At 42.3% G+C, this 57,671-nt stretch carries 47 protein-coding genes and 2 riboswitches (2 of these 49 cut by a window edge); of the genes, 28 read left to right on the forward strand and 19 right to left on the reverse strand.

The annotated features are described in order from the left end of the window. From ACFSJE_RS06075 to ACFSJE_RS06140, 14 genes are all read right to left on the reverse strand, one after another. Positions 1 to 1,271, reverse strand: partial view of a WD40/YVTN/BNR-like repeat-containing protein gene (locus ACFSJE_RS06075; RefSeq protein WP_379830096.1) — the 5' end (the start) only. Its footprint begins 1,672 nt before the window's first position; the window shows 1,271 of its 2,943 coding nt (coding positions 1-1,271); it begins with the start codon at positions 1,269 to 1,271; the stop codon falls past the left edge of the window. Between the two features lie 401 nt (positions 1,272 to 1,672). After that, complete coding sequence (locus ACFSJE_RS06080) at positions 1,673 to 2,119, reverse strand: hypothetical protein (RefSeq protein WP_379830097.1); 447 nt, start codon at positions 2,117 to 2,119, stop codon at positions 1,673 to 1,675. Positions 2,120 to 2,155: 36 nt separating this feature from the next. Beyond that, complete coding sequence (locus ACFSJE_RS06085) at positions 2,156 to 2,959, reverse strand: alpha/beta fold hydrolase (protein WP_379830098.1); 804 nt, start codon at positions 2,957 to 2,959, stop codon at positions 2,156 to 2,158. Continuing rightward, positions 2,950 to 4,122, reverse strand: a complete 1,173-nt coding sequence (locus ACFSJE_RS06090; protein WP_379830099.1) for an amidohydrolase family protein — start codon at positions 4,120 to 4,122, stop codon at positions 2,950 to 2,952. Before ACFSJE_RS06090 ends, ACFSJE_RS06085 begins: the two co-directional genes overlap by 10 nt. Before the next feature lies 1 nt (position 4,123). Then, the gene (locus tag ACFSJE_RS06095; protein ID WP_379830100.1) at positions 4,124 to 4,804 is read right to left on the reverse strand and encodes a hypothetical protein; all 681 of its coding nucleotides are present in this window, start codon (positions 4,802 to 4,804) and stop codon (positions 4,124 to 4,126) included. 166 nt (positions 4,805 to 4,970) lie between these two features. Next, the gene (locus ACFSJE_RS06100; protein WP_379830101.1) at positions 4,971 to 5,726 is read right to left on the reverse strand and encodes a DJ-1/PfpI family protein; all 756 of its coding nucleotides are present in this window, start codon (positions 5,724 to 5,726) and stop codon (positions 4,971 to 4,973) included. 24 nt (positions 5,727 to 5,750) lie between these two features. Continuing rightward, complete coding sequence (locus tag ACFSJE_RS06105) at positions 5,751 to 6,326, reverse strand: TMEM175 family protein (protein ID WP_379830102.1); 576 nt, start codon at positions 6,324 to 6,326, stop codon at positions 5,751 to 5,753. Between the two features lie 11 nt (positions 6,327 to 6,337). Continuing rightward, positions 6,338 to 6,688, reverse strand: coding sequence for a DUF2200 domain-containing protein (locus tag ACFSJE_RS06110; protein WP_379830103.1), 351 nt, complete (start codon positions 6,686 to 6,688; stop codon positions 6,338 to 6,340). Between the two features lie 104 nt (positions 6,689 to 6,792). Further along, positions 6,793 to 7,617, reverse strand: coding sequence for a thymidylate synthase (locus tag ACFSJE_RS06115; protein ID WP_379830104.1), 825 nt, complete (start codon positions 7,615 to 7,617; stop codon positions 6,793 to 6,795). Between the two features lie 106 nt (positions 7,618 to 7,723). Beyond that, positions 7,724 to 8,083 carry a four helix bundle protein gene (locus ACFSJE_RS06120; protein WP_379830105.1) on the reverse strand — a complete coding sequence of 120 codons (360 nt, stop codon included), beginning with the start codon at positions 8,081 to 8,083 and terminating at the stop codon, positions 7,724 to 7,726. An 87-nt stretch (positions 8,084 to 8,170) separates the two neighbouring features. Further along, positions 8,171 to 9,631: a NupC/NupG family nucleoside CNT transporter gene (locus ACFSJE_RS06125; protein WP_379830106.1), complete on the reverse strand. Its 1,461-nt coding sequence runs from the start codon at positions 9,629 to 9,631 to the stop codon at positions 8,171 to 8,173. A gap of 9 nt (positions 9,632 to 9,640) precedes the next feature. After that, entirely contained in the window at positions 9,641 to 10,273 is a 633-nt protein-coding gene (locus ACFSJE_RS06130) for a bifunctional nuclease family protein (RefSeq protein ID WP_379830107.1), read from the reverse strand. 89 nt (positions 10,274 to 10,362) lie between these two features. Beyond that, positions 10,363 to 11,331, reverse strand: coding sequence for an electron transfer flavoprotein subunit alpha/FixB family protein (locus ACFSJE_RS06135; RefSeq protein ID WP_379830108.1), 969 nt, complete (start codon positions 11,329 to 11,331; stop codon positions 10,363 to 10,365). Between the two features lie 20 nt (positions 11,332 to 11,351). Then, positions 11,352 to 12,098, reverse strand: coding sequence for an electron transfer flavoprotein subunit beta/FixA family protein (locus tag ACFSJE_RS06140; protein WP_379830109.1), 747 nt, complete (start codon positions 12,096 to 12,098; stop codon positions 11,352 to 11,354). A gap of 263 nt (positions 12,099 to 12,361) precedes the next feature. On the opposite strand from ACFSJE_RS06140, the gene ACFSJE_RS06145 reads away from it, so the two are divergent. From ACFSJE_RS06145 to ACFSJE_RS06165, 5 genes are all read left to right on the forward strand, one after another. Next, positions 12,362 to 16,408, forward strand: coding sequence for a hypothetical protein (locus tag ACFSJE_RS06145; RefSeq protein ID WP_379830110.1), 4,047 nt, complete (start codon positions 12,362 to 12,364; stop codon positions 16,406 to 16,408). 79 nt (positions 16,409 to 16,487) lie between these two features. After that, positions 16,488 to 17,465, forward strand: coding sequence for a pyruvate dehydrogenase complex E1 component subunit beta (locus ACFSJE_RS06150; protein ID WP_379830111.1), 978 nt, complete (start codon positions 16,488 to 16,490; stop codon positions 17,463 to 17,465). A gap of 158 nt (positions 17,466 to 17,623) precedes the next feature. Beyond that, positions 17,624 to 20,119: a DUF5686 and carboxypeptidase-like regulatory domain-containing protein gene (locus ACFSJE_RS06155; protein WP_379830112.1), complete on the forward strand. Its 2,496-nt coding sequence runs from the start codon at positions 17,624 to 17,626 to the stop codon at positions 20,117 to 20,119. A 74-nt stretch (positions 20,120 to 20,193) separates the two neighbouring features. Further along, positions 20,194 to 20,721, forward strand: coding sequence for an inorganic diphosphatase (locus tag ACFSJE_RS06160; RefSeq protein ID WP_379830113.1), 528 nt, complete (start codon positions 20,194 to 20,196; stop codon positions 20,719 to 20,721). Positions 20,722 to 20,833: 112 nt separating this feature from the next. Then, positions 20,834 to 23,236, forward strand: coding sequence for a sodium-translocating pyrophosphatase (locus ACFSJE_RS06165; protein ID WP_379830114.1), 2,403 nt, complete (start codon positions 20,834 to 20,836; stop codon positions 23,234 to 23,236). 61 nt (positions 23,237 to 23,297) lie between these two features. Here ACFSJE_RS06165 and ACFSJE_RS06170 read toward each other — a convergent pair whose 3' ends face one another. The 5 genes from ACFSJE_RS06170 to ACFSJE_RS06190 form a co-directional block, all read right to left on the reverse strand. After that, a complete protein-coding gene (locus ACFSJE_RS06170) occupies positions 23,298 to 25,412 on the reverse strand; it encodes a pyrroloquinoline quinone-dependent dehydrogenase (protein ID WP_379830115.1) in 2,115 nt (704 codons plus the stop codon). Positions 25,413 to 25,570: 158 nt separating this feature from the next. Beyond that, complete coding sequence (locus ACFSJE_RS06175; RefSeq protein ID WP_379830116.1) at positions 25,571 to 26,284, reverse strand: energy transducer TonB; 714 nt, start codon at positions 26,282 to 26,284, stop codon at positions 25,571 to 25,573. A 124-nt stretch (positions 26,285 to 26,408) separates the two neighbouring features. Then, the gene (locus tag ACFSJE_RS06180) at positions 26,409 to 27,677 is read right to left on the reverse strand and encodes a serine hydrolase domain-containing protein (RefSeq protein WP_379830117.1); all 1,269 of its coding nucleotides are present in this window, start codon (positions 27,675 to 27,677) and stop codon (positions 26,409 to 26,411) included. A 17-nt stretch (positions 27,678 to 27,694) separates the two neighbouring features. Further along, positions 27,695 to 28,735, reverse strand: coding sequence for a zinc-dependent alcohol dehydrogenase family protein (locus ACFSJE_RS06185; RefSeq protein ID WP_379830118.1), 1,041 nt, complete (start codon positions 28,733 to 28,735; stop codon positions 27,695 to 27,697). A gap of 405 nt (positions 28,736 to 29,140) precedes the next feature. Further along, positions 29,141 to 29,758, reverse strand: a complete 618-nt coding sequence (locus ACFSJE_RS06190; protein WP_379830119.1) for a deoxynucleoside kinase — start codon at positions 29,756 to 29,758, stop codon at positions 29,141 to 29,143. 304 nt (positions 29,759 to 30,062) lie between these two features. Here ACFSJE_RS06190 and metK point away from each other — a divergent pair, with 304 nt between their 5' ends. The 23 genes from metK to ACFSJE_RS06305 form a co-directional block, all read left to right on the forward strand. After that, positions 30,063 to 31,316: a methionine adenosyltransferase gene (metK, locus tag ACFSJE_RS06195; protein WP_379830120.1), complete on the forward strand. Its 1,254-nt coding sequence runs from the start codon at positions 30,063 to 30,065 to the stop codon at positions 31,314 to 31,316. A gap of 102 nt (positions 31,317 to 31,418) precedes the next feature. Then, positions 31,419 to 33,353, forward strand: a complete 1,935-nt coding sequence (locus tag ACFSJE_RS06200; RefSeq protein WP_379830121.1) for a CocE/NonD family hydrolase — start codon at positions 31,419 to 31,421, stop codon at positions 33,351 to 33,353. Between the two features lie 98 nt (positions 33,354 to 33,451). Further along, positions 33,452 to 33,559: riboswitch (SAM riboswitch) on the forward strand. Between the two features lie 115 nt (positions 33,560 to 33,674). Next, complete coding sequence (locus ACFSJE_RS06205) at positions 33,675 to 34,949, forward strand: O-acetylhomoserine aminocarboxypropyltransferase/cysteine synthase family protein (protein WP_379830122.1); 1,275 nt, start codon at positions 33,675 to 33,677, stop codon at positions 34,947 to 34,949. A gap of 36 nt (positions 34,950 to 34,985) precedes the next feature. Next, positions 34,986 to 38,369 carry a bifunctional aspartate kinase/homoserine dehydrogenase I gene (thrA, locus tag ACFSJE_RS06210; protein ID WP_379830123.1) on the forward strand — a complete coding sequence of 1,128 codons (3,384 nt, stop codon included), beginning with the start codon at positions 34,986 to 34,988 and terminating at the stop codon, positions 38,367 to 38,369. 73 nt (positions 38,370 to 38,442) lie between these two features. Continuing rightward, entirely contained in the window at positions 38,443 to 38,757 is a 315-nt protein-coding gene (locus ACFSJE_RS06215; protein ID WP_379830124.1) for a GIY-YIG nuclease family protein, read from the forward strand. Between the two features lie 78 nt (positions 38,758 to 38,835). After that, a complete protein-coding gene (locus tag ACFSJE_RS06220) occupies positions 38,836 to 40,002 on the forward strand; it encodes a trans-sulfuration enzyme family protein (protein WP_379830125.1) in 1,167 nt (388 codons plus the stop codon). 57 nt (positions 40,003 to 40,059) lie between these two features. Continuing rightward, complete coding sequence (locus ACFSJE_RS06225) at positions 40,060 to 40,470, forward strand: RrF2 family transcriptional regulator (protein WP_379830126.1); 411 nt, start codon at positions 40,060 to 40,062, stop codon at positions 40,468 to 40,470. 181 nt (positions 40,471 to 40,651) lie between these two features. Continuing rightward, a complete protein-coding gene (locus ACFSJE_RS06230) occupies positions 40,652 to 40,915 on the forward strand; it encodes a DUF2061 domain-containing protein (protein ID WP_379830127.1) in 264 nt (87 codons plus the stop codon). A gap of 12 nt (positions 40,916 to 40,927) precedes the next feature. Beyond that, positions 40,928 to 41,551, forward strand: coding sequence for a phosphoadenosine phosphosulfate reductase domain-containing protein (locus ACFSJE_RS06235; RefSeq protein ID WP_379830128.1), 624 nt, complete (start codon positions 40,928 to 40,930; stop codon positions 41,549 to 41,551). A gap of 51 nt (positions 41,552 to 41,602) precedes the next feature. Further along, positions 41,603 to 42,529 (forward strand): sulfate adenylyltransferase subunit CysD, encoded by a 927-nt coding sequence (cysD, locus tag ACFSJE_RS06240; protein WP_379830332.1) that lies wholly within the window; start codon positions 41,603 to 41,605, stop codon positions 42,527 to 42,529. Positions 42,530 to 42,537: 8 nt separating this feature from the next. Further along, the gene (locus ACFSJE_RS06245) at positions 42,538 to 43,785 is read left to right on the forward strand and encodes a sulfate adenylyltransferase subunit 1 (RefSeq protein ID WP_379830129.1); all 1,248 of its coding nucleotides are present in this window, start codon (positions 42,538 to 42,540) and stop codon (positions 43,783 to 43,785) included. A gap of 74 nt (positions 43,786 to 43,859) precedes the next feature. Beyond that, positions 43,860 to 45,950, forward strand: a complete 2,091-nt coding sequence (locus tag ACFSJE_RS06250; RefSeq protein ID WP_379830130.1) for a HEPN domain-containing protein — start codon at positions 43,860 to 43,862, stop codon at positions 45,948 to 45,950. Continuing rightward, the gene (gene cobA, locus ACFSJE_RS06255; protein WP_379830131.1) at positions 45,943 to 46,719 is read left to right on the forward strand and encodes a uroporphyrinogen-III C-methyltransferase; all 777 of its coding nucleotides are present in this window, start codon (positions 45,943 to 45,945) and stop codon (positions 46,717 to 46,719) included. The genes ACFSJE_RS06250 and cobA overlap by 8 nt, the downstream gene beginning before the upstream one ends. A gap of 62 nt (positions 46,720 to 46,781) precedes the next feature. Then, positions 46,782 to 47,843 carry an NAD(P)/FAD-dependent oxidoreductase gene (locus ACFSJE_RS06260; protein WP_379830132.1) on the forward strand — a complete coding sequence of 354 codons (1,062 nt, stop codon included), beginning with the start codon at positions 46,782 to 46,784 and terminating at the stop codon, positions 47,841 to 47,843. 85 nt (positions 47,844 to 47,928) lie between these two features. Beyond that, the gene (locus ACFSJE_RS06265; RefSeq protein ID WP_379830133.1) at positions 47,929 to 48,846 is read left to right on the forward strand and encodes a helix-turn-helix domain-containing protein; all 918 of its coding nucleotides are present in this window, start codon (positions 47,929 to 47,931) and stop codon (positions 48,844 to 48,846) included. Between the two features lie 18 nt (positions 48,847 to 48,864). Continuing rightward, positions 48,865 to 49,626: an SDR family oxidoreductase gene (locus tag ACFSJE_RS06270; protein ID WP_379830134.1), complete on the forward strand. Its 762-nt coding sequence runs from the start codon at positions 48,865 to 48,867 to the stop codon at positions 49,624 to 49,626. 117 nt (positions 49,627 to 49,743) lie between these two features. Continuing rightward, the gene (locus tag ACFSJE_RS06275; protein ID WP_379830135.1) at positions 49,744 to 50,505 is read left to right on the forward strand and encodes an SDR family NAD(P)-dependent oxidoreductase; all 762 of its coding nucleotides are present in this window, start codon (positions 49,744 to 49,746) and stop codon (positions 50,503 to 50,505) included. Between the two features lie 113 nt (positions 50,506 to 50,618). After that, a riboswitch (SAM riboswitch) is annotated at positions 50,619 to 50,720 on the forward strand. Positions 50,721 to 50,790: 70 nt separating this feature from the next. Further along, positions 50,791 to 51,792, forward strand: coding sequence for a homocysteine S-methyltransferase family protein (locus ACFSJE_RS06280; protein ID WP_379830136.1), 1,002 nt, complete (start codon positions 50,791 to 50,793; stop codon positions 51,790 to 51,792). Positions 51,793 to 51,805: 13 nt separating this feature from the next. Continuing rightward, positions 51,806 to 54,502, forward strand: coding sequence for a methionine synthase (gene metH / locus ACFSJE_RS06285; RefSeq protein ID WP_379830137.1), 2,697 nt, complete (start codon positions 51,806 to 51,808; stop codon positions 54,500 to 54,502). Positions 54,503 to 54,576: 74 nt separating this feature from the next. Continuing rightward, a complete protein-coding gene (gene metF, locus ACFSJE_RS06290) occupies positions 54,577 to 55,530 on the forward strand; it encodes a methylenetetrahydrofolate reductase [NAD(P)H] (RefSeq protein ID WP_379830138.1) in 954 nt (317 codons plus the stop codon). 19 nt (positions 55,531 to 55,549) lie between these two features. Then, positions 55,550 to 56,650: an acyloxyacyl hydrolase gene (locus ACFSJE_RS06295; protein WP_379830139.1), complete on the forward strand. Its 1,101-nt coding sequence runs from the start codon at positions 55,550 to 55,552 to the stop codon at positions 56,648 to 56,650. Positions 56,651 to 56,676: 26 nt separating this feature from the next. Next, positions 56,677 to 57,450, forward strand: a complete 774-nt coding sequence (locus ACFSJE_RS06300; RefSeq protein WP_379830140.1) for a head GIN domain-containing protein — start codon at positions 56,677 to 56,679, stop codon at positions 57,448 to 57,450. Between the two features lie 87 nt (positions 57,451 to 57,537). Then, positions 57,538 to 57,671, forward strand: the beginning of a protein-coding gene (locus ACFSJE_RS06305) for a serine hydrolase domain-containing protein (RefSeq protein WP_379830141.1). 937 nt of this gene lie beyond the right edge of the window; 134 of the gene's 1,071 nt are visible here — the first part of the coding sequence; it begins with the start codon at positions 57,538 to 57,540; the stop codon falls past the right edge of the window.

A 57,671-nucleotide genomic window follows, 5' to 3' on the forward strand; every position in this document is an offset into this window, starting at 1 on the left:
CTGGGACCCATCCAAAGGCCGTTATCTTGCAAACCGCCAATTACCCAATACGGTTTGCGCATATCAACACCGACAGCATAATACTGTCCGATCGCCATATTGTTGAACGACAAAAAGTTCTGTCCACCATCAATGGTGAGCCGTGCACCTTGATCAGTGGCCATATACATGATCTTGCTATCATAAGGTGCGATCCACATGTCGTGGTCATCACCGCCATCTGCTCTCCATCTTGGTGGTTGAAAGGATTTACCACCATCCCTTGATATCATAAATCCACGAGAGACTACATAGATGAGGTCGTCATCCAAAGGATCTATTTGAATTTGTCCGTGATAAAAAGGACGAACAGCATGTTTCAGCAAAAATTTCCAGCTTTCACCTCCATCATCAGAGCGATAAACCCCTGAACCCGGTTTCCCTTCGGGAATATTTTCGTCTGCCTCGTAAGCCATCACCATAATATCTGGATTTTTGAGGTGGATGGATACATCGATCATGCCACTTTCACCTTCAGCGAGACCGTTGGTGATCTTACGCCAGGATTTTCCGCCGTCTTCGGATTTAAACAGACCACCATTTGGCCCACCTGATTTAAAACTGGCGGGTTGCCGAAGGCGTTCGTAAAAACCTGCAAAGAGCACATCAGGATTTTCAGGATGCATGATGATTTCAGTACAGCCTGAACTAACAGCGGTTGGAAGTCCATTTGTCAATTTTTCCCAAGTTTTGCCCCCATCCGTGGTTTTGAATAGGCCTCTTTCTCCTGAGTATCCCCACAAATGTCCTACTGCGGCGACATAAGCTATATCAGGATTGGTAGGATGCGTTGCAATTTCAGCGATTTGATGGGTGGTTTCCAACCCCATGTTTTGGAAGGTCTTCCCTCCATCCGTGGATTTGTAAATCCCATCACCATAGGCGCTACTGTTTCTGTTGGCAGATTCACCGGTTCCGACCCAAATAATGTCTGGGTTCGGTTGAAAGAAGGCCACGGCCCCAATGGAACCAGCTCCGTAGTCATCGAAAATGGGCGTCCAGGTAATTCCTGCGTTGGTAGACTTAAAAACTCCACCTGAAGCCGAAGCTACCAAAACGGTGCGATAGTCAGTATTTAATGCTTCTACCGCCGCGATGCGTCCCATCATATTGGCGGGTCCAATGTTGCGCCAGCGAAGATCGGTAGTGAGAGATTCTGAATTTTGTTGAGCCGTTGTGTGTACACTTAGGCATAAAGCCAAAAGGATACAAAGGGGGAATGTGTATTTCATGATATAGAGAGGTTGGTATAAAATTTCAATCCAATGCAAGCCTGATGCGGCTTAAGGCACTTAAAGTAACAGTTTTTATTTGAGATTATCAAGGTTGACGTACCCTTGCAAAAAAGTCAGATTTGTTTGCAAAAGGTCAGTGTTTTAGACGGTTCAGCCGAAATGGTTGAAGAATTTGTCGAGTTTTTGGCGTAAAAAGTACACTTATTCAGCTAGGGATAAACCACTTAAGCTTTTGGTGGTTTTCAAAAGCATCATTTATAATCTGCTAAAAAAATGAATATTCGTTTTGAAAGACATTCAGTTATCTGGCGGTTTTTGCGAAGATTTTATAATATATTTAACATAATCCTTATCATAAATCTTGTGAAGTAAACTATTTGTTGGATTATTTTCGGAGGTTATTTTTGGTAGTTGAATTTTTTACCGCCATCCTGCACTTCAATTTTAACGATTTCATTCATCGGAATTTTTAGGGTTAACCCTTGGGCGAATCTAGACCGGCCACCTTTTAGCGTATCATTTTCCAAAACAACAGTGTCAAAGTACATGATCCGTTTTTTTCCATTTTGTAGAGTCACCCTCATTTCAATGGCGGCGGAGTTATCCAAATATGCCATGTTGCCCTTTTTGTCCAGAACCTCAAGTCGTTCAATAGTGTTGGAGCGATATTTTATCCCACGACTGTAATTCAATGGGTTGTTTATTTCCACTTCCTTCAAATTTTCAGATGTGGCACGCACCATCTGCTTTTTAAAGCTATCCACTGGTATGGTGTACGTCTTGCAAGAAATGATGAGCAGTAGTATCCCATATCCGCTCATTTTTTTAATTTGGGTAAGTCTCATACTGAATTCAAGATTTTTGATTGTTGTGGCTTGTTATTATTTCTCTGTATTCAAAAACTTTTCAATCATCGGCACGACAAACTCACTTTCTTTGGTATCGGGTTTTAAGGTGGTGATTTCACCAATATAGTCTCCATGTCCCCCAGGAATGATGGCCAATTCCGAATTGGGAATTTGTCTGTGCAATTCCAACGCGTGCTCAGGTGTGATGATGTCCTTATCGCCAATGATGATAAGGGTAGGGGCCTTTATCGAGGTGAGCAAATCATCTGAAATGCCCTTAAAATTTACCATTCGCTTTGCGTCCCGGTCGTGCATTGTTTGTAAACCGTTGGGGTTGGGAGCCACTTGTTTGTAGGCGGTCTTCAGTTGTTCTGGCATATTTTCCAATTTGGCTTCTTCCATAATGCCCCAAAACCAGTCTGGAACACCGTTTCGCTTGGCAAGGGCTGAACCCAGTACCATTTTGTTCACTATTTGAGGGTAGCGAATGGCAATTTGAAGCGTCGTTGTACCTCCATTGCTGAAACCAAAAAAATCGACTTTATCTATTTCCAGATTTTTAAGGAGCGTAGCCACATCATCAGCATCTTGTTCAAAGGATGAGTCGGCATTTCGGTCGTTGGTCCTTCCGTGGGCCTGCAATTCAATGGCTATGACTTTTCTGTTTTTTGCGAATAATGGAATTACCTTTTCAAAGGTGGTCTGAATGGTTGAACCACCACCATGAATAAGCACCAGCGGTTTGCCATGGCCGTACATCTCGTAGTACATGTTCAATCCATTCACTTCTGAATATCCACTTTTAAAAGCAAGGATGTCTGAGGTTATTATTTCCATTTCCCGTTTTTCCAAACTTGTTCCACTTTTTTGAGGTTCGAAATATCGTTCAATGGACTGTCTTTCAGCAATACAAAATTCGCTTTGCTGCCAACGGTTAATTCTCCAATGGGCAAATCAAATGCTTTTGCTGCGTTGCCTGTTGCCGTTTTAAGAATGTCAAGGTTGGTCAGTCCGGCACGTTGGTAGAGCTCCAGTTCCAAGAAGTAATCAGCACCAAAATCCATCTGTCCTTCTTGTGCATCGGTGCCAGCGACTATAAGAACTCCTTTTTCATACATCTTTTTTAATATCGCGGTACGCTCCTCCACATCTAAAAGGTTGTTGGCAACCCAATCTATCATGAAAGGTGGTGCACCATCCATAGATTTAAGGGACATTCCACCCGTTGGGATTACAAAAATGTCATTTTCAACCAGACTGTTATAAAATTTATCAGAAACAGGTAGGTCTTCCTTGTAGTCCAGCATATGCACAAAACCATCTGGCTTAAATTCGGCTATTTTCATCATTTCCTCGGCCGTATTGGCGTGGACGACTACTTTATAACCCTTTTCATGGCTTCGATCTATAAGTTCCTTGATTTGTTCATAGCTCAACGTGGGTAAGGGAGGGTAACCCATCCATTCGTGATGTTCACGAATAATTTTAATATAATCCACATTTTTTTCGATACGATGATTCAACCAATCTTCAATGGAAAGGGAATCGGAAATGGTTTCCATGTCTGGGCTATATTGATTTGGATGCCCTCCGGGGACCGTAGCTGCATGTCCGGCACCATATAAAATTGAATAGCCCGTTGAATCTTGATACCCTTTTTTCCATTCAGCTTCTCTTACCTCCAAGCCAGTATGCATATTTAGGAGGTACATGATTCCTAGAGGATATCCTTGTCTTAGCTGTTCGGTTTCGGATACGTGCACATGCGCATTGACCATCCCCGGAATTATATATTTTCCGGTACCATCGATGATTTGGTCACTTTGTAGTTCTTCAGTGGAAATATAGGCAATGGTGTCACTATTGATTGCGATGTACACCGTGCCTTGGTCTTCATATCCATTGAACAAGCCCACATTTTTGATTACGGTGTCGTACTTGACCGTTTTGTAACAGCCAACGCTCAGCGCAAGTAATCCCAATATCAGTATTCTTTTCATATTATTCCTTTTCCGGTAAAGGTGAGATCATGATATGGGCTCTGTGAGTTCCTGGGTTCATGATCCATGGATGGTTTGGTCCGACAGGGTTTTCGGGAAGTCCTGTAGATTCTGAAGTGGCAAAAGGCAAATAGACCACATAGCGATATTTTGCTCCTTCCACTTTGTTGGTTTCCGGGTCGTACCGATTATTGGGGCCATAGTAGATGTGAAGCGTGGCTCCCGGTTTTCCCATATCCAATTTACCCGATTTTGCCTCTTCTTCCCTGATATCAAAGATTTCTGGGGCGGTCTTTCCTTCGGCACGCAATTCCCGACCTCTCGCCATAAAAGGTTCCATGCTTTTGTGGTAGCATGCGGCACTGAAAGTAGCGTTGTTAGGGTCATCGGCTAGGACAATGAACTCGTTATCCCCTTCTTTCAGGGTCACTAGTTCCCCAGCGGCATTGTAACCAATCACTTTGCATCCAGCCCGACTTGCCGCGGGAGCAGCCATCAATGAGGTTGCAATCAGGGCTTCTTGGGTGTCAATGGGGACGTAATTGTTTTTCCTATCGATAGAAGCGCTGTCAATTGCCGCCTCTGTTGCGGAAGATGTGTCCGTTTCATTTTTGTCTTTGCCGCTAGAATTGCAGGAAATCAGAACTACGGACAAAAAGATAGTGGTTATGAGTCGTTTCATTTAATGGAATTTAATTTACTGTAATTGCCATCATTACAATCTTTTAAAAGATACCACTAAATTTTCAATGGACATTTCATTTTCCAATTGGAAGTATAAAAATGGAGAGAAGTTGGTTCTAAACAGAATCTTCCTAACTGCACTTTTTAGCACAGACCCGCGCCTTCTAGTGCTTCCAATCTTGAAGTCGGTCTAGATAGAGGTAGCTCTCCACAAACTTTCTATGTTCCGGGCTTGTCATTATTTCAACCAGTTCCAGTGCAGAGATATAACTGGCCAAATTTCCGTTGGATGACACAAACTTTCCATCCTTCACAAAGGTCACGGAGTCGTCATCTTGAACTTTTAAGTTGGGATAGTCTTTTTGAAGTTGTTCACCCCCTCCAATCCACGTCACTATTTTATGCCCATCGGCAATTCCAGATTCCCCGATAAGTTGGGCTCCGCCACAATTACTGACAGTATACTCGGTTTCCTCATTTTTCTGCTTAATGAAATCCACAAGGTTGCTGTTATGTACTTGCGCATACATATCATAGGCACTGGGAACAAATAATGCAGTCAATTTTGGGCAATTGGTAAAGGTGTAATCCGGTACTAGGTGGAGTCCTTCCTCCGTAGTGATTGGGTTTTCTGTTTCAGCAATGGTAATGACATTGAACAGTTGTTTTCCATCTTCGGTGGGCTTGGCAAAGACATCGGAAGTTGCCACCACCTCACTTTGGAGCACCCCATGGTACATCAACAGCCCGATTGTGGGTAAATTAGCGTCGAATGGTTTAAGGTGTTTCGTCAACGTATCAGACGCTGCCGTGATTTCCGTGGTTTCTTCAACTTTGGCTGCCGTCTTGGTCTTATTTCCATTACAACTACTTAAAATTACTCCGATTAAAAAAAAGTGCAGGATGCTGATTTTATTCATTTTGAGGGGGATGTTGAATGTATTTTATTCGCTGAGAATTTTTTCAATACGTTTGTCCGGGATGAGCCACATTAGGGCAACGGCAACAAACATAGCCCCTGATACCCATGTGCTTATCCAAGCAAAACCAATTCCAATGATGTAGAACACAGGGGAAAGTTTGCCCTTAATATCTTTTCCGATGGCCTTGGCCAAAACGGAATCTTTTCCATTGGATTTAATGATTTGTCCCTGTAGGATAAAATAAGCAATAGCGGCCATCAATAATATAAAACCATAAAGGGCCACTGGGTTTTGGGCAAAATGGTTTTCACCCATCCAGCCGGTTACAAAAGGAACCAGCGAAAGCCAAAAAAGGAGGTGCAGGTTCGCCCATAGAATACCGCCTGATACTTTTTTGACGGTATGCATCATGTGATGATGGTTGTTCCAGTAAATACCTAAATAAATGAAGCTTAGAATGTAGCTCAGAAATATGGGGATTAGAGAAGTTAAATCTGAAAATTCCACACCGTGAGGCACTTTGATTTCCAGTACCATAATGGTGATGATGATTGCAAGTACCCCATCACTGAAGGCCTCCATTCGTCCTTTGTTCATAGTATTGGTTTTTAGGTACGCAAAATCTTCTCCATGGCCTTTCCTTTGGCCAATTCGTCCACTAATTTATCCAAATACCGAATCTTTTGCATGAGTTTATCCTCAATATCTTCTACACGATAGCCACAAATTACCCCGGTTATTTTGGATACATTGGGATTGAGTTGGGGTGCTTCGGCGAAAAAGGTCTCAAAATTGGTTTTATTGTCCAAAATTTGTTGAAGGGACTCCGCATTATATCCAGTCAACCAAAAAATAATGGTGTCCACCTCTTCCTTGGTATGACCTTTTTTTTCTGCCTTGGCGATGTAATGAGGGTAAACGCCAGCAAATGACATTTGGAATACACGTTGATTTTTCATGGTCAGATAAAACTTTTAAGGGTTGAATTTTTCAGTTTTGAAGAAAAATTATCCTGTGTGAAAAATACGTAATTCTAAAATGAAAAAATAGAGATGATTAACATTTATACAGCCACAACTCCCTTAATGTGAGGGTGCGGGTCGTAGTTCAACAGTTCAAAATCATCAAAAGTAAAATTGAAAATATCCGTTACTTCTGGGTTCAATTTCATGGTGGGCAAGGGGCGTGGGTCACGACCCAATTGCAGATGAACCTGCTCCAAATGATTGTTGTAGATATGGGCATCACCAAAGGTGTGGATAAAATCCCCGGGCAAATAACCACATACTTGGGCCATCATCATGGTAAACAACGCATAAGAAGCAATGTTGAACGGAACTCCTAAAAAGATATCGGCACTACGTTGATAGAGTTGACATGACAATTTACCATCGGCCACATAAAATTGAAAAAAGGCGTGGCAGGGGGGGAGGGCTGCTTTTCCTTTGGCCACATTTTCGGAAAATGAGACAGAAGTGTCTGGGAGCACACTTGGATTCCATGCGGAAACCAGCATCCTTCGACTATTTGGACTGGTTTTTAGGGTCTCGACAACTTCTTTGATTTGGTCGATCTCCTCACTGTTCCAATTGCGCCATTGATGACCATATACGGGCCCTAGGTCGCCATTATCATCAGCCCATTCATTCCAGATACGAACCCCATTTTCTTGAAGGTATTCAATATTTGTATCTCCCTTCAAGAACCACAACAATTCATGGATAATGGATTTAAGGTGCAACTTTTTAGTGGTCACCATAGGGAATCCCTCGGAAAGATCAAATCGCATCTGATAGCCAAAAACGCTTAGGGTTCCAGTTCCAGTGCGATCGCCTTTGGCGTTTCCGTGTTCCAATACGTGTTTAAGAAGGTCGTGGTATTGTTTCATAGTGGGGTTAAAGGTAAATAGTTATGCATGAAAGGACAATAGGGCAATAGTTTGAATTATGAAAACTTTATTAACTAACTGTGGAGAAAGGCAAAGGGTTAAAGGTTCAAAAGTTTGATGCGTTGTAATTTATTAACGAAGCAATTCTTTTTTGAAGTTTCTGGATGTTTCCTATGGCAGGTTTTGATAGGTCTGAAGCGATAAAATTTAGATCTCGGCACAAAATGATATGACTTTCAAGTTCATAAGCGGACCCCAGACTAATTTGAAGAAATCGGATAAATTCTTTATTTGAATGTTTTCCGCATCCTTCGGCAATATTGGCAGGAATTGAAATAACACTTCTTTGAATTTGGGAAGTCAATCCAAATTTTTCAGACTCAGGTAAATGCTGGGTAAGGGTATAAACATCTTTGACCAATGTTCTGGCTTCTTGCCAAACTTTCAGTTCTCGAAAATTTCTCACATTAGGTATTGCTTTAATTATCGAGGTTGATAAATGTTTAAATTATCGGGTTGCCCTTTTACCTTTAGTCCTTCAACCTATTGCCCATTATCCGAGAATCATCCCCGCAATGGTGGCAGACAATAAGGAAGCCAAGGAACCGCCCAACACGGCTTTCATGCCAAATTCAGATAGCGTTTTGCGCTGACCGGGGGCTAAAGAACCAATACCTCCAATTTGTATGCCGATGGATGCAAAGTTGGCAAAGCCACACAGCATGTAGGTGGCCATGATCACAGATTTGCTATAGGCAAAATGAAGGTCACTGGTCACGGCTTTCAATTCGGCCAATTGTATGTACCCCACAAATTCACTGGCAGCAAGTTTAATACCGAGCAATTGCCCCATGAGCATTACATCTTCATTGGCCACGCCAATGAGCCACATGAGCGGAGCAAAAATGGTTCCTAGTATGGCTTCGAGAGAGAAGCTATCGTATGGTGAGTTGGCAGCGATCCAAGTATTGAAAGAAGTTAAATCGCCCACCCAGCCTAAAATACCATTGATCATGGCGATAAAAGCCACAAAAACCAAGAGCATGGCCCCTACGTTAAGTGCCAGTTTTAGACCTTCGGTGGTTCCATTGGCAATGGCATCCAAGATATTGGCCCCGATTTTTTCTGAGGATACCTTTACATCGGTGTTAACGGCTTCCGTTTGGGGATATAATATTTTTGAAATCACAATAGCCCCCGGTGCAGCCATTACGGATGCAGCCAAAAGGTGCTTCGCGAAGACCAAGCGCAATACGGGGTCATCACCGCCTAAAAATCCGATGTAGGCTGCCAAAACCGCTCCGGCCACTGTGGCCATCCCACCAATCATCACCAAAAGGATTTCGGACTTGTTCATTTTTTCGAGATAGGCCTTAATTAACAATGGAGCTTCGGTCTGACCCAAAAAGATGTTTCCGGCCACTGAAAGACTTTCTGCTCCGGATATTCCCAGTGATTTGGATAACAACCATGCCATCCCTTTTACAACTTTTTGAATGACACCCAAATAAAAAAGCACCGATGTTAAGGCGGAGAAAAATATAATGGTAGGCAATACTTGAAAGGCAAAAATATATCCGAAGGTGTCCATGTCCACGACCAGTCCTTCAAACAGGAATTGGCTTCCGGCACGTGTAAAATCGAGGATACTGACAAAGACTTCACCAACCTTTTCAAAGGCATATTGGACGAAAGAAACTTTGAGAACCCCTATTGCAATAAGCAGTTGCAAAGCAAGTCCAATACCTACTGTTTTCCAATTGATGGCCTTTCTGTTGGAACTGAATAAAAACGAAATCAAGATGAGAACGGCCATCCCCAAGGCGCCTCTCCATAATGTATTGATGGAAAACCCTTGATTATCAATCATTTTTGGGGTATCCTGAGCGGAAATGTCATTGATAATGGTGCTGCCGATGGCGGTGTTGAGCGAATCTGTGGGGACTGTGTTTTGGCTGAAAACAGCTGTGCAAAGAAGCAGTAGTGTCAGGAAACTTAATGTCTTTTTCCCCATGTAATTGATTTATTTGCGCTTGGAAATTTCGTCCCGTAATTTGGCGGCTTTTTCGTAGTCTTCACCGGCCACTGCCTTTTCCAATTCTTTGTGGAGCTCTTCCAAGGACATTTCACGATAGCCGTGGGAACCAGGTCCTGATTCTATTTCCACCGCTTCACCTTCCTGAAGGATTTCATCCACTACGATACTATTGTCGTCATCCTCGTTTTCATCCTCTTTTGAAGAGAATTTTAGGAAGATTCCGGCTTTGTCCAAAATGGTCCTGTAGGTAAATATAGGTGCATCGAACCGAAGAGCCAATGCAATGGCGTCACTGGTGCGAGCATCTATGATTTCCTCTTCCTTATCGCGCTCACAAATGATGCTTGAATAGAATACCCCATCCACCAATTTATGGATAATTACCTGCTTTATCACAATTTGAAACCGGTCGGCAAAATTCTTAAAAAGGTCATGTGTAAGGGGTCTGGGTGGTTTGATTTCCTTTTCCAATGCAATGGCAATGGATTGTGCCTCAAACGCTCCAATGACTATGGGAAGTTTTCTGTCCCCATCAACCTCATTTAAAATAAGGGCATATGCACCATTCTGGGTTTGACTGTATGATATTCCCTTTATTTTTAATCGTACTAAACTCATAATCTCCTCCTAAACCAAAAAAAGGCTGTTCAAATAAGTGGCTTTACCAGTTATCTGAACAGCCCCTGTTAAGGGCAAATTAACAAAATTTAAGCGTTTTGGGCTTTAAATTCCTTTAATTTTTCGATGAGTTTGGGTACCACTTCAAAGGCATCCCCAACAATTCCGTAATCCGCGGCCTTAAAGAATGGAGCCTCAGGGTCATTGTTGATGACCACTTTGGTTTTTGAGGCACTTACCCCAGCCAAGTGTTGAATGGCTCCAGAGATACCAATGGCGATGTACAAATTACTGGCCACAGGCTTTCCGGTTTGTCCTACGTGTTCGCCGTGCGGACGCCATCCCATATCGGATACAGGCTTGGAGCAAGCGGTTGCTGCTCCCAATACGTCGGCTAGTTCTTCAACCATGCCCCAGTTTTCAGGGCCCTTAAGACCACGACCTCCTGATACTACAATATCGGCATCTGCTATGGAAACTTTTCCGGCCACCTTGTCCACTTCAACGGATTTGGTAGAGAAAGAATTATCAGCCAAAGAAGGACTGAAATCCTCGACAGTAGCTGAGGTACTGTTCTCCACAACACCAAAAGCATTGTTGGAGACCCCAATAACTTTAACTTCAGCGGAAATTTCGGTATGGGCAAAACCTTTGTTACTGAAAGCGGTTCGTTTTACTACAAATGGAGAGGTGCTGTCTGGGGCAGCCACTACATTTGGCACATATCCCGCACTTAATTTTGCGGTAAGGATAGGTGCCAAAAATTTGGTATCGGCACTTGAACTTAGAATGATGACCTTGGCGCCTTCGGCTTCAGCGGCTTGGGCCAATGCACTTGCATAGGCGTTGGCATTGAAGGTGGCCAATTGGTCATTGGATATCTGTAAAACCTTGGAAACTCCATAAGCACCCAACGAAGCTGCATCGTTGGCATTGAAAGTGACCGCGGTAACGCTGGTTCCCATGTCTTGCGCCACTTTATAGGCGTAGGACGCCACTTCAAAGGCACTCTTTTTAAATTTTCCTTTATCTGATTCGGTATATACTAATACTGACATAATTTCTTGGAATTTGTTTTTTAGATGACTTTGGCTTCGTTGTGCAATAACTCGACCAATTCCCCAACATTACCTGCATCCACCAATTTCACCGGGCCTTTTGGAGCAGGTTTCTCAAATTTTTGGTCATGGGTTGGTTGAGGAGCATTCACTGGCTCAACAACATTCAACTTTTTTTGACGGGCTTGCATAATCCCCCTCATATTAGGAATGCGAAGGTCACTTTCCTCTACCAATCCCTTTTGGCCTCCAATAACCAAAGGCAACGAAGTACTTATTTTTTCTTTTCCACCATCAATTTCGCGAATGGCTGTGGCATTTTCACCATCAACCTCTAAATTGATACAGGTATTTACAAAATTCATGTCCAACAAGGTAGCCAAGATACCAGGAACCATGCCCCCATTATAATCGATGGATTCCCTACCTGCTATAACTAGGTCGTAACCGCCATTTTTTACCACTTCGGCCAATTGTTTGGCAACGAAGAAACCATCAGTGGGTTCAGCGTTCACCCGAATGGCCTCATCGGCACCAATGGCCAATGCCTTTCGGATGGTAGGCTCGGTCTGTGCACCACCAACTGTGGCCACATGAACCGCTGCACCTTGCTTTTCCTTGAACCACATGGCGCGTGTCAACCCAAATTCATCATTGGGATTGATTACAAATTGCACCCCGTTGGTATCAAATTTAGTATCACCTTCCGTAAAATTGATTTTGGAAGTTGTGTCCGGTACGTTGCTTATGCAAACTAAAATCTTCATATATATTTTAGGTTTATGGTTTCAAAGATAGCTATTAAATTCTAAAAATACTATGCATGCATAGTAAATTGTTAAGTGCGCTGGATTGTTAAAATTATGAACCGTTCATCGGATATTTATGTATTTCAAAGGAAATTGGTTAATGCCATATCAAACAAGGATTTACTTTAAAATAATTTCAAAACGTTAAATTTTAGAGGTTTATGTGGGATCTTACTTCAGTGTCAAAAGAGTACCAATGGGTCAAGTTCAATGATCCAGAAATGGAAAAAAAAGTAATCAGATTTGCCAAGTTCAACTGCAGAAGTTTGTTTAAAATAGCAAGGGATCAAGTAAGGCATATCAGTTATTCATCTGATTCGGATTTTCTTTTGGTGCATTTAACGGATGGAAATAAGAATCTATTTGGTTTTTACAATTTTAAGTCTCCGAAGTTCTATCCACTCATTGGGGAGTATTCCAGAATTTTTGAATTGATTTCATTTTTGTCGGAGAGTGATATTGCTTATCGCATTGATGAGGTAAAAAAGTCTTATGAATCCTATCTGGATTCTGAGGAGCATAAAAGAGAAGTTTTTTACCTGAACAAGATTAACATAGAGGTGGACAATTTTTTGCCCACACAAAATTGGCATCTTTTTGATGAAAATGAAACACATTATACCCATGTTGTTTCATATATAAAGGAGCAGTACACTGAAATTTTAAAGGATACCGCAACCGAGGAGATAGAACTTTGGACCACTGAATTGGGTTTTTCAAACACCTATCAACTGGTGGAGGTGAACTTTTATGAAAAAAGAGGAGGCAGAAACAACAGATTTTATTTGCTTTTTGATTTTAATTGGTCCGATCCCTACAATTTTAGGTCTTTTCTAATTGATGGTGGTTCTGACATTATCCATGACATTTGGGTAAACCAGGAAAATGCAGATGACAAGGATTTTCTAATCGATACTAATGCGAAAGTTAGAGATTACGTGTTATTTTTCTGTTGGGCCGTGGAAGGGGATGAGGGACATTTTGTATTGCCAACCAAGGACGAAATGCCATGGGTGAAAGTTCCAGAAAATAACCCTGGAATAGATTTTTACCGGGATTTGATCAAGTCGGGCAAAATTGTAAAGAAAGAAGGGTTTGATGCCAACAAAATTATACTGAAGAATATCAGCGTAATATATGGAACGGCCCTATTTATTGCCGCATTTGAAATAAATACTGAAAACGGCACCATTCAGATGACCGATGATGAGCCCGTTGCTGCGGATATGCCCTTTGAAATCCCATTTTTTAAACGTTTGATTCCAGTGGGCGATGAAGAGTTTCAAAAGATCTTGGAGGATATCAAGAAGAAAGGACCTGATAAAGGTGAGGTGGCTGGAAGCTCCAATGAATCTGAAAAAGATAAAGAAACAGCTGAAATAGATTCTTGGAAGGACAAAGCGATAGAACTCAAGGCCGGTTTAGAGAAACAAGATTGCTTGACCGAAAGAGAAGCATTGAACATTCTTGAAAATACAAAGAGTTTAACCAAAGTCTGTGTTAAGGAAAAAATTTTCATAAATGATTTTATAAGGCTGTCAAAGACTGCCAGTATAATGGATTGCATTTTTGAGGAAGAAGTATATTTTGTTGGGGATGAATTTTCAGGTAAAATTGAATTTATCAACTGCCTCTTCAAAAAAACAGTACAATCGGGTGGTTCCCAAATCAATGGTGCCATTCATTTTTATAATTGTTTTTTCAGCAATACTAGTATTGAAAACCATAAGGCCATTTCATTTGACTTCCATAATTTTAAATCGTACAGCGATGTGTTGTTTGACAAATGCCATTTTTATGGGGCGGTCATTATGGCCAATATGGAAATCACAGGGAACGTAACCTTTGCCGGATGTACTTTTTCAACTACAAAAAACCTTGAACAGTTAAAAGTGTACTCTGTCGTAGACTTGGAAACGTTTTCAAGTGAAGGTTCCAAGAAATTGGAAGACCAGCAATTGGAAGAAAACGCGAACCTATACCCCTTTTCGGAATTACGAATCAGTAATTCCCGAATAGGAGGAGATTTAAATGTTAGGGGAAGTACCCCACATGACGCAAGCGAGAGCGGAGGCCTGCTCTGCTCTTTTTTTGGAGGAGATTTCTTAATCAATGGAACAACAGTTGGGGGAACGTTCAGTTTATATCATACATTTATAAATAGTGGTTTGTTTGTTATTGACTCTACCTTTAAACAGTCTGTTCTTTTTAATAAAATTGAATGGGGATATAACCCTGTTTTATCTTCATACTCATGGTGCGCGGTTGCACCTCAATTAAAAGTTGTGGAAAGCGTCCAGTTCCATAATTGTACCGTTGAAGGTTCATTGAATATGCAATTTTTGGAATTAAAAGGAGAACTTTCTTTATACGGAACTTATATAGACGTGTTTTTGGATGTTTTTGGGGTAAGATGTAAAAGTATTGATTTGCGTTTTTCGGAAATCAAAGGTGGCATGTATTGTTATCGCAATGGTTCGTTAGACATGTTTAGAAGGGTCCCTTTGCTGGTTGAAGAGGATATCCTATTTGATTCTGCAAGAGTCAATTTTCTGCGTTTGGAAGGCATTGATGTAAAAGGTAGTATTAGAGCATACTCCGGAACTTTCAACCATATAAAAATTGGTATGGGTTGGGGTCCATCGGAAAATGGGGAATTTAAATTGCAGCCCAGTCTCAGTAAGGTCGGGTGTATTGAGTTTCAATCCATTTCTGTGGAGTCCAATATTAACTTTCATGGTATAAACGTCAAGTATAGAAAATCCACGGAAAAGGAATTAATGGAATATAGAGGAGTATCAATTACCTCCTCAACCATTAATGGGGATATCACTTTTTTTGATATTAAGACCATTGAGGACTTAATCTCTTTGCAAAAAGATATCTGTGAAGGAGATGTAAATAGAGGCGAAATAGAAACTTCCAATGTTTTAAAATATTTTGTTTCTCTCGATGATAACTTTATCAATCAAGAAACAAAAAAGGTCAATTACCAAGTATGGTTTGCAGAAAAGTTGGCCAGGATGACAAGTGAAATCGAGGAAAGACTGGAAATGCTATCCGTAACGGTAAGAGGGGTTGTACTCAAAAATATAAGAATGAGCAGGGGAGGAAATTATATTAAAGGGACCATTAAGCTAGACAATTCCGTAATCAATAGACATTTGGATATTTCCGGATTTCACAACATTGCCAACATCAGCAAAGACGATTTTACAAGTAGGTTCGATAAGAAATCATTCAATATTAAAGGATTGAACACCTGGTGCAATTTATTGTCTATGGTTGGTGTACAGGTAAATGGAAGTGTTTTTGCCTCCGGATTAAAAATAACCGAAATAATTCAAAATCAGAAGAGTAATCCACACGAAGCTAAAGAATCCAAACAAACTGAAGCAGATATCACGGTCGTTAAAAGTGCTTCTAACATCGAGAAAGGATTTATGGCCAGTGGTTCAAACATTAAAGGAGGGCTATATTTGGTTGCGGACAGCGATCTGCAATTTGTTGGTCTGGACAGTAACAATGTTGAATACATAGCTGTTATTGATGGCAATTTTGATGTGTCTGTTTCTGAGATTAGGGAGCTGAGCTTTACGAAAGAAAATTTTACCACAAGCTCCAGTATCATAAACATTGAACGTACCACCTTGGACAAATTTAGGGTCATAGATCCTACACCCCAAGGAATTAATTTAACAGGTATTAAGGTCAACCAATGGGATTTTGGGAACAGTGGAATGGATGGGAATGAAAAAGCTGATGATTACTTAAACGTTCTCAACGAAATGTCCCCTTTTGATAAACAGGTATATATAGAAATTGAAAAGAGTTTTAGAAATAGAAGCGAGGACAAAGAAGCCAACAAGATTTATATCAGTATGCGAGAAAAGGAAAGGGATGAAAACAAAACTTCTTGGAATTCTCTCGATAAAGGAATGGATTCTTTCTATAAATCCATAACCGAGTATGGTACCAACTTTAGAAGGTTGCTCTATCTATGGATTGGGTTGGTTGTGGTTTTGGCCTCCCTTCTCTTTGGATTTGGAGCATTGAAAAACGTATCTGGGCAGAGTTTGGGTCTTTGGGAGAGTTTGTTATATGCATTTAAATCCTGTATACCGCTGTTTGAGTTGGAAGTAGTAAATACTGTGGAAATTAAAAGCATTGGATGGAAATATGTCATTTTTGCGTGTACAATACTGAGCTACATTATGCTTTCCGTTGCCTTATTTGGTTATTCCACAAAGGTAAGTCGAACAAAGTAACAAAATAGGTATTGCTTTTGGCATTATAATTTTATCCAAAAAATTTTATTACCTATTTTTGGGGCGATAATTCAAAAAGATGAAAACACTACAGTTTAGGGAAGCCATAGCAGAGGCGATGTCTGAGGAAATGCGAAGGGATGACACCATTTATTTGATGGGAGAGGAAGTGGCAGAATACAATGGAGCTTACAAAGCTTCAAAAGGAATGTTGGATGAATTTGGTCCTGAACGCGTTTTGGATACGCCTATTTCTGAATTAGGATTTGCTGGTATCGGCGTTGGTTCAGCCATGAACGGTAACCGACCTATCATAGAATTCATGACCTTCAACTTCTCCTTGGTGGGAATAGACCAAATCATAAACAATGCCGCGAAAATCAGACAAATGTCTGCCGGACAGTTTCCTTGCCCTATCGTTTTTAGGGGGCCAACGGCTTCTGCCGGTCAATTGGCGGCTACGCACTCACAGGCTTTTGAAAGTTGGTACGCCAACTGCCCTGGTTTAAAGGTAGTGGTGCCTTCAAACCCTGCTGATGCAAAAGGATTGCTGAAATCCGCCATTCGTGATGATGACCCCGTTATTTTTATGGAATCAGAGCAGATGTATGGCGATAAAGGAGAAGTACCAGAAGGTGAGTACACTATTCCATTGGGTGTGGCCGATATCAAAAGAGAAGGCACCGATGTGACCATTGTTTCCTTCGGAAAAATCATCAAGGAAGCCTACACTGCAGCAGATGAATTGGAGAAAGAAGGTATTAGCTGTGAAATCATCGATTTGCGTACCGTACGTCCTATGGATTACGACGCCATCATCAAATCTGTAAAGAAAACCAATAGGTTGGTGATTTTGGAAGAGGCTTGGCCTTTTGGCAACGTGGCCACTGAAATCATCTACCACGTTCAAGACAAAGCATTCGATTATTTGGATGCCCCAATCGTAAAACTCAACACAGCTGACACCCCAGCACCCTATTCGCCCGTACTTTTGGCCGAATGGCTGCCTAATTCAGAAGATGTGATCAAAGCTGTTAAAAAGGTGTTATATAAATAAACTTAGTTATATTTGTAAGGTATTTTGGCCTCATCGACATTTGTTGATGGGGCTTTTTTAAGGAAATAGTTTTTGATAAAATATTACTTGTAGTCAAAATTTAACCGAAGTAAAATTGAAAGGCCCAATGGTTTTTCACATGTCCCATATATCAAAACATGAAAAGATTCCTTGCCGTATTCTTTTTCCTTTTCTTCTTGGTCGTTTCCGCCCAAACCAAAGTGGGGGGTATTGTTTTGGATGAATCGGGCGACCCCATAGCCTTTGCAAATATTATTTTCAAAAACTCATCCGAGGGTACCATTACCAATGATAACGGTCGATTTTACTTGGAGTCCGATGAAACCTATGACACCATTAAGGTTTCGTTCATAGGCTATGATTCCAAGGAAATTGAGCTACCACAAAAAGTGAACTATGGAATGGAGGTGGTTCTGGTTGAATCTACCGAACAGCTTCAAGAAGTGGTGGTCTACACCGGCAAACAGTCCAAAAAAGACAATCCAGCCATTGATATTCTTCGTAAAATATGGGCAAAAAAACGTGAGAACGGGGTCCGAATGTTCAAACAATATGAGTACGATAAGTACGAAAAAATTGAGTTTGACCTCAATACCATCGATAGCGCCCTTATTCAAAGCAAATTGTTCAAAGGTCTCGAATTTATGTTCGATGATTTGGACACCTCTCGAATCACTGGGAAAACCTATCTGCCCTTTTTCTTGAACGAGCATTTTTCAAAAATTTACGGGGATAATTCCATAGACAAGGAAAAAGAGGATGTGCTTGGTAACAAAAGTTCTGGTTTTGAAGGTAATCAGTCCATTACCGCTTTTGTGGAAGATCTCTACTCCGACTATAACATCTACGACAATTACCTCCGATTTTTTGATAAAAGCTTTACCAGTCCACTTTCCAAAACGGGGATTGATACCTATAATTATGTCCTTTCCGACAGTACTTTTATTGATAATAAATGGTGCTACAACATCATCTATTACCCAAGACGTAAGAACGAGCTCACCTTTAAAGGTGATTTTTGGGTGAACGATACCACGTTTGCCATCAAGAAAATCAATATGCAGGTCACCAAAAGTGCCAATATCAACTGGGTAAAGGAAATTTATATTGAACAGGATTTTGAGGTGGTCAGTGATTCGGTCTTTTTGTTGAAACGCGACTATATGCTTAGTGATTTCGCCTTTTCCAAAAAGGAAAAATCACGTGGGGTCTACGGAAAGCGCACCACGGTTTTTGATAATTACAAGTTCAATACCAATCACCCGGAAGAATTTTATAAGTCGGAATCCGACCCCTATGATCCAAGGGTGTTCGCACGCGATAGCACTTTTTGGAAAAATGCGCGACTTGAAACTCTTAACGATGATGAATCGGGGATTTTTAAGCTGCTCGATACCCTGAAAACTGTTCCCAAGTTCCGTACCTACTACGACATTGTTAGTATTTTGGGGTCTGGATATGTTGAAATTGATAAATGGAATCTGGACATCGGGGACATCTATAGCACGTTTGGCTACAATGATGCCGAAGGAATTCGACTAAGGGGAGGGGCACGAACCTATTTTGGTCAGAACGACCCATGGCGATTGGAGGGGTATATGGCCTATGGTTTTAGTGACCGGAAGTTTAAACACGGATTTTCAGGGAAGTTTTTGTTGGATAGAAAATCAAGACTCATTGTTTCTGGCGGAAACCGACGGGACATTGAGCAATTAGGAATAAGTCTAACCAGTACCAATGATGTTTTGGGGCGAAGCATTGCTTCCTCCTCTTTGGTTACGGTGGGTTCCAATAACCGGTTGACCAATATTAATCTATCTACTCTCAATTTTGAGATGGAACCCGTCAAGAATTTCAGAATCAGTTTGGGAGGGTCTTTCAGAACCTTGAGTTCCGCTTTGCCGGATGCTTTCAATTTGGATTATGTGGATTTAGAATCCCCAACCGGAATATCCTCAGAAGTAAAACAATTCGATTTAAATACGACCTTGATCTACACTCCCGGCAAACGAACCATTGGTTATGGGGTGGAGAGGGTGAATATCAATGATGACCACAGTACCTTGGTTCTTAATTATACCAAAGGTATAAGCGGTTTTTTGGAAAGCGATTTTGACTATGAGCGCATTCAGTTTTCATACCGCCAACCATGGCAGATAGGAGGGTACGGAAGGTTGACCAGCAGTGTTGAACTCGGCAAAACCTTTGGTGAGGTACCACTTTCTCTTTTGAGTGTAATTCCTGGTAACCAGACGCTGTTTTCTCTTTATAATGTTTTCCCCAATCTTGATTTTTATGAGTTTGTGACCGATACCTACGCCACGGTTCATTTGGAACATAACTTTAATGGAAGGCTGTTTTCGAGGATTCCACTGCTTCGGAAATTAAACCTGAGGGAAATTGTGGGCTTACGTGGTGCATGGGGGCAACTTTCCGATGAAAATATTGCGCTAAGCGCACCCAGCAACATCCCGTTGATGGCTCCCGAAGACCAAATTTATTGGGAGTATTCCTTTGGGGTGGGGAACATCTTCAAGATTCTGCGGATTGACTTTAACTTTAGGGGAAATTACTTGGATAATCCCGATGCCCGTCCATTTGGAATCACGGGTACCTTCGGATTTAATTTTTAAATAACGGAAAAACGCCAATTTTCCTACTCTTTTCCAGTAATACGGGCTATTTTTGCAAAAACAAAACTTCAAAAATGTCCAAAAAAGATCCCGTTACTTTCGATGTATTGATTGAAATCCCAAAAGGTAGCAGAAATAAGTACGAATACGACTTTACCCTACATAAGATTAGGTTTGATCGAACCCTCTTTTCTTCCATGATGTATCCTGGTGACTATGGATTTGTTCCAGAAACCTTGGCTTTGGACCACGACCCCTTGGATGTATTGGTTTTGGGCACCGAGCCCACATATCCCATGGTGGTTATGGAGGTAAAACCTGTTGGTGTTTTCCATATGACCGATGAAAAAGGTCCCGATGAAAAATTGATCTGTGTCCCCGTTTCTGACCCCATTTGGAGTAAGAGAGATGATATCAGTGAACTTAACCCCCATAGATTGAAGGAGATAGAGCACTTTTTTCAGGTGTATAAAGACTTGGAAAAGAAGAAAGTGGATACCGGTGGTTGGGGTGATGTCAATGAAGCCATCGCCATTTATCATGAATGTGTAAAACGCTATGATGAAAGCGAACATAAAAAGAAACGAACCTATACCATATAGATAACACAGACCTTAAATAAATGCGCTTTTAACAATCAAAAGCGCATTTTTTTTATTACTCCGTATTTTACTACATTAGCTGCCATTAAAAAATTCTAAATAACTACAAACTATGGATTTGATTGTGAAATTTTTGCCCGTGTTTGGTATCCTGGGCTTACTGTACGTGTTTATAAAGAACGTATGGATCTCTAAACAAGAAGTCGGGGATGAAAAAATGGCAAGAATTGCCAAGAATATAGCGGATGGCGCAATGTCATTTCTAAAGGCCGAATATAAAATTTTGAGCATATTCGTGATAGCTGTGGCCGTTTTGTTGTTTTTCAAAGGAAGCAACGAAGCAGGTTCTAACGGAATGGTAGCTATCTCCTTCATAGTCGGTGCCATTTGTTCTGCACTGGCTGGTTTCATCGGTATGAAGGTGGCCACAAAAGCAAACGTTCGAACTACCAATGCCGCCAGAACCTCTTTAGGTAAAGCTTTGGAAGTAGCATTTGCCGGAGGTGCAGTAATGGGTCTAGGTGTTGTGGGCCTTGGAGTTCTTGGTTTAAGTGGACTTTTCATGATTTACAGCGGACAAGGTTGGGAAATTGGTGAAGTATTGAACGTACTTTCCGGTTTTTCCTTGGGGGCATCATCCATTGCACTTTTCGCTCGTGTTGGTGGTGGAATCTACACCAAAGCAGCCGACGTAGGAGCTGACCTTGTGGGTAAAGTAGAAGCTGGTATTCCTGAAGACCACCCTCTGAACCCTGCAACCATTGCGGATAACGTAGGGGATAACGTTGGTGATGTAGCCGGTATGGGTGCTGACCTTTTTGAATCTTATGTAGGTTCCATTATCGGTACCATGGTATTGGGAGCCATTTTTGCTGGATTGCCAGAGTTTGCCGGTGCTTTTGATGGATTAGGGGCCGTTTACTTGCCTTTGGCATTGGCTGCGGTTGGAATTGTGATGTCTATCATCGGTACCTTCTTTGTAAAAGTAAAAGACGGAGGAAATCCACAGACTGCTTTGAACATTGGTGAATTTGGTTCAGCCGGATTAATGTTGATTGCTTCATATTTTATCATCAACGCCATGTTGCCCGAAGCTTGGGTAGAGGGCGGAAAAGAATATTCTGCCATGGGCGTTTTCTGGGCTACCATTGCTGGTCTGGTTGCTGGTTTGTTGGTAGGTAAGGTTACTGAATATTACACCGGAACAGGGACTAAACCTGTAAATTCCATTGTGCGTCAGTCTGAAACAGGTTCTGCAACCAATATCATTGCTGGTTTGGGTGTGGGGATGATGTCCACTGCCATTCCAATTATATTGATTGCTGCTGCAATTTTGGTATCACACTACTTCGCTGGTTTGTATGGAATCGCGATTGCCGCTGTGGGAATGTTGGCCAACACCGGAATCCAATTGGCGGTTGATGCCTACGGACCTATTTCTGATAACGCAGGAGGTATTGCCGAAATGGCTGAACTACCTAGTGAAGTTCGCGAGCGTACCGATAAATTGGATGCAGTGGGGAACACCACTGCTGCCATTGGTAAAGGATTCGCGATTGCTTCTGCGGCTTTGACCGCTTTGGCGTTGTTTGCCGCTTTTATGAAAACCGCTGGTGTAAAATCCATCGACGTATCACAACCCGATATTATGGCAGGACTATTGATTGGAGGAATGCTTCCTTTCGTGTTCTCCGCCCTTTCCATGAATGCTGTAGGTAGAGCGGCCATGGCCATGATTGAAGAAGTTCGTCGCCAATTCCGTGATATTCCTCAATTGAAAGCAGCCCTCGAAGTAATGCGCAAGTATGATGCCGATATTTCCAAAGCTTCCGAAGCCGACAGAAAAATATTTGATGCCGCTGACGGTGTTGCCGAGTACGAAAAATGTGTGGCCATCTCTACACAAGCATCTATTAAGGAAATGGTATTGCCAGGTTTATTGGCGATTGCCGTTCCAGTAGCCGTAGGTTTTATCGGTGGTGCTGAAATGTTGGGTGGTTTGTTGGCAGGTGTTACCACTGCTGGGGTATTGATGGCTATCTTTCAATCCAATGCCGGTGGTGCATGGGACAACGCTAAGAAAACCATTGAAAGTGAAGGCCGTAAAGGTTCTGATGCCCACAAAGCTGCCGTTGTAGGTGATACGGTTGGTGATCCATTTAAAGATACTTCAGGACCTTCCTTGAACATTTTATTGAAGCTGATGTCTGTGGTAGCTTTAGTTATCGCACCAAGTTTGGTAAGCCTTTCACCGGGTGATGAAATCAGCATGGTAAAAGAGAATGGAACGGTTATTACCATTTCAGAGGATGGGATGACAGAGACCAATACCATCGAGAAGAAATTTACCGTGGAAATCAGTAATACTGATGATGGAGCCTATAAAGCTATCGTTACTTCAAGTGTTGAAAACAATGGAGAAACTGTAGACGAGTTGAAGGAGTTTACCGCCGATTCCAAAGAAGAATTGGAGCAAATGATAGAAAAATATAAAAGTGCTAAGGCAAAGAATTAGCGCTCGCTTTTAAAAATCAGAAGCTGAAAAAACCACGCCTATGCGTGGTTTTTTTATGCTGTTAATCTTCCAGGGCAAAAGCAACAATTTGGTCACCCGGAGTTGTGTTTAGCTTCTCACCTCCACAGGCAATGGCGATATATTGTTTGCCATCTACCTCATACATCGTAGGGGTAGCAAAAGCAGGTGCAGGTAGTTTGTATTGCCACAGTAGCTCTCCGGTTTCTTTGTCGAATGCTCTTAAATGCCCATCTATGGTAGCAGCGATGAACAGCAACCCATTTTCGGTAATTACTGGGCCTCCATAGTTTTGGGTTCCAGTTATGGGGTCATTTTCTCCTCTAACTTCGGGCATATCGCCCAACGTAATGGACCATAAAAAGTCGCCTGTATTCAAATCGATGGCGTGCAGGGTTCCCCATGGCGGACTGATCGCCGGATAACCCTTACTATCCTGAAAACGGGTGTATCCCTTAAATTTATAGGGAAGCGGATAGGCCTCTGAAGCTCCTTCGGCAACCACCTCGCTTTTTTCATCAAAAAGAAATTGGAGCAATGCCTCTTTTTCATCCGCTGGAATTTGAGGGAATCCGGTCATCATTCCTTTTCCAGTGGCAATTAATTCTGAAACTTCTGTTTTGGTTTTTCTGTCTTTTATGTTGATAAGGGACGGATAACCACTTGAAGCCATACCTTTTCGGTCCTTCTGGTGGCAAATCACACAATAGCGATTGTAAACAAGTTCTCCTAATGGAGCCTCCCCTTCAATCACTTCATTTTCTACCATTTGCAGATACCATGGAATTTCATTGGAATTGACATAAATAATGCCATCCTCGGGGTCGGCTCCAGCGCCTCCCCATTCGGCAGCACCATCAAGTCCAGGAAAAAGCACGTTGGTTTCCAAACTTGGAGGTGAAAATTCCCGTTTGTCCATGGTGCGGATAATTTCCTGAAGCTCCTCCTTATTTTCCGCGTATGGACTCACATCAGCTTCGGTCAAATTCTTCGCCAATCGGGCAAATGGTTTCGGTTTTACGGGAATAGGTTGGGTAGGCCATGATTCTTCGCCATCCAAAGTGGAAGCCGGAACGGGAACTTCCTCAATATCAAAAAGGGGTTCGCCGGTGGCTCGATCAAAAACATAGACATAACCTTGCTTGGTGACTTGCGCCACTGCTTTTATTTTCTTTCCATCCCGCTCTACAGTGATGAGGTTGGGAGGAGCAGGAAGGTCGCGGTCCCATACATCATGGTGAATCAACTGAAAATGCCAAATTCGCTCCCCAGTTTCCGCATTTAAGGCCAATAAGGTGTTCGCAAATAAGTTGGTGCCATTTCGTTTTCCACCATAAAAATCGGGTGAGGCAGAACCTGTTGGCACATAAATAATCCCAGTTTCTTCATCCAAAGCAATTCCAGTCCAATTGTTGGCCGCTCCAACGATATCACTTTGGTAGGCATCCTTGTTTTTCCAAGTGTCATAACCTTCTTCATCTGGATGTGGAATGGTATTGAAAGTCCATGCTACGGCTCCCGTAATCACACTAAAGGCCATGACCTTACCCGGAGCAGAGCCCACATCTTCACCCAAACGAATGGGCATGATGATGAGGTCTTTGTAAATGGCTCCTGGCGTATTGGATATCAAAAATTTATCCTTGGCCGAATCGGGCATGCCGGAATGAAGGTCAATTTTTCCATTCTCACCAAAGGATGAAATCGATTTCCCGGTCAAGGCATTGATGGCATACAGATTGGGTCCGGCTGTGTATAAAATTCGCTTGTCGTCCCCTTTTGACCAGTACGAAACACCTCTACTGGTAGATAAATTCAATCGTAAGGAATCACCGAAACGCCACAACTCTTTACCGGTTCCCGCATGAATGGCTACCGCTCGGAGGGCCGCGGTGACCCCATATAGTATGGTATCGACCACAATGGGGTTCATTTGCATTTGGCCTGCGTCTTGTGTGGAGTATGACCATGCTGGTTTAAGGTTTTTTACATTATCCTTATTGATTTGGGACAAGGTAGAGTAATGGTTTCGGTCTGGACCACCCAAATACGATGACCACGTGGTATAGTCTTTTTTGGATGGTTCTTCGGTAGATTCACAGGCTGAAAAAAATAACCCTGCAGATAGCAGAAAAAGGATAAATCGTAATGCTTTCAAGTTTGTTCGGTTTAAAATGTAGTGCCCTCTAAACTACTAAAAATAGCCAAACAATTGATAGTGTTCTTGTTGATTGAAGCGGTTGTCGATTCGAGCGCAGTCGAGAACTGGTTTAGTGAAACACGTTTTCATGCATCTCGACTGCGCTCGATGTGACTTTATTGCAATTTAAAGGTTATAGGAATGGAAAAAGGCACCTTTACCGGTGTTCCCCGTTGTTTTCCCGGAGTCATTTTGGGTAATTTGGAAATGATTCTGGCTGCTTCTGCCTCTAAACTTTCATGGGGTCCACGAATTTTCACCTCTCCAATGCTGCCATCCTTCTGAATGGTAAAAATCACATTGACTCGTCCCTGCAACCCCATTTCTTGAGCTGCTTCCGGGTAATCAAAATACTTTTGGATGTGTTTCTGCATCATCTGTTGAAAACAGGCTTTCTTTTCATCTTCATCCGCAATGACTTCGCATCCAGGAAAAATAGGAGCGTTTTCAATGATTGAAAAAATAACGGTATCGGGTACATCATCTTCAGCCACTTCTATATCATCAATGGTGGGTATTTCGGTGTTCTCATTGGTTTCTGTGGATTCGATAACTGTTTCTACAATTTCCTCATCATCCTCGGCAATTTCAATAACAGGTGGTGCCTGGATTTTTGGTGGAGGGGTTGGCAATTTCTGAAAAGTCAGGGGTACTTCTTCTATCAACTCATCTTGAACTTTTAGATCGGCATTATCCCATCCGTCGGTAGCATAAAACGTTTTCCATTCCAAAGCCAAATAAGCAAAGAGCAATATGACCGTCATCCCAATAAAAAAATAGAGGGTACTGTTTCGTTTCAATTCCAGATTTGGATTTTTCTTGAGTTCCATAATTTTCAAATTTTTGGCCGCAATGGGCGGAGTTACTTTTTGAAAACTACTTTGAAAATCAACCAAATGAAACCAACAATGAGGGAACGGGCCGTTTGGGTGAGGGAATGCCCCCTAATATATTTTAGTCAATCAAGGACTGATATACTAAAGCACGCAATTTGCCATGATCGTCAATGTTACGGGCTGGAATCAATTGCGTAAAATACACCACCAACATTTCCTCTTTTGGGTCGGCCCAATAAGTGGAATGATAAGCACCTCCCCAGGCAAACTCACCTTCAGAGCCCAAAGTACCGCGAAGGCCCAAATCTTCCACAGTGGAGAAGCCGAGTCCAAAACCTTGTCCTTCATTAAGCGGGAAAGGAAGATGGTTGGTGGTCATCAATTCCACTGTTTTGCGAGAAATGATTCGATTCCCATTGAATTCACCTTTGTTGAGCATCATCTGCAAAAATTTGGCGTAATCCATGGCTGTGCTTAAAAAACCAGCGCCACCTGAAAAGCTTTTTCGGGGACCGTCCACGTAAGCACCCTGACCTACCATGCCACCGGGACTTGGAGCACGCTCCAAACCGTTTTCTGTACTGGAATATACCGTTGCCAAACGGTCTTTTTTGTCTTTTGGGAGATAGAAATGGGTATCGGTCATGCCAATAGGGTCCAAGATGTTCTTTTTCAAGAAAACATCCAAGGGTTCGCCTGATGCCACTTCAATCAAAGCTCCAAGAATATCGGTGTTGTAACCATACACAAATTTCTCTCTGGGCTGTGATTCAAAGGGAAGGTCCGCCATGCGATTGACCGTAGCCTGGATGGGCTCATCGCGGTCCGCAAAGTACCAGCCTTGGATTTTGGCTTCTTCCCATAAGTCTTTGGAAATGCCTCCACCGTAGGCAACCCCAGAAGTATGGGTAAGCAAATCCCGAATGGTAATGGGTCTTTCGGCATCGACAATCTCATAGGAACCATCCTCTTTGGCCACCGCTACCGTGGTTTTCATAAAGGCCGGCATGTATTTTCCAACGGGGTCAGTGATGAGCAATTTGCCCCTTTCTTGCAAAATCATCACTCCGACACTCACAATAGCTTTGGTCTGTGATGCAATTCGGAAGATGGAATTCTTTGCCATGGGCACATTCTTTTCCATGTCACTTTTTCCAAAGGATTCAAAATAGGCAATCTTTCCTTTTCGGGCGACCAATGCCACAGCTCCTGACAGTTTTCCGTCATCCACATAGTCTTGAAAAGTTTCGGTAAGCACGTTCAGTCGTTCCGAAGACATACCCACTTCTTCCGAAGGAACTTTTTCCAACTGCTGGGCAGGAAGAATGCTATGAATTAAAAATGCTAATGCTACTACTGATAGTTTGATGAAGTTTTTTGCTTTCATGTGCTTGGTTTGTTGTTTTAAAATGAGTTGATGACCAGAACGCCTTTATTTTCAAAGTTATGCATATTGGGAAGCGCAGTGATGGCGTCTTTCAAGGTGATGGTCCGTTCTATGAGTTTTTGTGGTTGGAGTTTCCCCTGCTGAATCATTTTCAGCATTTCGGGATATTTAAAAGCTTGCATGCCGTGGCTTCCAAGGACTTCAAGCTCGTTGGCGATGACTTTGTCCATGGGAATTTTTGGATGTTGGTGTTCTCCTGTCATTAATCCCACCTGAATATGTTTACCTCTTTTTTTGAGATTGGCAATGGAGTTGAAGCACGTTGTTGGGTTTCCCAATGCATCAAGCGATACATGTACACCTCCACCCGTCAATGCTTTAACCTCCGCCAAGACATCGGTACTTTTTTGTGCATTGATGGTGTCCACCGCTCCCAGTTCTTTAGCAAGTTGTAAAGTATCTTCGTTTATGTCAACAGCGATGACGTTCGCCCCGAGGGCATTTGCTATCATAATGGCCGAAAGTCCAACTCCGCCACACCCATGCACAGCCACGTATTGACCTCCAGTGACTTTTCCTTGTTCCACAACAGCGCGAAAAGCTGTGATGAAGCGGCAACCTAAAATGGCGGCAGTTTCATAAGTGATTTCATCTGGTATTTTCACCAAATTGGTATCCGCATAATCCAAGGCCACATATTCGGCAAAGGAACCCCAGTGGGTAAAACCGGGTTGGGATTGGTGGTCGCATACTTGGTGGTTGCCAGATTTGCATTCACCACAGGTGCCACATCCGCAAACAAAAGGGACGGTGACGCGGTCGCCAATGTTAAAGTTCAACACATTTTTTCCGATGGCGGCCACGGTGCCCGCCAACTCGTGTCCGGGGACATGCGGGAGTTTAATGTCTGGGTCATGACCCATCCAACCGTGCCAATCGCTTAAGCAAAGTCCAGTAGCTTCTACTTTAACCACCACGCCATAATCACTGGGGCTAGGGTCGGGCACGGATTGCATTTGCAACGCGCCTTCAAAATTTTCGTAAACTAAGGCTTTCATGAAATTATTACCATGGAAATTGAATAAGTAATTAAATATACCGATATCCGTGGAATAAAACAGGGAAAAGCGAAAGTGGCAAAGGAAGTAAGGGTTAGATAGCGAAAATATTTTTCGCTACTCTGTCAAATGGATATCAATCCAATCCATATAAGAACAATATAAACCAATGAAAATATAGCAAATCCTTTCAATAAATACTTGATGAACTTAAAAAACCAAGGTGCTTTTTCCACCAAACTAGGATTGACTTTTGTTAATCGATTTTTAAAAACGCTCAAAAAAATTGGGCCTAAAAACCAAAAAAATGAGAATGCCGCTAAAAAGAATAATGTCAATTCAATTTTAACTTTCAATTTCCTTTCTCTTTAAGTTATTGCTTAAAAACAAAATAGAGTTTGAGTTTTACTCAAACAATCCGTGAATCTCCGCATCAATGCGGTTGATTACGGTTCCTAAATCTTCAGGGTCATCCACAAAATTTATGTCGTCCACATCAAAGATGAGCAACTTCCCCTTTTCATAGGTATTGGCCCACGCTTCGTAGCGTTCGTTCAATCTACTGAGGTAGTCAATGGAAATGGAATTTTCATAATCCCGTCCTCTTTTGTGAATTTGGTTCACCAGATTGGGAATGGAACTGCGTAGATAAATCAATAGGTCTGGCGGTTGCACCAAACTTTCCATCAACTCAAACAGACCTTTGTAATTTTCGTAATCGCGATTGGTCATCAATCCCATGGCGTGCAGGTTGGGTGCAAAGATGTGGGCATCCTCATAAATGGTCCGATCTTGGATCACATTTTTTCCCGTTTCCCTAATTTTTAGAATTTGGCGATAGCGACTGTTCAAAAAGTAAATCTGAAGATTAAAACTCCAACGTGCCATTTGCGTGTAGAAATCATCCAGATACGGATTGTCCACCACATCCTCAAAATGGGCTTCCCATTTGTAGTGCTTTGCCAAGAGGTTGGTGAGGGTGGTCTTTCCGGCGCCAATGTTTCCTGCTACCGCAATATGCATAGGGTGTTGGTATTTTATGGTTGGTGTTTACAGATTGTTAACGAGTGCCGCAATATACAAAGTATATCCAGTCAAAGAAAAAAAACTCTTTGAAATGGAACGGCGATCATCAGTATAAAAACAAAGTTTTAAAATATGTTCCAAATATGTACTTTTGCCCTTCAAAATGAGGAAAGATTTGACTGATTGCAACCTCTAAAAATGCTAAAGCAGTTCGTGCCAATGTGTAATTGGCATCTCTTCAATAGGGTTTGGAACTTCTTTTTGCGGCATTTGGTCAAAGCCACCTCAATACTATAGAACAATGGCATATTTGTTTACATCAGAGTCCGTTAGTGAAGGACACCCAGATAAAATTGCGGATCAAATAAGTGATGCGCTTTTGGATAATTTCTTAGCTTTTGACCCGGAAAGCAAAGTCGCCTGTGAAACCTTGGTGACCACCGGTCAGGTGGTGTTGGCTGGAGAGGTAAAGAGCCACACCTATGTGGATTTACAAAGTATTGCCCGCGAGGTGATCAATCAGATTGGGTATACGAAGGGAGAATATAAATTTAGTGGTGATTCTTGCGGTGTGATTTCATTGATCCATGAGCAGTCGCAGGACATTAACCAAGGTGTGGATCGGGGAAGCAAGGAGGAGCAAGGTGCGGGGGACCAAGGAATGATGTTTGGCTATGCCACCAAAGAGACCGACAACTACATGCCGTTGGCTTTGGATATTTCGCACAAGATTCTTCAGGTGTTGGCCGAATTGCGAAGGGAAAATACCAGAATTACCTATTTACGTCCGGATGCTAAGGCACAGGTCACCATTGAGTATTCGGATGATAATGTTCCACAGCGAATAGATACCATCGTGATTTCAACACAGCATGATGAGTTTGATGGTGATGATGCAATGTTGGCGAAAATCAAAAAAGACATTCTTGAAATTTTGATTCCTGAGGTGACCAAATTGTTGCCTGAGAGCATCCAGAAACTTTTTAATGATAAAATCAAATATCACATCAACCCCACCGGGAAATTTGTGATTGGAGGCCCTCATGGTGATACAGGCTTAACCGGACGTAAAATCATTGTGGATACCTACGGTGGAAAAGGCGCCCATGGTGGCGGTGCATTTAGTGGAAAAGACCCTAGCAAGGTGGACCGAAGTGCTGCGTATGCCGCACGGCATATCGCTAAAAATTTAGTGGCTGCAGGAGTAGCCAATGAAATTTTGGTGCAGGTGAGCTATGCCATTGGTGTAGTGGAACCCACTTCCCTTTTTGTGGAGACCTATGGTTCATCCAATGTGGGAATGTCTGATGGTGAAATCGCAAAAAAGGCGTTAGAACTTTTTGATATGCGACCTTTTGCCATTGAAGAGCGTTTAAAATTGCGTAATCCCATTTATTTGGAAACAGCAGCGTATGGACACTTGGGGAAAGAACCACAAACCGTAACCAAAATATTCGAATCACCTTATAATGGAAGAATCCAGAAGGAAGTGGAGTTGTTCACTTGGGAAAAGTTGGATATGGTGGATAAAGTGAAAGAAGCATTTGGACTTTAAATGAAGTCAAATTTGAATAAAAAAGAGGAGCTAATAAGGCTCCTTTTTTGTTGGCATACTCCCGCTAACTTTAGTAGTTTTAGAGAATCAAAATACGAAAGCATGAAAACTTCATTTCGCGTCCTGTTTTTAGGTCTTTGTTTATTATTAGTTGTGTTCAGCTGCAAGGAAACGGTAAAAGCGGAGGTAGCAGCGGTTGATACCTATGTGGCCGAGCATTACACCAAGCAAGAAGTGGATATTGAGATGCGGGATGGAGTAAAATTGCACACCACTATATATTCGCCCAAAGATACCTCAAAAGAGTACCCCATCATCATGCAGCGTACTCCGTATAGTTCCCAACCCTACGGAGAAGGCAATTTTAGACCACAGATTGGTCCCAACGTAAATTTGATGAAGGAAGGAAACATCATCGTCTACCAAGATGTTCGCGGAAGATGGCTTAGTGAAGGACATTATGAAAATATGCGGGCTTACATCCCAAACAAGACCTCCAATGATCAAGTGGATGAAAGCTCGGACACCTATGATACTATCGACTGGCTGGTAAATAATGTGGAGAACAACAATGGCAATGTTGGGATTTGGGGTATTTCGTACCCGGGATTTTATGCCACTTACGCCACTGTGGATGCGCATCCAGCCCTCAAAGCATCGTCGCCCCAAGCCTGTATTGGGGATTTCTTCTTTGATGATTTCCACCATAACGGAGCCTATTTATTGAGTTATTTTAGGGCAACTTCTCTTTTTGGAACACCTCGTCCCAATGGTGATCAACCCATTGATACGGCTTGGTATGTGCTTCCAGAGCTTCCTACGGAAGACCAATACCAGTTTTTCTTGGATGCCGGACCGCTCAAAAATTTGGACTATTTCTACGAATACGAAACGGCTGATACTCCAAAAATGCGACCCGAAGGTGTTACCGATGATTTTTTCTGGAACGAGTTAAAGGAACATCCCAATTATGACGAATTATGGAAAAGTCGTGGACTCATTCAGCATTTAAAAGATGTGAAAAGCAGTGTCGCCACTATGATTGTGGGCGGATGGTTTGATGCAGAGGATTTGTACGGACCCTTGGAAACGTACAAGAACATTGAAAAATACAACGACGGAAATTACAATACCATGGTATTTGGTCCTTGGGATCACGGCCGTTGGTCCAGACGCGATGGGCGAAGCTTGGTAGGGAACTACTATTTTGGCGACTCCATTGCTGAATTTTTTCAGGACAATATCGAAACCAAGTTTTTCAATCATTTTTTGAAGGGAGATGGCGATAAGGATTCCGGTCTTCCAGAAGCCTATGTGTTTGACACGGGTAAAAGGGAGTGGAAACAATATGATACCTGGCCACCAGCAAATAGTGCAAAGCAAACCATGTACCTTTCCGAAAATCAAGAGTTAACCTCGGAACAAAAAGGAATCTCGGGCATTCAGTTTATCAGCGATATAAAAAAGCCAGTGCCGTATTCCGAAGATGTGAAAACCGTTTTCACCCCTAGAAAATATATGACCGACGACCAGCGATTTGCGGCTCGGCGTTCCGATGTTCTCGTTTTTCAAACGGATGTGTTGGATGAAGATTTGACCTTGGCGGGCGATATCATGGCCAAATTAAAGGTGGCCACCACCGGTACAGCAGCCGATTGGATTGTAAAAATTATTGATGTGCATCCATCAGATTCGGAAACCAATGAAGAAATGCAGGACCACCTCAGAATGAGCAATTATCATTTAATGGTGCGAAGTGAGGTGTTGCGAGGTCGATTTAGGAATAGTTTTTCCAATCCGGAGCCTTTTACGCCCAATCAAAAAACCGATGTGAATATCAAACTTCAAGATGTCTTCCATACCTTCAAAAAAGGGCACAGACTACAGGTTCAGGTGCAGAGCACCTGGTTCCCGTTAATTGATTTGAATCCTCAGACCTATGTGGAGAATATCTTTAAGGCAGATGAATCCGATTTCAAAACACAAACCCATACCGTTTTCACCGATTCCAACATTGAGTTCTCTGTTTTAAAGTAGACGGAATCAGGGTTCTTCTGTGAATTTTTCCAAAAAGATTAGGAATTTCGGCTTTTCCGTCTGTATATTTGTCGCTCAAAGTTCAAACACGTATTGAATAGTTATCAAGAAAGGTGGAGGGAATAGACCCTTTGAAGCCTTAGCAACCCTTGGCCCCTAGTGTCATGAAGGTGCTACATTCTATCCCATGCGGGAATAGATAACGACAATCGACATTTTTTCGATTTCACTTTCTTATAACTTTTTGATTATACCTATGGGCAATATCCACAGGGTTTGACTTTTATATTTTTCGATGTAATAATTAAACAAACAAAAGTCATGAGTGATCAAAAATTTGCAACCAATGCCCTACATGCAGGGCACGATACTACCCAAACAGCCGGAACAAGGGCAGTACCCATTTATCAGTCCACTTCATATGTGTTCAACAACACGGACCATGCTGCCAATTTATTTTCATTGGCAGAGTTGGGCTTCATTTACACCCGATTGAACAACCCCACCAACCAAATTTTGCAAGATCGTCTGGCAGCGATTGAAGGTGGAGTGGGAGCAGTGGTATTTGCTTCCGGAACATCCGCTATTTCAACAGGCTTGTTGACGCTTCTGAAGGCGGGAGACCATATTGTGGCTTCGAGTAGTTTGTATGGAGGTACCTATAATTTATTGAATGTGACCTTGCCGAGATTGGGCATTACCACCACTTTTGTGGATGCGTCTGATCCTTCCAATTTTGCAGCAGCCGTTCAAGAAAACACCCGAGCATTCTTTGTGGAATCTTTGGGGAACCCCAAGTTGGATGTACTTGATCTAAAAGGAATATCCAAAGAAGCCAAAGCGGCACAAGTGCCATTTATCGTTGACAATACGGTAGCTACTCCAGGTTTGTTGAACCCGATTGAGCATGGGGCCAATTTGGTGATTCACTCCCTAACAAAATATATAGGTGGTCAGGGGAACTCTCTCGGTGGCGCCATTATCGATGCCGGTACTTTTGATTGGGCTAATGGAAAATTCCCCGAGTTTACGGAACCTTCCGCAGGTTATCACGGTTTGGTGTATCATGAAGCTTTGGGAGCCGCAGCCTACACCTTCAAATTGATTTTGGAAGGACTACGTGATTTTGGTGGAGCTTTGAGTCCGTTCAACGCTTTTCAGATATTGCAAGGGCTGGAAACGTTGCCGGTTCGAATCAAACAACATAGCGAAAATGCTTTGGCATTGGCAGAATGGTTGGAAAATAGAGAGGAAGTTGCTTGGGTCAATTACCCTGGATTAAAAAGCAGTAAGTACAACGACTTGGCAATAGAATACCTGCCAAAAGGCCAAAGTGGAATCGTTACCTTTGGAGTAAAGGGAGGGTTTGAAGCAGCTAAAAAGCTGACCGATGCAACTCAAATATTCTCATTGTTGGCGAATATTGGCGATACCAAATCCTTGATCATACACCCTGCCAGCACCACGCACCAGCAATTGAATGAAGAGCAGCAGGAAAGCGCAGGTGTGACCCAAGATTTAATTCGTTTGTCGGTAGGACTGGAGGATATCGAAGACCTAAAAGCGGATTTGGAACAGGCTTTCGCCTCCATTTAAAATTTTTGATTAATAGATAAATGTCGTAGAACGGCTATGCTGAAGCATCTAAACATAGAACAATTTACCACCCAAAGTGGCATTACCCAAGACTTGAAGTTGTCGTATCAACTTTTCGGTCAACCCTTGCATTCTGCTCCCATTGTTTTAGTAAACCATGCCCTTACCGGAAACTCCAATGTGGCCGGGGAAGACGGTTGGTGGTCTGATTTGATAGGAGAGGGCAAGTGCGTCAATTCTGAAACCTACACCATTTTGGCCTTTAATATCCCAGGAAATGGGTACGATGGTTTTATCATCGAAAATTACAAGGATTTTGTAGCCGGTGATATTGCCCGCATCTTTCTTTTGGGATTGCAACAGTTGAACATTGACAAACTTTTCGCTATCATTGGGGGTTCTTTGGGGGGTGGAATTGCCTGGGAGATGACGGCTTTGAATCCTGCCATTACTGAAAATCTGATTCCAGTAGCCTCCGATTGGAAATCCACGGATTGGTTGATTGCCAACTGCCAGATTCAAGAGCAGTTTTTGGTGAATTCCAAGCAGCCTGTTCATGATGCCCGTATGCATGCCATGTTGTGTTATCGAACCCCTGAATCTTTTAAGGAACGCTTCAAACGGAGTACCAATGAGGAGCTTCAGGTCTTTAATGTGGAAAGTTGGTTGATGCATCACGGCAAGAAATTGCAGGAACGCTTTCAATTATCTGCCTATAAATTGATGAACCAGCTTTTGAAGACCATCGATATCACCCGAAATGGGGACGAGGCTTTCAAAGCAGTTCAAGATAGCGATACCAAGATTCATATTGTTGGGGTCAACTCCGATTTGTTCTTTACGGCGGAGGAAAACAAAGAAACCTTTAAGCGTTTGGCGCAGGCCAATACCAATGTCACCTACGGTGAGGTGCAATCGTTGCACGGACACGATGCCTTTTTAATGGAGTTTGAACAGCTTGAGAAACTGTTACAGCCCGTTTTTCAGCCTGAAGGAAAAAAAGAACGAATCAAGATTCTAAAATTTGGGGGGAAATCCTTGGCCAATGGTGAAGGAATTGAGCGTGTATTGAAGATTATTGGCAAACGCGCCAAGGACAATGAGCATTTTGCCGTAATCGTTTCGGCACGAGGTAAGGCCACGGACCAATTGGAAGACCTGTTGGATAAAGCGGCATTGGGAAAGGAATTTCAGGAAGAGCTTAAAAAGTTCGCTTCATACCAAAAAAATGATTTTGATGTTGACATATCAGCGGAGCTTGCTGCCATTGAAAAAATATTGAATGGGGTTTCATTGACGGGTGATTACAGTTTAAAAACCAAGGATGAGATTCTATCTTTTGGGGAACTGCTGTCTGCCAAATATGTAACAACCGCGCTTGCTGCAACTGGAATAAAAGCAAAGCTTTTCGATTCCAGAAAATTGATCACCACGGATGATAATTTTAGCAATGCCGAGGTAGATCAGGGGACATCCAAGGAAAATGTACTTCGCTATTTTCATGAACTGGAAGCGAATACCATTCCTGTTGTCACTGGATTTATTGGTTCCAATCGAGATGGTTCAACCACAACTTTGGGGAGAAACGGGAGCAACTATTCCGCTGCGCTTTTGGCCAACTTTTTAGATGCTTCGGAATTGATCAATTACACCCATGTGGATGGTATTTTTACCGCCAATCCCGATTTGGTGACGGATGCAAAACTAATTGATGTCATTTCCTATGATGAAGCCAATGAATTGGCCAATTTTGGAGCCAACATCCTGCATGCAAAAACCATTATTCCACTGATTGAAAAAAATATTCCGTTGCGTATCTGCAATACCTTCAATGACAACAATGAGGGTACCTTAATCGGTCCCAAAACCAATAATGGTGGCATTAAATCTCTTTCCGTGTTGGATAATATGGCTCTTATCAATTTAGAGGGTAGGGGACTGCTGGGTAAAGTAGGTGTGGATATGCGAATATTTAGGGCGCTGGGTCAAAATGGAATCAGCGTCGGTATTGTGTCTCAAGGATCATCCGAACGCGGTATTGGTTTGGTGGTGGATGCCTCAAAAGCACAAAAAGCCAAAAATGTTTTGGATCAAGAGTTTGAGACCGATTATTCTTCGCAGGATATCAATCAAATCACTGTGGTGAAGGATGTTTCGGTGATTTCCATAGTGGGAATGGACTTGAGCAGTTTTCACAAACCATTCAATGCCTTGGCAAAAAATCAGGTTATTCCCTTGCTTTTCAACAATACCGTAACAGGGAAAAATGTGAGCATGGTGGTCAAGAAATCGGACTTGCATAAAGCCATCAATGTCATTCACGGACAGATTTTTGGCATTGCGAAGAAAATCAATCTGGCCCTATTTGGACATGGAAATGTAGGCGGCACCTTGATTGAACAACTGTTGGATTCCAACAAAAATATAGAAGCTAGAAAAGGAATTGAACTAAAATTCTTTGCTGTGGCCAATTCCAAAAAAGTGCTTTTGGATGCGAAAGGAATTGGGTCAAATTGGGCAAAACGATTGGAGAAAGAAGGGCAGCCTTATCAGATAGCGGACATTATCGCCTTTGCCAAGACCCATCATTTGGAAAACCTGATTGCAGTGGACAACACGGCAAGCAAACCGTTTATTGAAAATTATGAGCCGTTGATTCAACATGGTTTTGATTTGGTTTCATCCAATAAGATAGCCAACACCCTTAGCTTTGAAAAATACAAGTCCATCCGAAAATGTTTGGATAAAAATCAGAAGCAGTACTTATATGAAACTAATGTAGGGGCAGGGCTTCCACTTATCGATACTATAAAACTATTACACTTGTCCGGTGAGAACATTACCCGAATTAAAGGGGTGTTCTCGGGATCATTGAGTTACATTTTCAATACCTTTTCGGAAGTGGATACCCCGTTTTCATCCATCATAAAAGAAGCGATGGAAAAAGGATTTACCGAACCCGACCCGCGGGAAGACTTGTCTGGAAATGACGTGGGTAGAAAACTGTTGATTTTGGCCCGGGAATTGGATTTGCAAAACGAGTTTTCGGATATTTCGGTGGAAAACTTGATTCCTGAAGCATTGCGCACACTTTCCTTTCAGGATTTTACCTCCCGAATTGGAGAAATGGATGAAGTCTATGCTAAAATCAAGAATGAACAAAAAGCGGGACACGTGTTGAGATATGTAGGTGACCTTCATGGCGACTTGCAACAGGACAAGGGTATATTGGAAGTTAAATTAATATCAGTGCCCAAGGAAAGTGCTTTGGGGCAGGTAAAAGGTTCCGACTCCATTATTGAAATTTATACAGAATCTTACGGAGAAAATCCTTTGGTGATTCAAGGTGCTGGTGCTGGTGCCGCAGTAACAGCAAGGGGTGTATTTGGTGATATTTTAAGAATAGCAGAAAAGATATAGCTTCGGCTTCGCTCAGCTACCGAATTTAAGAGGCATGGGGGCTGAGCGTAGTCGAAGCCACAATAAATTTCAAGTGAAAGGTTATGTGTACATATTGGAATGCTCGGACGGAAGTTATTATACTGGAAGCACAATAGACTTGGAAAAGCGGTTTGAAGAGCATCAAGATGGGAGAGGAGCAAATCATACAAAGAAAAGATTACCGGTGAAATTGGTATATGTGGAAGAGTATCTGAGTATTGCAGCCGCTTTTGAACGTGAAAAACAGATTCAGGGTTGGTCAAGGGTTAAAAAAGAAGCACTTGTCAAAGGAGAATATGAAACTTTACCTTATTTGGCTGAATGCAAGAACGAGACACATTATAAATATTATAAAGAGGAAGAATAATATAACTTCGGCTACGCTCAGTTACCAAACTAAAGAACATTGGTGGCTGAGCGAAGTCGAAGCCACAACTAAAATATAATGGGAAAAAGACAATTTGAGACAGAAGCCATCCGAACGCAGATGGAGCGTACCCAATTTTTGGAACACTCCAGTCCTATGTATTTAACCTCCAGTTTTGTGTTTGAGGATGCCGAGGATATGAGGGCTTCTTTTGCAGAGGAAAAAGACAGAAATATTTATTCACGATACTCCAATCCCAACTCTTCGGAGTTTATTGATAAAGTATGCAAGATGGAAGGGGCTGAAAATGGTTTTGCCTTTGCTTCGGGTATGGCGGCGGTCTATTCTACCTTGGCTGCACTCTTGGAAAGCGGAGACCATATTGTGTCCTGTAAAAGCATTTTTGGCTCTACACATTCCTTGTTTACCCAGTTTTTTCCAAAATGGAATATCACAACAAGCTATTTTGGTGCCAACGATTTGGATGCTGTGGAAAGCTTGATCACTCCAAAGACCAAAATCATTTACGCAGAATCACCTACCAATCCAGGGGTGGATGTATTGGATTTGGAGCGATTGGGAAATATTGCCAAGAAGCATGGACTCATTTTTATCATCGATAACTGTTTTGCATCTCCTTATCTACAACAACCGCTAAAATTTGGGGCCGATTTGGTCATCCATTCGGGAACCAAATTAATGGACGGTCAAGGTCGTGTTTTGGCAGGAATCACCGTTGGAAGCAATGAATTGGTGGATAAGGTGTACCGTTTTTCACGGATTACAGGTCCTGCACTCTCGCCCTTCAATGCATGGGTATTGTCCAAAAGTTTGGAAACCTTGGCACTTCGTGTGGATAGGCATTGTGCCAATGCATTGGAGTTGGCTACCTATTTGGAAGGTCATGATAAGATTGAAAGGGTGAAGTACCCTTTTCTAAAATCACATCCACAGCACGAACTGGCCAAAAAACAGATGAAGGCAGGTGGTTGTGTTGTCGCTTTTGAAGTGAAAGGAGGATTGGAAGCCGGGCGTAAATTCTTTGATAATATTGAATTGTTATCACTCTCGGCCAATTTAGGGGATTCAAGAAGTATTGTTACGCATCCTGCATCCACTACACACAGTAAATTGAGCAAGGAAGATCGTGAGTCCGTGGGTATTTCAGATGGAATGGTTCGTGTTTCGGTTGGTTTGGAACATATCAAGGACATTATTGCTGACATTGAGCAGGCCTTGGAATAGTTTTCGGCACCTCTGATATTTTAAAGGCGGGTTGTTAATTTTCGCTATATTCGTGGGATGCTCTCCAAGAAGACAAAATATGGCCTAAAAGCACTTACCTACCTTGCTTCGGTGGGAAGTAAAGAGCCCGTTCAAATAGCTGAGATAGCCAAGCACGAGAATATTTCCCAAAAATTTTTGGAAAGCATTTTGTTGACCCTTAGGCGTAATGGTTTTCTCGGTTCAAAAAAAGGAAAGGGTGGGGGGTACTACCTTATCAAAGAGCCGCATGAAATCCCAATGACGGCAGTAATGCGTGTTTTGGAGGGGCCTATTGCCATGGTGCCCTGTGTCAGCTTAAACTTCTACGAAAAATGTGAGGATTGTCCCGACGAAGGGGAATGTTCTGTTCACAAATTAATGCTCCAAGTGCGTGATAGTGCTTTAGATGTGTATCGAAAAAACACTTTAGCCGACCTAATTTCTTAATAGATTTCATTCCAAATTTTGAATTTAATAATTAAGGATTTGTCAAAAGATGCTATGAAAATCCGATAATCTACAAAAACTATAGGATAAAAGTAATTTTAAGATTCATTTTGCTTTTTGTTTTGGAAATATGTTCTATTTTTGAATTCCCTAGTAAATCGATAGGAAAAAAGAAATACAAATGATAGCAGACCAACTTGTAGTCAACAATAAAGAAGAAAGAGCAACTTTTGAAAAAGATAAAGCATCAGAGAGTCCAAAAAGGAGTATTGCCAAATCCATTAGTTGGAGAATAGTTGGTACCATTGATACCATAATTATTTCTTGGATAGTTACCGGCACTTTATCACTTGCTTTTTCCATTGGTCTGGTTGAATTGGTCACTAAAATGGTATTGTATTTCTTTCACGAGAGAGTTTGGAACGGCATTAAGTGGGGTAAATAAAAGTAAAATAGTATGGCACTGTCACAAGAAGAAATTCAGAAATTAAATCGCCAGTTCAAGGGTATTCCTCCAGAGGAAATTATTTCTTGGGCCATAGGGCACGCAAAAAAACCCGTAGTGACCACTAATTTTCGTCCGTACGAAGTAGCGATCCTTCACGCGGTGACCGAAGTCGATAAAAGTATACCTGTAATATGGTGCGATACGGGCTATAACACCCCACAAACCTATAAGCATGCCGAAGATTTGATCTCGCGATTTGGGCTCAATGTAAAATTGTACGTTCCCCAACAGACATCAGCACACAGGGATGTTGTTATGGGAATTCCCCAAATTGACGACCCTCGTCATCAAGAATTTACAGAACAAGTAAAATTGGAGCCTTTCAGAAGGGCCATGGAAGAACACAAACCCGATGTTTGGTTCACCAACCTTCGCAAAGGTCAAACCGCGCTCCGCGATTCATTGGATGTATTGAGCCTTAGCAAGGATGGTGTTTTAAAAGTGAGTCCTTTTTATCATTGGAGTGACACACAATTGGATGCTTACCTAACTGAGCACGGATTGCCAAACGAGCACAAATATTTTGACCCCACTAAAGTATTGGAAAACCGTGAATGCGGTTTACATACATAATCCCCAATTCTTAAAAAAAACAAACAAGATTTGAGCACACTTGCAGAAGAAATACAAAATCCTGAAACACTAAACCTTTCAGGAAGACCCAACGCCAATGCGTTGGAACATGAAGCCATTTATATTATCCGTGAAGTGGCGGCCCAGTTTGAAAAACCTGTGCTGTTGTTTTCCGGAGGAAAGGATTCCATCACCTTGGTACGGTTGGCCCAAAAAGCCTTTTGGCCAGCCAAAATCCCATTTCCTTTGATGCATATCGATACCGGTCACAACTTTCCTGAAACCATTGAGTTTCGGGATAAATTGGTAGAAGAATTAGGTGTTGAACTCATTGTGCGAAATGTTCAGGATTCCATCGACCAAGGAAAAGTGGTGGAAGAAACTGGAAAATATGCCAGTAGAAACATGCTTCAGACCACAACTTTGTTGGATGCCATCGAAGAATTCAAGTTTGATGCTTGTATAGGTGGGGCTAGACGAGATGAGGAAAAGGCCAGGGCCAAAGAACGTATTTTTTCCGTACGTGATGATTTTGGCCAGTGGGATGAGAAAAATCAGCGTCCAGAATTGTTCGATATGTTGAACGGTCAAATTGAAATGGGCCAGAACGTAAGGGTGTTCCCTATCAGTAACTGGACCGAATTGGATGTTTGGAGCTATATCCAAAAGGAAAATATTGAAATTCCATCTATTTACTTCGCACACCAAAGAAAGACCTTCCTTAGAGATGGATTGATTTGGTCAGCAGAGGACGATGTGGTGTTCAGGGCTGATGATGAAGTTGTGGAAGAGCGTACCGTTCGTTTCAGAACAGTGGGCGATATGTCCTGTACCGCAGCAGTTGAATCTCATGCCGATACCATTGATAAGGTAGTTTCAGAAATCAGGGATTCAAAAATTTCAGAAAGAGGTGCACGGATTGATGATAAGCGTTCCGAAGCCGCCATGGAAAAACGTAAACAACAAGGATACTTTTAAGAGATAAGATGGAAGTTTTAAAAATAGCAACAGCAGGAAGTGTAGATGACGGTAAAAGTACCTTGATTGGACGATTGCTCTATGATACCAAGTCATTGACCGATGATAAATTGGAAGCAATAGAGCGTACCAGTAAGCAAAAAGGATACGATTACCTCGATTTTTCATTGGCAACCGATGGATTGGTAGCAGAAAGAGAGCAAGGAATCACGATTGATGTGGCCCATATCTACTTTTCCACTGCTTCAAAAAGTTATATTATCGCGGATACTCCCGGACACGTGGAATACACGCGAAATATGGTAACCGGAGCTTCAACCTCCCAGGCGGCCATTATTTTGATTGATGCCCGTAAAGGCGTTATTGAGCAGACCAACCGTCACTTTTTCATCAACAACCTATTGCGCATCAAAGATGTGATTGTAGCCATCAACAAGATGGATTTGGTGGATTTCTCTGAAGAAGTTTACAACGGCATAAAAGCGGATTTTGAGGAATTGATGGGTAAAAGAGACTACCAAGAGCAAAAAATCACTTTTATTCCAGTGAGTGCCCTTAAAGGGGATAATGTGGTGAACAAATCTGAAAATACGCCTTGGTACGATGGGCAAACCTTGTTGGAACACTTGGAGGAAGTCGACCTTCAGGATATTTATAATGTAGGTACCCCACGATTTCCAGTGCAGTATGTGATTCGCCCTAAAACAGAGGAATTCCATGACTTCCGTGGATTCGCGGGAAAAGTTTATGGTGGTGAATTAAGTGTGGGTGATGAGGTAGTAGTTCTGCCCTCCATGACCCGTTCAAAAATAAAGGCAATCTATTTTTACGACAAAGAGTACGAGACCGCACCCAGACGTTCATCCGTAACCATTACGTTGGAAGATGAGGTAAATGTGAGTCGTGGTGACATGTTGGTAAAAGTGGGTGATTTGCCTACCATTGACAAGCAACTTACCGCTACTGTTTCTTGGATGGATGCTGATAATTTGACCACTGGCGGAAAGTACATCGTACAACATGGGGTAAATAAAGTATTGGCCAAGGTAGATGCCATAGAACATAAAATTCACCCGGATTATTCGGGTATTGAAGAAAATGCAACGGCATTACAGATGAACGATATTGCCAAAGTGCGATTGAAGTTGAACAAACCCATTTTTTACGATAGGTTCAAAGATCATAGAACCAACGGTTCCTTTATCATTATTGACAGTAGAACCAACACTACAGCTGGTGTTGGCTTTATCGAATAAGATAGACCACAACAGCGGTGTATATTGAAAGATTTGAAAATATAACCTATTAAATATATAGGAAAAATAGAAATATGAAGAGCTTTAGAACAGAAATAGAAAATCCCGTAGTTGAAAAGGATATCATTGATTTGGAGAAGAAAATTCGCCAGTTCAAAGGAGGGGAGATGGACGAGGAAAAGTTCAGAAGCCTTCGTTTGGCCCGTGGGGTTTATGGTCAGCGCCAACCCGGGGTTCAAATGGTACGGATAAAATTGCCGTATGGTAAGGTAACGTCCAATCAGTTGCTTCGTATTGCCGATGTTTCTGATGAATATTCACGTGGACGTTTGCACATCACCACACGTCAGGACATCCAGATTCACTACGTGGATTTGGAACGTACCCCAGAATTGTGGGCAGAATTGGAAAGAGATGAGGTTACCATTCGCGAAGCCTGTGGGAACACTGTTAGAAACGTGACCGCAAGTGAAACGGCTGGTATCGATGTGGATGAACCATTTGATGTTTCACCATACGCCCAAGCACTTTTTGAATACTTTTTGCGTAACCCTATCGGGCAGGAAATGGGACGGAAATTCAAGGTTTCCTTTTCCGCCAGTGATGCCGATACCGGATTGTCGTACATGCACGATTTGGGCTTTATCGCCAAAATTCAAAATGGAGAACGAGGTTTTAAAGTAATGTTGGCCGGTGGATTGGGTTCCCAACCCCGTCATGCTGATGAATTGTACAGCTTTTTGCCTACCGACAAGATTATTCCAATGATGGAAGGGGTAATTCGCGTGTTTGACCGTTACGGAGAACGTAAAAGTCGCGCCAAGGCCCGTATGAAATTCTTGTTGAAGGATATCGGTTTGGATGGATTCAAACAATTGTTGGAGGAAGAGCAGACCGCTGTTCCACATCAAACATATCCCATCAACATTGATACTTATCCAGAAGTAAAAGTCGCTGAAGTGGAAACACCAACAGTCAATATTGAAGATAAAGCAGCTTTCGAGCAATGGAAAGCTACCAACTTGGTGCCACAAAAGCAAGATGGCTATGTGGCCATCGGAATTAAGGTGCTTTTGGGTGATTTCTACACGGATAAAGCAAGGGAATTGGCCAATTTGGTCCGCGACTATGCTGCAGGAGAGATTCGTTTGTCACTCAGACAAAACATATTGATTCCTTATGTAAAAGAGGATTTGATTCCTTTCTTCTATCAGGAATTGAACCGATTGGGCTTCGCCGAAGCCGGTTACAACAAAGCCTTGGATATCACCGCATGTCCTGGTACCGATACGTGTAATCTAGGGATTGCCAGTAGTACTGGAATCGCTGATGAGTTGGAACGTGTCATAAAAGCAGAATATCCTCACTATATCAATAACCCAGACGTGGTCATTAAGATCAGTGGTTGTATGAATGCCTGTGGACAACACAACATGGCCCATATTGGTTTCCAGGGGATGTCTGTCCGAACTAAAGATAAATTGGTGGCTCCCGCTTTGCAGGTATTGTTGGGAGGTGGAAATTTGGGTAACGGAAACGGTGTTTTTGCTGATAAAGTGGCCAAAATCCCAAGTAAAAGAGGTCCAGAAGCCCTGCGTTTAATCTTGGATGATTTCGAGGCCAACGGTAACGGAGCATCATTCACGGATTATTATGCTGAACAAGGGCAGCTGTATTTCTATGATTTTCTAAAACCCCTTACCGATGTGGATAATCTTACCGCCGAAGATTTTATCGATTGGGGTAACGAAGAAAAATACAAAAAAGAGATTGGTGTAGGAGAATGTGCCGGTGTTATTGTGGATTTGGTGGCCACCCTTTTCTTTGAAAGTCAGGAAAAGATTGAGAATGCTGAAGAAGCCTTGAATGAAGGCAAATGGCCAGCCAGTATTTACTACTCGTACCAATCTATAGTCAATTCTGCCAAGGCATTGTTGACAGCAGAAAAACAAAAAGTGAACACCCACGCTAGCATCATCAAGGATTTTGATGAACTGTATGTGGCATCTGAAAAGATAGCCTTTGATGGTGGTTTTGAGCAATTGGCACTTCAGTTGAACCAAAATGAACCTTCTGAAGCTTTTGCCAAAAGCTATTTGGAAGATGCGAAAACCGTGTTGGAACGATTGGAAGCGTATAGAAAATTGGAGTTGGAACATGCATAGTGGAAAGTTGACAGTAGTGGGAGCCGGACCAGGCGATTTGGACCTTATTACCCTAAAGGGTATCAAGGCATTGCAAAGTGCTGATGTGGTGCTATTCGATGCTCTGGTGGACTCCGGATTGCTGGAATATGCCTCAAAAGCAGAACACATTTTTGTGGGCAAACGAAAAGGATGCTATCACTATCAGCAAGAGCAAATCAATGATTTGATTATTGAGCGGGCTTTCCAAGGATCACATGTGGTTCGGTTAAAAGGAGGTGATCCATTTGTATTTGGTCGTGGCGCAGAGGAAATGGAATATGCAGCCAAGCATGGTGTAGAAGTGGCAGTAGTGCCGGGGATTTCATCTTCAGTTTCGGTTCCTGCTTCGCAAAATATCCCAGTGACCAAAAGAGGTGCAGCCGAAAGTTTCTGGGTGATTACCGGAACTACCAAAGAACACAAATTGTCCAATGATGTGGCACTGGCCGCTAAATCCAATGCTACAGTAGTCATCCTCATGGGGATGTCAAAATTGGGAGAGATCATGAATCTCTTCAAAAAAGAGGGTAAACAAGATACTCCTGTGGCCATCATTCAAAATGGAACCACGGAGAATGAAAAAGTGGGAATTGGTACTGTTGCTTCTATTGAGCACAAGGCAAAAGAGCAGCAGTTAGCCAATCCTGCCATAATCATCATAGGCGAGGTGGTCAACCACCGCCAAAACATTTTGGATATTCAAAAGGAATATCAAACGAGAGGAAAAGAATTGCTAGAAAAAGTATAAAATTCCTAAGTGTCCCCTGAGCGGAGTCGAAGGGAACCACAGGAGCATTTAAAAGTAAAATTATGATCAAAACAGACATCATTATAATTGGAGCGGGACCAACGGGATTGTTCACCGTTTTTGAAGCCGGATTGTTAAAGTTGAAGTGCCATTTGATTGATGCTTTGGCACAACCCGGAGGACAATGCTCCGAAATTTATCCTAAAAAGCCCATTTACGATATTCCAGCCTACCCAGAAATTCTAGCTGGGGATTTGGTCGATAAACTAATGGAGCAGATTAAACCTTTTGAGCCTGGTTTCACTTTAGGTGAGCGTGCAGAAACTTTGGATAAGCAGGAAGACGGTTCATTTATCGTAACCACAACCAAAGGTACGCAGCACCATGCACCTGTTGTGGTCATTGCTGGTGGGTTGGGTTCTTTTGAGCCTAGAAAACCATTGATTGCCAACATCGGACTTTTTGAAAGTAAAGGGGTTGAATATATGATCAAGGACCCAGAGCAATTCCGCAACAAGAAAGTAGTAATTTCCGGAGGCGGGGATTCCGCATTGGATTGGGCTATTTTCTTGGCCGATGTAGCTTCAGAAGTTTCATTGGTCCACCGAAGAAATGAGTTTAGAGGAGCTTTGGACTCTGTGGAAAAAGCGCGGGAATTGGCCAAATTGGGTAAAATTCAACTTTACACCGAAGCTGAGGTGACCGAAATTCATGGTAAGGATGATTTACACGCCGTCGTCATTAAATATAATGACGAGGCAAAAGAGCAAGCCTATGTTGAAACCGATTTCTTTATTCCGTTGTTTGGTCTTTCGCCTAAATTGGGACCCATCGGAAGCTGGGGCTTGGAAATTGAGAAGAATGCCATCAAAGTGAATAACGCAAAGGACTATCAAACCAATATTCCTGGTGTGTTTGCCATCGGTGACGTAAATACCTACCCAGGTAAACTAAAATTGATTCTTTCTGGATTCCACGAAGCAGCGGTAATGTGCCAGTTTGCCTACCAGATTATCAATCCAGACAAACGATATGTTATGAAGTATACCACCGTTGGAGGTGTGGAAGGATTTGATGGTTCCAAAAAAGAGGCCAAAAAAGAAGTGGTACAAAGTATCAATTAGTGTAAAATCAAATACTGATGAAACACCTTCCCGAAGCAATTTAGGAAGGTGTTTTTTATGCTGTATATTTGAATTTTACAACTGTATGCAGAGTCTGTTCACCTTACGCGATTTTTATAGCAAGCTAAGTCTCCCTATTCCCGATAATATCGGAAAGGACATTGGGCATTTCAATGTGTTTAATATCGCCGAGTACCGCACACGACTGGATAAAGGAGAGATGCGCTATGATCGCCGCTCCTATTTTAAGATAAGTTTGATTAATGGACGCAACAGGGCGGAGTATGCCGATAAGTCCATTCATATTGAGGACAAGGCGCTTCTGTTTGCCTCGCCAAAGATTCCGTACAATTATGTTCCCTTAGACAGCGATCAATCTGGGTATTTCTGTGTGTTCACCGACAACTTTTTATCTAAGGACAAAAGTGGGGTGATTTTGGACAATCTGCCCTTGTTTCAACCTGGCGGGTATCCCATTTTTACGATTTCGGATGAGGACTATATACAATTGGAGCAATTGTTCAAGAAGATTGATGATGAACTATCCTCGGATTATCCATATAAATTTGATTTAATTCGTGCATACGTGATTGAACTGTTGCACTTGGGTCAAAAATTAAACCCTGTGGAGCCCCTTGATAATGGGAAAAATGCGGCAACACGAATTACCGATTTATTTGTGGAATTGTTGGAGCGGCAGTTTCCGATAAATTCCCCTGCACAGCGATTGGCGCTGAAAACAGCCAACGATTTTGCGGAGCGATTGGCGGTACATGCCAATCATTTGAACAAGGTACTTAAAGAAACCACAGGCAGCACCACAACGGCCATTATCCATTCTCGAATCTTTGAAGAGGCCAAAATTTTGCTGAACAATACAGATTGGAATATTTCTGAAGTCGCTTTTAGTTTAGGCTTCGAAGAAGTGGCCCATTTTTCAAATTTCTTCAAAAAACGTGCATCACTTTCTCCTTTGAATTTTAGGAGTAAGTCATTGGTGTAATTTTTCAAATACAATACGATGTCAGACAATAAAATAGCATTGGTAACCGGCGGAAGCAGAGGTCTCGGTGCCGATATGGCCATCAATTTGGCCAAAAAAGGAATTGATGTGGTGATTACATATCATACTGATAAATCAAGTGCAGATGAGGTAGTTGCACAAATCAAAGGGGAAGGTCAGTGGGGCTGTGCCCTGCAATTGGATACCCTCAAAATCAAAACCTTTGAAACTTTTTTTAAGGAGTTGGCCAATGTTTTGAAAAATGAAACAGGCAGCCCAAATTTCGATTTTTTGGTGAATAATGCTGGAACAGGTGTCTATGAGCCAATCGCTACCACCACAGAAGAGCAGTTTGATGAAATGTGTAATGTTCACTTAAAAGGAGTGTATTTCCTTACCCAAAAAGCACTTCCCTATATCAATGACGGAGGGCGAATCATCAATATTTCATCTGGATTGGTTCGATATGCATTCCCATCCGCTTCGGCCTACGCATCCATGAAAGGAGCCGTTGAAGTATTTACCCGCTATTTGGCCAAAGAACTGGCACCAAGGAAAATTACAGCCAATACCGTGGCACCCGGAGCCATTGAAACCGATTTTGGAGGCGGTGAAAACAAAACCAATGAAACCAAAAGAGGATTTATCATCCAAGGAACCGCCTTGGGCCGTGTGGGAAGACCGGACGACATTGGGGGCGTAGTTGCCTTTTTATGCACTGAAGATGCCAAATGGGTGAATGCCCAACGCATTGAAGTCACTGGAGGGGCCATGATTTAATTCCGGCTAGTTTCTTTATCTACGATTGTTTGATTTTTACAAAAAACCGATTGATGCTTGCAACCCAACCCAAGCACGTCGGACTAATTTTGTCCTGTAATCAAAAAATCAAATAAAATGAGCAAAGAGAAAATAGCATTGGTTACAGGTGGTAGTCGTGGACTCGGTGAGGACATGTCCATCAATCTGGCCAAAAAAGGATTGAATGTAATCTTGACCTACCGTAGTAACAAAGAAGAGGCCGATAAAACCGTAAGTGAAATTGAAAAAATCGGTCAAAAAGCCTATGCATTACAATTGGATGTAGCCGATAACCATAGTTTTGAAGCCTTTTCAGAAGAAGTGAAGAAGAGCTTAACTTCCCATTTTGGTGCGGATAAAATTGACTTCTTGGTCAATAATGCCGGAATAGGAATCGATACGCCAATCGGTGAGACCACCGAAGAGCAATTGGACACTCTCGTTGATATCCATTTTAAAGGGGTTTATTTCCTCACCCAAACCTTATTGCCCATCATTGCCGATGGAGGTGGAATCGTGAACATTTCAAGTGGATTGGCGCGTTTTTCCTTTCCAGGCTACGCAGTGTACGGTTCCATGAAAGCTGCGGTGGAAGCACTTACCCGATATCAAGCCAAAGAATTGGGCGCTCGAAAAATCAGGTCAAATGTTGTGGCTCCAGGAGCCATTGAAACCGATTTTGGGGGTGGAACCAATAAAAATGATGAAGGCAAAAGAACGGCCATTGCCAATTTTACGGCCTTGGGTCGTGTGGGCATCCCCAGCGATATCGGTGGCGTTGTTGCTTTCCTGTGTTCCGAGGATGCCAAATGGGTCAATGCACAACGTATTGAAGTCTCTGGAGGTATGATGATTTAACCTTCTGTTACATATCTTACAAAGGGCCGCTAATATGAAAATTAGCGGCTCTTTTTTTGCTTTTCAGTCAGGAGTACCGTTACTTTGCGGCTCAGTTCATTTATAACTTGAAATGGTTATCAAGAAAGGTGGAGGGACTGGACCCTTTGAAGCCTTAGCAACCCTCGACTTCGAGAAGGTGCTACATTCTACCCCCTCCAAGGGAAGGATAACAAAAGAATACGGCAAACAGTATTTTCCACATCATCTTGATACATCCATATCCTTTTTTAGGGTGATTTTATTATGGAAAAAATTGAAGACATTTTGCAAAATCGAATCCTGGTTCTTGATGGGGCCATGGGTACCATGTTGCAGCGCTATAAATTTACGGAAGTAGATTTTAGGGGTGAACGATTTAAAGATTGGCCCAGTGACCTGCAGGGGAATAACGACCTATTGTCACTGACCCAGCCTCAGGCCATTGCAGATGTGCATCGGGTATATCTTGAAGCAGGTGCCGACATAATTGAAACCAATACATTCTCAGGAACGACCATAGCCATGGCAGATTACGGCATGGAAGAATTGGTGTACGAACTGAATTATGAATCCGCTAAGATTGCTAAGCAAGTCGCTGAAGAATTCACCAAAAAGGACCCTAGCAAACCAAGGTATGTGGCAGGGAGTATTGGTCCGACCAATAAAACGGCCAGTATGTCGCCTGATGTGAACGATCCTGGATATAGGGCGGTTTCCTTTGATGAATTGCGGAAAGCCTATAAGGAACAAGTAGAGGCTTTGCTGGATGGTGGCGCCGATTTGCTATTGGTAGAAACTATTTTTGATACGTTGAATGCTAAAGCAGCACTTTTCGCTATTGAAGAAGTAAAGGAAGAACGGAATATTGAAGTGCCTATCATGGTCAGTGGTACCATCACAGATGCTTCGGGACGTACCTTATCCGGACAAACGGCGGAAGCTTTTTTAATTTCAATCTCGCACATTCCAATTTTATCGGTTGGGTTTAACTGCGCATTGGGAGCAAAACAGCTCACACCACACTTAGAGGTGATTTCAGCTAAATCAGATTTTGCCACTTCAGCGCATCCCAATGCAGGACTACCCAATGCTTTTGGGGAATACGATGAAACCCCGGAGCAGATGGCAGCCCAAATAAAGGAATATGTGGAAAAAGGATTGGTCAATATTGTTGGGGGATGTTGTGGTACCACTCCAGAGCACATCAAAGCCATTGCCGATTTGGTAAAAGAGTATCAACCTAGAAAACTTTTGACCCCAGCCTAGTGCTGGTCGTATCATGAAAGAAAACGAAGAAAGATATCTAAAGCTAAGCGGTCTTGAGCCCTTGGTGATAACCCCAGAAAGCAATTTTATCAATGTAGGGGAACGCACCAACGTGGCCGGTTCCAAACGATTCCTACGCCTAATTAAAGAAGAAAAATTTGATGAGGCGTTGGATATTGCCCGTGAGCAAGTGGAAGGTGGGGCCCAGATTATAGACATCAATATGGATGATGGCCTTATTGATGGCAAGGAAGCCATGGTCAGATTCCTCAACTTGATAGTTTCGGAGCCCGACATTGCCCGTGTCCCCATTATGATCGATAGCTCCAAATGGGAAATCATTGAGGCTGGACTTCAGGTGGTGCAGGGTAAATGTGTGGTGAATTCCATCAGTTTAAAGGAAGGTAAAGAAGAGTTCGTCCATCATGCAAAATTGATAAAGCGATATGGCGCTGCGGTGATTGTAATGGCTTTTGACGAAGTGGGTCAAGCAGATACCTTGGAACGTCGGAAGGAAATCGCCAAGCGCTCCTATGATATTTTGGTGAACGAAGTAAAATTCGCTCCGGAGGACATCATCTTCGACCTTAATATCTTCCCTGTCGCCACCGGAATGGAGGAACACAGGCGCAATGCCCTTGATTTTATCGAGGGTGCCCAATGGGTCCGCAAAAATCTGCCCTATTGCAGTGTCAGCGGAGGAGTGAGTAATGTATCCTTCTCTTTCCGGGGGAACAATCCCGTAAGAGAGGCTATCAATTCAGCATTTCTGTACCACGCGATCCAGGCGGGAATGAACATGGGTATCGTAAACCCAACCATGTTGGAAGTCTATGATGACATTCCCAAAGACCTTTTGGAATATGTGGAAGATGTTTTGCTTGATAGGAGGGATGATGCCACGGAACGTTTGTTGGAATTTGCGGAGACTGTGGTTGGTACTGAGAAGGAAAGCAAAGTGGACCTTTCATGGCGAGAAGAACCACTTCAAGACCGTATAACCCGTGCTTTGGTCAAAGGGATTGATCAATATATTGTTGAAGACGTTGAGGAAGCCCGGCAAAAAGCCAAAAGACCGCTGGAGGTTATCGAGGGGAACCTGATGACTGGTATGAATGTGGTGGGTGATCTCTTCGGAAGCGGTAAAATGTTCTTGCCCCAAGTGGTGAAATCTGCCAGGGTGATGAAAAAAGCCGTGGCGTACCTCACACCCTACATCGAAGCATCCAAGGATTCCAATGCCAAAGCAGCCGGAAAAATTTTGATGGCCACCGTTAAGGGTGATGTTCACGATATTGGAAAGAACATTGTAAGTGTGGTTTTGGCCTGCAATAACTACGAAATTGTAGATTTAGGGGTGATGGTTCCTCCGGAAAAGATCATCAATAAAGCCAAAGAGGAGCAGGTGGATATCATCGGATTAAGTGGACTGATAACACCTTCTTTGGATGAAATGGTCTTTTTGGCCAAGGAGATGGAACGCCAAAACTTTACCGTTCCCCTACTGATTGGAGGTGCTACTACGAGTAAAGCGCATACTGCCGTAAAAATTGATCCCCAATACAGCAATGCCGTAGTCCATGTGAACGATGCATCCAGAGCTGTGACCGTTGTGGGTGATTTGCTCCAAGAGGAAACCTCCGTGCAATACAAGAAATCCATAAAATTGGATTATGATAGTTTCCGGGATAAATTCTTGAGTCGAACCAGACAAAAAGAATATTTAACCTTGGAAGAAGCTCGCAAAAACAAATTGCAGATTGATTGGAACCCAGCGGACATCAAAAAGCCCAACCAATTGGGTGTTCAGGTTTGGGAGGATATTGATCTTAATTTGCTATTGGATTTTATTGACTGGACTCCATTTTTTAGAAGCTGGGACCTTCATGGGAAATATCCCGCCATTTTAACAGATGACGTGGTTGGAAAACAAGCAACGGAGCTTTTTAAAGATGCCCAAGAGTTGTTGAAAACGGTTTTGGATGAAAAATTGCTGAAGGGCAAGGCCATTTTCGGATTGTTTCCAGCCCATCAAATTGCTGAGGACGATATAGAAGTTGTCAGTTCGAGCGCAGTCGAGAACGGTGAACAAACCTTCATTTTTAGAACGCTTCGTCAGCAATTGAAAAAGCGGGATGGAGTTCCCAATATTGCACTGGCCGATTTTATCGCTCCCAAAGAATCAGGTATTCAAGATTACATGGGTTGTTTTTGTGTGAGTACGGGATTCGGGACACAGGAGTTGGCGGCAGATTTTGAAAAGAAGCATGATGATTACAACTCCATCATGATTAAAGCCTTGGCCGACCGTTTAGCTGAAGCCCTCGCTGAATATTTACATAAAGAGGTGCGAACAAAACATTGGGGTTATGCGGTGAATGAAAAATTGGATAACACCGCTTTGATTGAGGAGAAATATAGAGGTATTCGCCCTGCACCCGGATACCCAGCTTGCCCAGACCACTTGGAAAAATTGACCATTTGGGACATGCTGAATGTGGAAGAGAAGATAGGCGTGCAATTAACCGATAGTTTGGCCATGTGGCCCGCAGCGAGTGTTAGTGGCTATTATTTTGCCCATCCACAAGCCAAGTATTTTGGACTGGGAAAGATAGAGCAAGATCAAGTAGCTGATTTTGCTGAAAGAAAGAACATAAAACTGGAGGAGGCCCAAAAATGGCTTTCTCCCAACATAGTTGATGGCAACTAGTTTTAATAACCAATAACTCTTTTGCCCTAAACCCATCAACCATTAACCATTAACAGTGAACTGATAACCACATAATGAAAATTACCGACCACATAAAAAAAGCAAACGGAGAAACGCTTTTCAGTTTTGAGATTGTGCCGCCCGTAAAAGGGAAAAGCATTCAAGAACTCTACAACAACATTGATCCTTTGATGGAGTTCAAGCCTCCTTTTATTGATGTGACCACCTCGCGGGAAGAATACATCTACAAGGAAAAAGATGGGCTGTTGGACAAAAAACTGACCCGCACCAGACCCGGAACTTTGGGCATTTGTGCCTCATTGAAACATAAATATGATGTGGATACGGTCCCCCATGTGCTTTGCGGCGGTTTTACAAAAGAAGAGACCGAATATTTGTTGGTGGACTGCCAATATTTGGAGATTGAAAATGTAATGGCTCTGCGTGGTGATGCCCGTAAAGAGGAAAAATATTTTACCCCCACCAAAGGTGGACATCAATATGCTACTGAACTGGTAAAGCAGATTCAGGATATAAATGAGGGCAAATATCTCCACGATACCATTGAGTCAAATGAGTTAAGCAGCTTTTGCATTGGTGTGGCCGGCTATCCAGAAAAACACATGGAAGCTCCTTCTTTACAATCGGATTTAAAAAGATTGAAGGAAAAAGTGGAGTTGGGGGCCGATTATGTGGTGACCCAAATGTTTTTTGATAACCAGAAATTCTTTGCCTTTGTAAAGGCTGCCCGTGAAATGGGCATAGATGTCCCCATTATTCCCGGAATAAAACCCATTGCCGTGAAAAGACATTTGCAATTGCTGCCGCAGGTCTTTAGAGTGGATATTCCTCAGGATTTGATTGATGCGGTGGAAGCCTGTAAAACCAATCAAGATGTGCGTGAAGTGGGGATAAAATGGGCCATTCAACAATCAAAAGAATTGAAGGAAGCTGGTGTCCCTGTTCTACATTATTATTCCATGGGAAAATCAGATAACATTAAAGCGATAGCCAAGGAGGTGTTTTAATTTCCTATTTTAGTGCCCCATGAGGCCCCTCTTCTGTTTTATATGCTGCTTATGCTTTGCTTTTGGATGTTCCCAAAATCAGGATAATCCAAAAAAATATGTGCTGGATGCCAGCCAATTCTACGGTTCCATACTGCTGCACAATCCAGATATATCCCATCTGATCACCAATCATCCGGGGGGACTTATTTTGGGCGTTAGCCGTAAGACATTCGGACAGAAAGAATGGGAGTCCGATTTTGGCTATCCTGATACGGGGTACACTTTTGTGTATCAAAACACCAACAATCCTACCCTTGGAAAACACTTTGGTCTCTACGGACACTACAATTTCTATTTCCTAAAAAGAAATGTGCAATTGCGGGTGGCGCAAGGTTTGGCCTATACCACCAATCCGTATGATAAGGATGATAATTTCAGAAACAATGCCTACGGAAGCGATATTTTGAGCAGCACTGTTCTAATGTTGAACTATCATAAGGAAAATATTATAGCGGGTTTAGGATTGAATGCTGGACTTTCATTTATTCATTATTCCAATGCAAATTTTAAGGCGCCGAATACATCAACCAACACGTTTGCTGCCAATTTGGGATTGACGTATAATATTGACGCTGATACAACATCTGAATTTATAAAGCCAGAATCAAAAGAAAAAATAAAGGAGCCTGTCCGTTATAATTTGGTACTTCGGGGTGGGGCCAATGAGAGTGATGTGATTGATTTGGGTCGACATGGCTTTGTCATTGTTTCAGCTTATGCCGATAAACGCTTGGGAAAAAGAAGTGCCATTCAATTGGGAACTGATGTTTTCTTTTCCAATTTTCTGAAAGAATTGATTCGGTTTCAGTCCATCTCTTTCCCTGAAATGGACGTAGCGGAGGATACCGACTATAAAAGGGTAGGGGTATTCGTGGGGCATGAACTTTTTGTGAACAAAATGAGTGTCGTGGCACAATTGGGATATTATGTCTATTATCCTTTTGACTTTGAAGGCCGCATGTACAACAGAATTGGAATGAAACGCTATTTTGGGGATAAGGTCTTTGGAGCCATCACACTAAAATCGCATGGAGCTAAAGCGGAAGCAGTTGAATTTGGAGTCGGGATACGGTTATGAAAAGTAAAAAATGTAACATAAGAATTGTGAAGTGTCCCCTTGAGGGGACTTTAGAAGTGTTTTTGATACTTTTAGCTTTTATATTTGTTTCCTGCAATGGCGACAATGTTCCCGATTGCTTTCAAAATGCTGGAGATACGGTTAGGGAAACCGTTGCTGTTCCTGAGTTCAGTACCATTACTGTTTTTGAAAATCTCAACGTGGTATTGAAACAAGGTGAGGAGCAGCTTGTTGAAATTGAAACGGGCGAATTCCTTTTTAATGATATTTCCGTTGAAGTAGAAGGTAATCGACTCATTCTCAGAAATGAAAATAACTGCAATTATGTTCGGGAGTATGGGCTGACCACTGTGTATGTCACTTCCCCCAATATCTCAGAAATTCGGAGCAGCACCGGTTTGTTGATTTCCAGCGATGGAGTTCTCAATTATCCCAGTTTAACCTTGATTTCGGAAAGTTTTACGAATCCTGAAACCGAGACTACGGATGGTTCCTTTGATTTGGAATTGAATTCCACTACAGTAAGGATTACCGTAAATGGAATAGCTTACTTCAAGATTAAGGGAGAAACAGAAAATTTTAATGTTTTTATTGCAGCTGGTGACTCTCGAGTGGAAGCAGAAAATCTAATTTCCCAAAACGTTACCATAAACCACAGAGGGTCCAATGATGTTTTTGTCAATCCGCAACAAAGTTTAACTGGTGTAATTCGAGGTACGGGAGATGTAATCAGTGTAAATACACCACCGATGGTCGATGTTGAAGAACTTTTTAATGGTCGCTTGATTTTTCAGGAGTAATTAAATACCCAAGAAGGGTAATTAAAGAAGGTTTCCCTTTCCTCTTTTTGGATTTCTCACTATGTTCGGAAGAGTAAAACTTCAGCCTTGAGTGCATTGTTGGCCCATATCAAACATTTATTTTCAGGAACTCCCCGTGTAAAATCGGAAGAAGGACTTACGGACACCCAAAAAGCTGATGCGATTTTTCATAACCTTGTCGCCGAAGGCCAAGTGCCCGG

Origin of the sequence: Flagellimonas iocasae, from assembly GCF_042682725.1 — a bacterium.
Lineage (GTDB): Bacteria > Bacteroidota > Bacteroidia > Flavobacteriales > Flavobacteriaceae > Flagellimonas > Flagellimonas iocasae.

What these genes read in the sequence shown, in the direction of transcription:
- cobA (WP_379830131.1), top strand. Translation starts at nt 45,943, where the DNA reads ATGCATAGTGGAAAGTTGACAGTAGTGGGAGCCGGACCAGGCGATTTG.
- ACFSJE_RS06265 (WP_379830133.1), top strand. Translation starts at nt 47,929, where the DNA reads ATGCAGAGTCTGTTCACCTTACGCGATTTTTATAGCAAGCTAAGTCTC.
- metH (WP_379830137.1), top strand. Translation starts at nt 51,806, where the DNA reads ATGAAAGAAAACGAAGAAAGATATCTAAAGCTAAGCGGTCTTGAGCCC.
- metF (WP_379830138.1), top strand. Translation starts at nt 54,577, where the DNA reads ATGAAAATTACCGACCACATAAAAAAAGCAAACGGAGAAACGCTTTTC.
- ACFSJE_RS06270 (WP_379830134.1), top strand. Translation starts at nt 48,865, where the DNA reads ATGTCAGACAATAAAATAGCATTGGTAACCGGCGGAAGCAGAGGTCTC.
- ACFSJE_RS06205 (WP_379830122.1), top strand. Translation starts at nt 33,675, where the DNA reads ATGAGTGATCAAAAATTTGCAACCAATGCCCTACATGCAGGGCACGAT.
- ACFSJE_RS06190 (WP_379830119.1), bottom strand. Translation starts at nt 29,758, where the DNA reads ATGCATATTGCGGTAGCAGGAAACATTGGCGCCGGAAAGACCACCCTC.
- ACFSJE_RS06280 (WP_379830136.1), top strand. Translation starts at nt 50,791, where the DNA reads ATGGAAAAAATTGAAGACATTTTGCAAAATCGAATCCTGGTTCTTGAT.
- ACFSJE_RS06250 (WP_379830130.1), top strand. Translation starts at nt 43,860, where the DNA reads ATGAAGAGCTTTAGAACAGAAATAGAAAATCCCGTAGTTGAAAAGGAT.
- ACFSJE_RS06105 (WP_379830102.1), bottom strand. Translation starts at nt 6,326, where the DNA reads ATGAACAAAGGACGAATGGAGGCCTTCAGTGATGGGGTACTTGCAATC.
- ACFSJE_RS06140 (WP_379830109.1), bottom strand. Translation starts at nt 12,098, where the DNA reads ATGAAGATTTTAGTTTGCATAAGCAACGTACCGGACACAACTTCCAAA.
- ACFSJE_RS06160 (WP_379830113.1), top strand. Translation starts at nt 20,194, where the DNA reads ATGTCCAAAAAAGATCCCGTTACTTTCGATGTATTGATTGAAATCCCA.
- ACFSJE_RS06085 (WP_379830098.1), bottom strand. Translation starts at nt 2,959, where the DNA reads ATGGAAATAATAACCTCAGACATCCTTGCTTTTAAAAGTGGATATTCA.
- ACFSJE_RS06095 (WP_379830100.1), bottom strand. Translation starts at nt 4,804, where the DNA reads ATGAAACGACTCATAACCACTATCTTTTTGTCCGTAGTTCTGATTTCC.
- ACFSJE_RS06275 (WP_379830135.1), top strand. Translation starts at nt 49,744, where the DNA reads ATGAGCAAAGAGAAAATAGCATTGGTTACAGGTGGTAGTCGTGGACTC.
- ACFSJE_RS06115 (WP_379830104.1), bottom strand. Translation starts at nt 7,617, where the DNA reads ATGAAACAATACCACGACCTTCTTAAACACGTATTGGAACACGGAAAC.
- ACFSJE_RS06150 (WP_379830111.1), top strand. Translation starts at nt 16,488, where the DNA reads ATGAAAACACTACAGTTTAGGGAAGCCATAGCAGAGGCGATGTCTGAG.
- ACFSJE_RS06130 (WP_379830107.1), bottom strand. Translation starts at nt 10,273, where the DNA reads ATGAGTTTAGTACGATTAAAAATAAAGGGAATATCATACAGTCAAACC.
- ACFSJE_RS06155 (WP_379830112.1), top strand. Translation starts at nt 17,624, where the DNA reads ATGAAAAGATTCCTTGCCGTATTCTTTTTCCTTTTCTTCTTGGTCGTT.
- ACFSJE_RS06165 (WP_379830114.1), top strand. Translation starts at nt 20,834, where the DNA reads ATGGATTTGATTGTGAAATTTTTGCCCGTGTTTGGTATCCTGGGCTTA.
- ACFSJE_RS06090 (WP_379830099.1), bottom strand. Translation starts at nt 4,122, where the DNA reads ATGAAAAGAATACTGATATTGGGATTACTTGCGCTGAGCGTTGGCTGT.
- ACFSJE_RS06230 (WP_379830127.1), top strand. Translation starts at nt 40,652, where the DNA reads ATGATAGCAGACCAACTTGTAGTCAACAATAAAGAAGAAAGAGCAACT.
- thrA (WP_379830123.1), top strand. Translation starts at nt 34,986, where the DNA reads ATGCTGAAGCATCTAAACATAGAACAATTTACCACCCAAAGTGGCATT.
- ACFSJE_RS06200 (WP_379830121.1), top strand. Translation starts at nt 31,419, where the DNA reads ATGAAAACTTCATTTCGCGTCCTGTTTTTAGGTCTTTGTTTATTATTA.
- metK (WP_379830120.1), top strand. Translation starts at nt 30,063, where the DNA reads ATGGCATATTTGTTTACATCAGAGTCCGTTAGTGAAGGACACCCAGAT.
- ACFSJE_RS06220 (WP_379830125.1), top strand. Translation starts at nt 38,836, where the DNA reads ATGGGAAAAAGACAATTTGAGACAGAAGCCATCCGAACGCAGATGGAG.
- ACFSJE_RS06295 (WP_379830139.1), top strand. Translation starts at nt 55,550, where the DNA reads ATGAGGCCCCTCTTCTGTTTTATATGCTGCTTATGCTTTGCTTTTGGA.
- ACFSJE_RS06185 (WP_379830118.1), bottom strand. Translation starts at nt 28,735, where the DNA reads ATGAAAGCCTTAGTTTACGAAAATTTTGAAGGCGCGTTGCAAATGCAA.
- ACFSJE_RS06125 (WP_379830106.1), bottom strand. Translation starts at nt 9,631, where the DNA reads ATGGGGAAAAAGACATTAAGTTTCCTGACACTACTGCTTCTTTGCACA.
- ACFSJE_RS06135 (WP_379830108.1), bottom strand. Translation starts at nt 11,331, where the DNA reads ATGTCAGTATTAGTATATACCGAATCAGATAAAGGAAAATTTAAAAAG.
- ACFSJE_RS06145 (WP_379830110.1), top strand. Translation starts at nt 12,362, where the DNA reads ATGGAAAAAAAAGTAATCAGATTTGCCAAGTTCAACTGCAGAAGTTTG.
- ACFSJE_RS06225 (WP_379830126.1), top strand. Translation starts at nt 40,060, where the DNA reads ATGCTCTCCAAGAAGACAAAATATGGCCTAAAAGCACTTACCTACCTT.
- ACFSJE_RS06260 (WP_379830132.1), top strand. Translation starts at nt 46,782, where the DNA reads ATGATCAAAACAGACATCATTATAATTGGAGCGGGACCAACGGGATTG.
- ACFSJE_RS06180 (WP_379830117.1), bottom strand. Translation starts at nt 27,677, where the DNA reads ATGAAAGCAAAAAACTTCATCAAACTATCAGTAGTAGCATTAGCATTT.
- ACFSJE_RS06235 (WP_379830128.1), top strand. Translation starts at nt 40,928, where the DNA reads ATGGCACTGTCACAAGAAGAAATTCAGAAATTAAATCGCCAGTTCAAG.
- ACFSJE_RS06245 (WP_379830129.1), top strand. Translation starts at nt 42,538, where the DNA reads ATGGAAGTTTTAAAAATAGCAACAGCAGGAAGTGTAGATGACGGTAAA.
- ACFSJE_RS06175 (WP_379830116.1), bottom strand. Translation starts at nt 26,284, where the DNA reads ATGGAACTCAAGAAAAATCCAAATCTGGAATTGAAACGAAACAGTACC.
- ACFSJE_RS06080 (WP_379830097.1), bottom strand. Translation starts at nt 2,119, where the DNA reads ATGAGACTTACCCAAATTAAAAAAATGAGCGGATATGGGATACTACTG.
- ACFSJE_RS06100 (WP_379830101.1), bottom strand. Translation starts at nt 5,726, where the DNA reads ATGAATAAAATCAGCATCCTGCACTTTTTTTTAATCGGAGTAATTTTA.
- ACFSJE_RS06110 (WP_379830103.1), bottom strand. Translation starts at nt 6,688, where the DNA reads ATGAAAAATCAACGTGTATTCCAAATGTCATTTGCTGGCGTTTACCCT.